36 protein-coding genes, 2 tRNA genes and 2 pseudogenes are annotated in these 44368 nt (G+C 65.2%); 14 read left to right on the forward strand and 26 right to left on the reverse strand.

What is annotated here, in order from left to right; all coding sequences use genetic code 11:
- The coding region (locus tag ASF60_RS13410; protein ID WP_156634089.1) for a family 16 glycosylhydrolase at nt 1-874 on the forward strand (874 nt) is incomplete at its 5' end.
- A gap of 181 nt (nt 875-1055) precedes the next feature.
- Here the strand turns inward: ASF60_RS13410 and ASF60_RS13415 are convergent.
- A complete protein-coding gene (locus tag ASF60_RS13415) occupies nt 1056-1415 on the reverse strand; it encodes a hypothetical protein (protein WP_056185539.1) in 360 nt (119 codons plus the stop codon).
- 632 nt (nt 1416-2047) lie between these two features.
- Between ASF60_RS13415 and ASF60_RS13420 the strand changes: the two genes are divergently transcribed.
- Nucleotides 2048-2422: a hypothetical protein gene (locus ASF60_RS13420; RefSeq protein WP_082507950.1), complete on the forward strand. Its 375-nt coding sequence runs from the start codon at nt 2048-2050 to the stop codon at nt 2420-2422.
- Nucleotides 2423-2836: 414 nt separating this feature from the next.
- Here ASF60_RS13420 and ASF60_RS13425 read toward each other — a convergent pair whose 3' ends face one another.
- The 7 genes from ASF60_RS13425 to ASF60_RS13455 form a co-directional block, all read right to left on the reverse strand.
- Entirely contained in the window at nt 2837-3067 is a 231-nt protein-coding gene (locus tag ASF60_RS13425) for a hypothetical protein (RefSeq protein WP_056185545.1), read from the reverse strand.
- Between the two features lie 74 nt (nt 3068-3141).
- Nucleotides 3142-3744 carry a sugar transferase gene (locus ASF60_RS13430; RefSeq protein ID WP_056185547.1) on the reverse strand — a complete coding sequence of 201 codons (603 nt, stop codon included), beginning with the start codon at nt 3742-3744 and terminating at the stop codon, nt 3142-3144.
- A gap of 432 nt (nt 3745-4176) precedes the next feature.
- Complete coding sequence (locus ASF60_RS13435; protein WP_056185550.1) at nt 4177-4575, reverse strand: hypothetical protein; 399 nt, start codon at nt 4573-4575, stop codon at nt 4177-4179.
- Nucleotides 4572-4850 (reverse strand): hypothetical protein, encoded by a 279-nt coding sequence (locus ASF60_RS24490; RefSeq protein ID WP_156375966.1) that lies wholly within the window; start codon nt 4848-4850, stop codon nt 4572-4574. Before ASF60_RS24490 ends, ASF60_RS13435 begins: the two co-directional genes overlap by 4 nt.
- Before the next feature lie 270 nt (nt 4851-5120).
- Nucleotides 5121-5195, reverse strand: a tRNA-Thr gene (locus ASF60_RS13445).
- A 147-nt stretch (nt 5196-5342) separates the two neighbouring features.
- A complete protein-coding gene (locus tag ASF60_RS13450; RefSeq protein WP_056185555.1) occupies nt 5343-5801 on the reverse strand; it encodes an NUDIX hydrolase in 459 nt (152 codons plus the stop codon).
- 326 nt (nt 5802-6127) lie between these two features.
- Nucleotides 6128-6592: a MarR family winged helix-turn-helix transcriptional regulator gene (locus ASF60_RS13455; protein WP_200935818.1), complete on the reverse strand. Its 465-nt coding sequence runs from the start codon at nt 6590-6592 to the stop codon at nt 6128-6130.
- A 527-nt stretch (nt 6593-7119) separates the two neighbouring features.
- Between ASF60_RS13455 and ASF60_RS13460 the strand changes: the two genes are divergently transcribed.
- Nucleotides 7120-7209 (forward strand) — tRNA-Ser (locus ASF60_RS13460).
- Between the two features lie 181 nt (nt 7210-7390).
- Here ASF60_RS13460 and ASF60_RS23740 read toward each other — a convergent pair.
- A pseudogene (locus ASF60_RS23740) lies at nt 7391-8090 on the reverse strand (IS481 family transposase); the annotation flags it as partial.
- A gap of 495 nt (nt 8091-8585) precedes the next feature.
- Between ASF60_RS23740 and ASF60_RS13470 the strand changes: the two are divergent.
- Nucleotides 8586-9116 carry a hypothetical protein gene (locus ASF60_RS13470; protein ID WP_056185560.1) on the forward strand — a complete coding sequence of 177 codons (531 nt, stop codon included), beginning with the start codon at nt 8586-8588 and terminating at the stop codon, nt 9114-9116.
- Nucleotides 9117-9313: 197 nt separating this feature from the next.
- Nucleotides 9314-9724, forward strand: coding sequence for a hypothetical protein (locus tag ASF60_RS25690; RefSeq protein WP_244478422.1), 411 nt, complete (start codon nt 9314-9316; stop codon nt 9722-9724).
- 52 nt (nt 9725-9776) lie between these two features.
- On the opposite strand, the gene ASF60_RS13480 is transcribed toward ASF60_RS25690, so the two are convergent.
- From ASF60_RS13480 to ASF60_RS13490, 3 genes are all read right to left on the reverse strand, one after another.
- Nucleotides 9777-10520 (reverse strand): Crp/Fnr family transcriptional regulator, encoded by a 744-nt coding sequence (locus tag ASF60_RS13480; protein ID WP_056185565.1) that lies wholly within the window; start codon nt 10518-10520, stop codon nt 9777-9779.
- Between the two features lie 145 nt (nt 10521-10665).
- The gene (locus tag ASF60_RS13485; protein ID WP_443136760.1) at nt 10666-11013 is read right to left on the reverse strand and encodes a hypothetical protein; all 348 of its coding nucleotides are present in this window, start codon (nt 11011-11013) and stop codon (nt 10666-10668) included.
- A 55-nt stretch (nt 11014-11068) separates the two neighbouring features.
- The gene (locus ASF60_RS13490; RefSeq protein ID WP_056185569.1) at nt 11069-11320 is read right to left on the reverse strand and encodes a hypothetical protein; all 252 of its coding nucleotides are present in this window, start codon (nt 11318-11320) and stop codon (nt 11069-11071) included.
- A 224-nt stretch (nt 11321-11544) separates the two neighbouring features.
- On the opposite strand from ASF60_RS13490, the gene ASF60_RS13495 reads away from it, so the two are divergent.
- The gene (locus ASF60_RS13495) at nt 11545-12279 is read left to right on the forward strand and encodes a YoaK family protein (protein WP_056185572.1); all 735 of its coding nucleotides are present in this window, start codon (nt 11545-11547) and stop codon (nt 12277-12279) included.
- A gap of 54 nt (nt 12280-12333) precedes the next feature.
- Here the strand turns inward: ASF60_RS13495 and ASF60_RS13500 are convergent, their stop codons facing one another.
- Both ASF60_RS13500 and ASF60_RS13505 read right to left on the reverse strand, forming a co-directional pair.
- Entirely contained in the window at nt 12334-14283 is a 1950-nt protein-coding gene (locus tag ASF60_RS13500; RefSeq protein WP_056185574.1) for a hypothetical protein, read from the reverse strand.
- 5 nt (nt 14284-14288) lie between these two features.
- Complete coding sequence (locus ASF60_RS13505) at nt 14289-15791, reverse strand: NAD(P)/FAD-dependent oxidoreductase (protein ID WP_056185579.1); 1503 nt, start codon at nt 15789-15791, stop codon at nt 14289-14291.
- A 157-nt stretch (nt 15792-15948) separates the two neighbouring features.
- Here ASF60_RS13505 and ASF60_RS13510 point away from each other — a divergent pair, with 157 nt between their 5' ends.
- Nucleotides 15949-16518: a hypothetical protein gene (locus tag ASF60_RS13510; protein WP_056185583.1), complete on the forward strand. Its 570-nt coding sequence runs from the start codon at nt 15949-15951 to the stop codon at nt 16516-16518.
- A gap of 53 nt (nt 16519-16571) precedes the next feature.
- Here ASF60_RS13510 and ASF60_RS13515 read toward each other — a convergent pair whose 3' ends face one another.
- Both ASF60_RS13515 and ASF60_RS13520 read right to left on the reverse strand, forming a co-directional pair.
- Nucleotides 16572-17366 carry a hypothetical protein gene (locus tag ASF60_RS13515; protein ID WP_056185586.1) on the reverse strand — a complete coding sequence of 265 codons (795 nt, stop codon included), beginning with the start codon at nt 17364-17366 and terminating at the stop codon, nt 16572-16574.
- The gene (locus ASF60_RS13520; RefSeq protein ID WP_056185589.1) at nt 17363-17584 is read right to left on the reverse strand and encodes a hypothetical protein; all 222 of its coding nucleotides are present in this window, start codon (nt 17582-17584) and stop codon (nt 17363-17365) included. The genes ASF60_RS13515 and ASF60_RS13520 overlap by 4 nt, the downstream gene beginning before the upstream one ends.
- Before the next feature lie 446 nt (nt 17585-18030).
- Here ASF60_RS13520 and ASF60_RS13525 point away from each other — a divergent pair, with 446 nt between their 5' ends.
- Together ASF60_RS13525 and ASF60_RS13530 are read left to right on the forward strand one after the other, a co-directional pair.
- On the forward strand, nt 18031-19053 hold the full coding sequence (locus tag ASF60_RS13525) for a helix-turn-helix domain-containing protein (protein ID WP_056185592.1): 1023 nt from the start codon (nt 18031-18033) through the stop codon (nt 19051-19053).
- A gap of 48 nt (nt 19054-19101) precedes the next feature.
- Nucleotides 19102-20493, forward strand: a complete 1392-nt coding sequence (locus tag ASF60_RS13530) for an MFS transporter (RefSeq protein ID WP_056185595.1) — start codon at nt 19102-19104, stop codon at nt 20491-20493.
- Here the strand turns inward: ASF60_RS13530 and ASF60_RS13535 are convergent.
- Entirely contained in the window at nt 20450-20812 is a 363-nt protein-coding gene (locus tag ASF60_RS13535) for a hypothetical protein (protein ID WP_082507951.1), read from the reverse strand. The two genes, ASF60_RS13530 and ASF60_RS13535, sit on opposite strands and share 44 nt — an antisense overlap.
- A gap of 970 nt (nt 20813-21782) precedes the next feature.
- Here ASF60_RS13535 and ASF60_RS13540 point away from each other — a divergent pair.
- Nucleotides 21783-23729, forward strand: a complete 1947-nt coding sequence (locus ASF60_RS13540) for a methyl-accepting chemotaxis protein (protein WP_056185633.1) — start codon at nt 21783-21785, stop codon at nt 23727-23729.
- A gap of 487 nt (nt 23730-24216) precedes the next feature.
- On the opposite strand, the gene ASF60_RS13545 is transcribed toward ASF60_RS13540, so the two are convergent.
- Nucleotides 24217-25494, reverse strand: a complete 1278-nt coding sequence (locus ASF60_RS13545; protein WP_056185601.1) for a cation:proton antiporter — start codon at nt 25492-25494, stop codon at nt 24217-24219.
- A 259-nt stretch (nt 25495-25753) separates the two neighbouring features.
- Nucleotides 25754-26278 carry a hypothetical protein gene (locus ASF60_RS13550; RefSeq protein ID WP_244478423.1) on the reverse strand — a complete coding sequence of 175 codons (525 nt, stop codon included), beginning with the start codon at nt 26276-26278 and terminating at the stop codon, nt 25754-25756.
- Between the two features lie 271 nt (nt 26279-26549).
- On the opposite strand from ASF60_RS13550, the gene ASF60_RS13555 reads away from it, so the two are divergent.
- Entirely contained in the window at nt 26550-28505 is a 1956-nt protein-coding gene (locus tag ASF60_RS13555; protein WP_056185606.1) for an AI-2E family transporter, read from the forward strand.
- Between the two features lie 238 nt (nt 28506-28743).
- On the opposite strand, the gene ASF60_RS13560 is transcribed toward ASF60_RS13555, so the two are convergent.
- The gene (locus ASF60_RS13560) at nt 28744-30297 is read right to left on the reverse strand and encodes an O-antigen ligase family protein (protein WP_156634091.1); all 1554 of its coding nucleotides are present in this window, start codon (nt 30295-30297) and stop codon (nt 28744-28746) included.
- A gap of 221 nt (nt 30298-30518) precedes the next feature.
- Complete coding sequence (locus ASF60_RS13565; RefSeq protein WP_056185611.1) at nt 30519-31949, reverse strand: phosphomannomutase; 1431 nt, start codon at nt 31947-31949, stop codon at nt 30519-30521.
- 658 nt (nt 31950-32607) lie between these two features.
- Here ASF60_RS13565 and ASF60_RS23745 point away from each other — a divergent pair.
- Together ASF60_RS23745 and ASF60_RS13575 are read left to right on the forward strand one after the other, a co-directional pair.
- Nucleotides 32608-33657: a glycosyltransferase family 4 protein gene (locus ASF60_RS23745; RefSeq protein ID WP_162241318.1), complete on the forward strand. Its 1050-nt coding sequence runs from the start codon at nt 32608-32610 to the stop codon at nt 33655-33657.
- A 547-nt stretch (nt 33658-34204) separates the two neighbouring features.
- Entirely contained in the window at nt 34205-37273 is a 3069-nt protein-coding gene (locus tag ASF60_RS13575) for a family 16 glycosylhydrolase (protein ID WP_156634093.1), read from the forward strand.
- A 59-nt stretch (nt 37274-37332) separates the two neighbouring features.
- Here ASF60_RS13575 and ASF60_RS26195 read toward each other — a convergent pair whose 3' ends face one another.
- Nucleotides 37333-38058 carry a glycoside hydrolase family 16 protein gene (locus tag ASF60_RS26195; RefSeq protein ID WP_443136761.1) on the reverse strand — a complete coding sequence of 242 codons (726 nt, stop codon included), beginning with the start codon at nt 38056-38058 and terminating at the stop codon, nt 37333-37335.
- Nucleotides 38059-38153: 95 nt separating this feature from the next.
- Nucleotides 38154-39345: pseudogene (locus ASF60_RS26200) on the reverse strand (hypothetical protein); the annotation flags it as partial.
- Nucleotides 39346-39955: 610 nt separating this feature from the next.
- On the opposite strand from ASF60_RS26200, the gene ASF60_RS13585 reads away from it, so the two are divergent.
- Nucleotides 39956-40324, forward strand: coding sequence for a hypothetical protein (locus ASF60_RS13585; RefSeq protein ID WP_056185619.1), 369 nt, complete (start codon nt 39956-39958; stop codon nt 40322-40324).
- 116 nt (nt 40325-40440) lie between these two features.
- On the opposite strand, the gene ASF60_RS13590 is transcribed toward ASF60_RS13585, so the two are convergent.
- From ASF60_RS13590 to ASF60_RS13600, 3 genes are all read right to left on the reverse strand, one after another.
- Nucleotides 40441-40827, reverse strand: a complete 387-nt coding sequence (locus ASF60_RS13590) for a hypothetical protein (protein ID WP_056185621.1) — start codon at nt 40825-40827, stop codon at nt 40441-40443.
- Nucleotides 40828-40892: 65 nt separating this feature from the next.
- On the reverse strand, nt 40893-41876 hold the full coding sequence (locus ASF60_RS13595; RefSeq protein ID WP_162241319.1) for a polysaccharide biosynthesis/export family protein: 984 nt from the start codon (nt 41874-41876) through the stop codon (nt 40893-40895).
- Between the two features lie 692 nt (nt 41877-42568).
- Nucleotides 42569-44368 (reverse strand): glycoside hydrolase family 16 protein (locus ASF60_RS13600; RefSeq protein ID WP_156634095.1); only part of this gene is annotated, 1800 nt, incomplete at its 5' end.

Consider the following 44368-nt stretch of genomic DNA (forward strand, 5'->3'; position numbering starts at 1 on the left):
GGTGCTCGGCGACGAGCCGGGCACGATCTACGCCAGCACCCATTCCAAGGTCGGCGGTCCCAATGTGACCGAGACCCAGACCGTCTTCGGAATCGACACCTCGAAGGGGTTCCATACCTACGGCGTCGACTGGCAGGCGGATACCATCACCTACTACGTCGACAACAACGCCGTCGCCCGGCTTGCGACGCCGAGCGACATGAACAAGCCGATGTACATGCTGCTGAATCTCGCCGTCGGCGATGCAGGCTCGTGGCCCGGGGCCACGGACGCCACCACGCCCGCCGAAGGCCACATGCTCATCGATTCTGTGCGAGCCTATGCGCGGAATCCGGGCGTCGTCGCGGACATCCAGGATGCGTCTCCGGTGCCGGGGGGGCACGATCCCGGAGGATCCAACGCATCGGTGCAGGCGGCAACGCCGTCACAAGGCCTTGCTTCGATGTCTGGGGTCCCTGCTGCAGAGGGGAGCCACGTCACGGCCGTTTATCGGTTCTTCGATACCCGCACGGGCGATCACTTCTACACGAACAGTACTGCTGAGAAGGCGCAGATCCTGCAGACCCTGCCGTGGTTCACCTACGAGGGAACCCCGTGGGCGACCCCGACCCCGGGGGCCGACACCATCGACGTGTTCCGGTTCTTCGACACCGGCACGACCGCGCATTTCTTCACGACCAGCGTCGGCGAGCGCGACCAGATCATCAAGATGACGCTGGAGCGGTTCTTCAACACCAAGACCGGCCAGCATCACTTCGCCGGCAATGCCGAGGAGGCCGCCGGCATCAACCAGGGCGCTGCCGGTGCGGGTTGGATCGACGAGGGCAAGGGCTTCACCGTGCACGCGCCCGGCGACGGCATGCTGTTCGCCTGAAGGCCTTGGCTCCGGCGTCGACCTGGAACATCCAAGGAGCGGAGCTGGCCTGACGGGGAGGCGGGCCCGGTCGACGAAATTTCAGATGCGCAGCCCGCGTCGCGCCACACGCAGGTCGACGGATTGGCGACGGCGCACGCCTGATCACCGCGTCTCCGAGCGCCGGGGGACTTGGGGCGGCTCAGTTGGCAGGAGCCTGCGCCGGATCATCGACAATCCGTCCCTCAGGCAGCGCGGTCGCTTCGACGCGTCGCGGGTAAGCCTTCATCTGCCGAGCGGAGGAGGAGCAGCCGACACAAATCGAGGCGATCGCTTGCTGCGCGCTCCGAGCGACGCGCCCGTCGAAGGCGTCCATCAGCGCGGACGCCTTGGCGTTCGCCGCCTCCAAGGCTCCTCTGGTCTGAGGCACGGTCGCCCCGCCCCGGTCGCCCTCGACGGCAAGCGGCGGCAATCTGACGAACATCGGTTTCGGCAACGGCTCTGACAGCGACGGAGTGATCGACGAGATCAGCGCCGCGAGGCAGAGGGGTGCTCGGAGCATGGCATCAATCCCCAAGATGGTGCCGCACTCTCAGGGATCTTGCTTTCGCGAAGCTTGTGGCTCCGCTCTGCTGAAGGGGGCGTCGGTTGCGTCGCCGTCCGAAGGTCCGGAGCGGTCGAGTGCCGGTCGGCCGCCCCGGCGCGACACGACGTCGGTCGTGTCCACGAGGCGCATGCGTGTTTCGACGATTCCGGACACGCGCCCGGCGCCAAGCACCAGACCACCGCAGAAATCGGACCGGATAGGTGCGGGGGAGAGGGCTGGGGCCGCCGGGACTCGATCTGCCGCGACGACGGACGGCGCAAATCCGGTCGGCACACGGCTACGACCCGGCCGTCGCGGTTGGTGTCGCCCGGATCGCAGGTAACCCCGGATCGCAGGTAACCCCGGATCGCAGGTGACCCCGGATCGCAGGTGACCCCGGATTGCAGGTGACAAGGTGACGATCCGGAGCTCACCCGCGAGGGCAGAGCTATTCGCCGCCTCGGACAGCAAGGGCTCCCATGCGTCTCCTCAGCCTTCCGGGGGGCACCGGGCGCCATCATCCTCGCTCGCCCGCCCAGGACATTCCGAGGCAGGTTTTGCATGGGGCCGCTTGTCGCCTCCGAACCGCCTGCGCTATGACTTCGGCCATGAAGATCTCGCGCCTCATCCAAAAGCTGGCCTCCAACACCTCTGAAGGCCGGATGCCGGGTTTCGATGAGGTCTACTACCGATACTGGTATCGCGATGTCGCGCAGTTCCCTGGAACGCCTCTGCAGCATTACCTACAGCACGGATGGAAGGAAGGCCGCGACCCCAGCGCCGGCTTCAGCGGTGACGGCTATCTGACGGCCAATCCGGATGTCAAAGCCAACGGCTTCAATCCGCTCGCTCACTTCTTGGAGTTCGGTTTGGCAGAGGGGCGGATCGGTTGGCAGAAAGACCCGGCATCGCCTGCACCACCCGGACGATTCATCGCGAACACTGAAGCGCCGAAGCTTTTGGCTCCTCCGCAGAAGCGTTGACCGTTGCCCGCCCGGCTTCTGCGCCTTCGCTAGAGTTCGTCAGGGCCCAGCGGAAACCGGTTCTCCCGACCAGACAAACGAAAGCAAAAGACTCTCGCGCAGCCCCTCCCTGGTCAGCCCCGATGGAATCCCCAGCGCGGGGCTTGTCCCGTTTTCGCTCTGCTCGCGAGGGGCGATCCCTGGTTCAAGATCCGTCAGCCGTGCTTGCGCGACGGGGTTCGCGTCTTCTCCTCGAACGATACGCTCTATGGCGACCTCGGCGCCTGCACGAAGGCGGTCAACCGCGACTTCGCGCCGTCCGTGTTCGGGAGGCGCAGCCCGCGGCACAGGACGCCGTTGGCCGAGCGACCGACGGCGCATGCCTGTGCCTGAGGGACTGCTCGGCGGATTTCAAGGCCGTGTTCGGGTGAGGTTTTAGTTTTTGCGACCCAGTGGACGCAGCAACGCCCCGAGCATGAAGGCCAGCTGGGCGCAGATCATGAGTGCGGCGGCACGTCTGAAGCCCCCATCAAGGCTTAGACCGTAGAAATAGGCGCTGTAGGCAATCTCAAGAGCGACGACGGGGATAAATATGATGGCTTGCCAGATCGTGCCAAGCCGCCCCAATCCAAGACCAAGCAGCACGTTCAGTAAGATGGCCTTCACTGGGTTTCTCCACCGGCCCAGCGTCAGGCCGGTGTGCTCCGTGATCTTGATCGTTCACCGGAGCACGGGAATGGTCAGCGGCTCCCGCGCTGCGCGAGTACGGCTGGAACCGTGCGCAGCATGATGGCGACGTCGCGCGCGAAGCTCCAGCGGGTGGCGTAGTCGAGGTCCAACGCGACCCGCTCCGCATAGGTGCAATTGCTGCGCCCTGACACCTGCCAGAGCCCGGTCACGCCGGGCGTGACCGAGAAGCAGGTCTCGAACGCCGTGCCGTAGCGCTCCAACTCGGCGGTTACGATCGGACGCGGGCCAACCAGGCTCATTTCTCCGCGGAGGACGTTGATGAGCTGGGGCAGTTCGTCGAGGCTGGTCTTGCGCAGCACCGCGCCCAGAGGCGTCACCCGGGGGTCGTTGGTCAGCTTGTGGGTCTCGTCCCACTCGCGCTGTGCCGCGGGATTGACGGCCAGATAAGCGCGCAGCACGTCATCGCCGTTGGTGACCATCGAGCGAAACTTGAGGCAGCCGAAGCGACGGCCTCCCTGTCCGATTCGCATATGCCGAAAGATCGGGCTCTTGCGATCCGCGGACCAGACGAGCGCCCCAATGAGAAAAAGCAGCGGCAGGAGGAGGACGAATGCCGTGCCCGCGATGGTGATGTCGAGGGTACGCTTGGCCAAACGCTCCAAGCGGCGAGCCTCTCCGACAGGCGTATCACGTGTTAGGACCGCTACGTTCAACTGCTCGTTCCGATGCTGAGATGCAAAATGAGGGGTGAGAGCATTTTCGTTTCGCAGCATGGTCTCAGACCCTCTCACAGGCTGGGGGGGAGCTGGTTAACAATTTCTTGCTGCACTGCACCTAACGCATAAAAAGGCCGCTCGCAAGGTGATGCCTCGCGAGACGCAATTGTCATCGATTCTCATAAAGTAGAAACAATAAAAGTACGCAGCTTCGTGGAACCGTCTTCTCAGCAACGGAGTTCACGAGACCCGTACTCTGAGCGAAGATCGCTTGATCGGTGCCGAACTGCTCTCTCATCGGGCTGAAGGAGCGGGATTTTTCGACATGAGAGATGCAGCTGATGCATGCCAGCTCAGTGTTGGCCGTGATCAGGCGCCCCGCTCCCGTGCACGGTTGATCACCCGGAGACGCAGCGGGCGGCCTGCGACGGCACCGCCGAGGCCGTCCGTGATCGCGAGCGGGAAGCAGCCGGCAATGCCCTTGAGCGCTTCGGAGAGGAACTCCTTTTGCGCAGCGACATCACCTTTCAGGTTCGCGTGAGTAATCCGCGGCTGCCCCTGCAGGCTCCCGTCCCGCTTGATGCTGAACAGGACCGTGACTTCCGAGCCGGCCGACCCCGCAGGGCCACCCACCGATTGCGCACAGGAGCCGAGCCGCTGCCACAGCCCATCCAGGGTCGAGGCCGGCTCAGCGCGGGCATCGGCGGTGGGCGCGACGATCAGCGTTGTGGCGAGGGCAAGCAAGCGCATGACGGTGGCGCCGATCACCGAGGCTGCGGCTTCGAGGGCTCGGCGCCGCGAAGGGCCTCGCCGAGATCGCTGTCTTCGCTGTCGTCATCGGGTTCCTCGGTCGAGTACCCGTCCTTGTCGGGCGCCGACAGCTCCCGCTGCCCCCGCGGCTTCGCCTCCAGATCGAGATCCCGCTCGCGCTTCGTGCGCGGCGCCTCGCGCGGGCTGTCGGACCCAGGCTGAAGGCTCTGCGCATCTGCAGGCGCCGCCATGAAGAGGCCGATGGCTGCCAACGAGAGGACGGCGCGGTTCATCGGTTTGCTCCAGGACCACCGGTTCGCGGCCACATCCGACCCTACACCCTGGCGGGCGCGGCGTCCGCTCCGTCGGCGATTGTCGGCGCGGAAGACCGTTCCGGAGACATCGACGGCAAGACCCTGTGCGGCATGCGCCGGTTGATGCAGGCGGATCTCTCGCGCGTTCGAAATCTCTCGCGCGTTCGGAAGGGCCTTCCCCACGACAGCGAAGGATCGGCCAGCGGCCGGCACCACCGTCTCCAAGGTCTTGCTTCGATAAGGGAAAGGTGGTGCTGCTGGACAGGATTGAACTGTCGACCTCCTCATTACCAATGAGGTGCTCTACCACTGAGCTACAGCAGCGAAACGTCCTGGGTTGCGGCGAAGGCCGTGCGAACCGGACGGACGGGCAATTAGCCGATCATCATGCCCTTGGCAATCGCATCGCGGCGAATCTTGTCGGTTTCTCGCGCGTTCGCATTCGAATCCGCATCCGGCCTTGCGTCGCCGTCAGGCGAGGGCGCCGGTTTCGCGTTTGCAGGCCGCGCGGATGATCGCCGCCAGACCGGCCTCCGCCACGGCCTCGGCCGCCTCGGACGGCGTGAACCAGCGATCCTCGCGCTGGTGCCGCTCGGGCCAGTGCTTGAGCTGCTTGCGGACCTCCAGGGGAAATACCTTCACCTGACACAGGACCGCGTCGCGGCTCTTCAGGCGCTTCTCGTAGAGGTAGAAGCCGAGGGGGCGCTTGCCGATGGTGCCGAGGAGGCCGGCCTCCTCGTAGGCCTCGCGCGCGGCGGCATCGTAGGGCTTGCGCCCCTTCATCGGCCAGCCCTTCGGGATCACCCAGCGGCGGCTCTCGCGGGAGGTGATCAGCATGATCATGTAGCCGCCATCCGGCATCCGCCTGAACGGCAGCGCGCCGACCTGCCGGCGCGGGTCAATGTCCGCGTCTCCCCCATGCACACTCATGGCTGGGAAACGCCGAACGCAACCGCGAGTTCGCCCTTGGTCCGTCGATGCCGAACCGCTCGACCCTGCGTTCCCCCGTGGGCGTGGAGGCGAAGCGCTCGGGCCCAAGGCGGAGCGGTTCGCAAAAATCCGGTTCGCGGAAGCCTCGTGCGCAGAACCGTCGGTTGAGCATTCACGATCGGCAGGGTCCCGCAAAGGTGAGAAGAAGGGCCTGTCCGCAGCGCGCCGCAGCCGGCAGGATGTCCTGCGGCATAGCGGGGTTTCCGGCGACCCGGCAAGAAGAACTTAACCGGCAAAGTTTCGGGTCTGGCCCATGGTGCCGCGCATCACCCGCCGACGCTGAGATTGGCGATGAGCGCGTTGAGGTCGGCGCGCATGGCCTGGACCTCGGGCTCCGACATGTTGAGCTGGCACATCACCGATTCCCGCACGGCTGCGGCTTCGGTGCGCAAGGCCTGGCCGCGCGGCGTCAGGGCGATCTCGACCTCGCGTTCGTCCGAGCGCCGCCGGTTCCGCACCAGGAACCCCGCCGCTTCCAGACGCTTCAGCACCGGAGTCAGCGTGCCGGAATCGAGGCGCAGGCGCCGTCCGATCTCCGAGACGGTGATGCCGTCCGTCTCCCACAACACCAGCAGCACGAGATATTGCGGGTAGGTCAGGCCCATGCGCTCCAGCATCGGCCGGTACGACTTCGTCATCCGGTGGGCGGCCGCGTAGAGGGCATAGCAGAGCTGGTTGTCGAGGAGCAGCGGATCGGTGAGTGGCGCTGTCGTCTCGCGGGGAACGTTCATCATGCACGCCATGCTACCGAAAGTCCCGGCTACCGAAAGTCCCAGTTTCTGAAAGTCCCAGTTTCTGAAAGTCCCGGTCATTGGAGGTTCCGACCACCGGGAGTTTCGGGCCTCCAGGCTCGGGTTGGCGAAGCGCCGGAATCCGTCACGGCGACGACCCCGGATCAGAACCATCGCGCGCCCCGGCGAAGAAGCGACGATAGCGGAGCCAGGTCCCTCCAGTATATGGCTGTTTCGCCGCACGGACGAATCCTTTCCCGCATGGCCCTGGAGCCTGCTGGCGGCCGGGGCCGCAGACCGGGTGCGTCCCTCCGACCGCACGCCCTCCAGACGGTTGCGCTTCGCCCCGGACGGCGCGCTTCGCCGCGCCGGAGCGGCCGGGCTCCCCTGTCTCTGCCCGGTCACACCGATCCCCCGCACGCGAAATCCGTCGCGCCGTCTCGCAAAGCGCCGCCGACCCGATCCGCCGCTTGTGAAACCCGAAGCACTCGTGCTAGTCACCCCTCGTCTCATCGAGGCGCCTTCGCGGAGAGGTGGCAGAGCGGTTGAATGCACCGCACTCGAAATGCGGCATGCCTGCAAGGGCATCGGGGGTTCGAATCCCCCCCTCTCCGCCATTTAAATTCTAACAGTAATATCAGATATTTGGCTTGGCACTCGTGAGGTGCTTTGTAGCGCTTTTGTAGGCAGACACACCGTGCTCGGCAACGACGTAGTCGACACAGGCCCGGCGGCGAGCCCGACTCAGAAGTCTCTCGAGGCAGCCTCCTTCAGGATCAGCTTCTCCAAGCTCGCGTCCTTGACCGCCGTGTCCTTGATCGTGCGGTTCATTCGCTCGACCTGACCGTTGGTCCAGGGGTGGCGCGGCTTGGTCAGGCGATGGTCGATATCGTTTCGGGCGCAGGCGGACTCGAAGCTGTGGGCTCGGAAGGTCTCTCCGGCCTCGATCGCCACCTTGATGATGGAGGCGGCCGAGGCAACGTTGCCGGATCGCCTTCTCGTGCAACTCGACGAAGGCGGACTGGGTCGTACGGTCGATGGCGACAAGTAGGTAGAGCCGCCCTTCCGCCGTGTGGACCTCGGCCAGATCGATGTGGAAGTCACCGAGCGGGTAGGCCTTGAAGCGCGACCGCTTGGGCTTGTCGCCCGCGACTTCGGGCAACCGGCTGATTCCGTGGCGCTGCAAGCAACGACGCAGCGACGAGCGGGTCAGTAGGATCGTGGCCTGAAGTGCGTAGAGGCTGGCGTCGAGCGGCAGGAGTGTGTGACGACGAAAGGCGACGACGATCGCTTCATCCTCGGGTGACAGCACCGTCGAGCGCGGATCCTTCGGTCCCGTGCGCGGGTCGGCGACCGAGGTCCGCTTCTTCGACTTGGCGACCGTCTTTGGGTTGATCCCGTAGCGCTTCGAGAGTGCCCTCAAGCTCGCTTGACGATGCTGGTTCGCTCGACGGACCGCCTCCGTCGGTGTGGCGCTGCCGTGAAGAACCTGGCCCATGGCGCGTCCCTCCACTCCGACGTGAAGAGTGCACCATCAAACCCGGTGATTACAACTGCTAGAATTTGTCAGGGATTGGTGGAAACCGGTTATCCCAACAAGACAAACGAAAACGAAGGACACGAGAGTCTGGCTGGTTCAGAATGAAGCTGACAGACTCTCGCGCGTCTGAGCGGCAGGGCCGGACCGTCACGCCACCGGTCGGCGCAGTCCCACGAGAGCGGGTGGGGTCCGAGATGGATAAAAGTGTTGCGGAGCGATCCTATCAGGAAAGCGCATTGGTTGATCAATATTACGCAAAATTGACGGAGGGTAAGTTTCGGCACAGAAAATCGAAGCGTGTTATCTCTTCCTGTGAGTAGAAACTTGAGTCTCGAAGCAAGTGCAACCTTCAGTTCCGGTTTCGTTGTCGATCGGCGACCTCGGGAGCCATCGGACTTTCCGGTTCTTCGCGGCCCTGCGCGCCCCCGGGTTCGTCCGGAGGCCGATGCGTCGATGCCGGAAGCGGCCCGGGGCATCGAAATCCCGAATGCCGCGCGCGTCTCGCTTTCGCCGGTCGGATCGGAGGCCTCCGCTGTTCGACCCGATACTCGGTTCGACGCCCAGTCCGACGCCCAACTGGCTCTGCAATGGCGCCTGGGCGGAATGGTACTCTCGGCCTTGAGCGAGACGCTCGCGCCCTCGCCACCGCTCTCGTCCGCGATGGGGGACGACGAGGTCGATGGGGATGTCACGGGAGTGCACCTGCGTGCCGCCCGGGCGATGCTCGGCTGGGCGATGTCCGATCTTGCCAGCCGGAGCAGCCTGTCGCTGTCGACCATTAAGCGCCTCGAGCAGCATGTGGATACGGTCAACGGGCAATCTCGGACCATCGCGCTCGATACCCTGCGGGCGAACGGGATCGCGTTCCTGAGACTGGGCGATGGGACGATCGCGGTTGCCCGATCGAAATCGTCGGGTCTGTCGAAGCTTCGCGACCGGCCGCGAACGGGGCCAGCCCCGGACGGGAGCGAGGCGACGGGATGACCCTTCATGGTCGCTGCCGGCCCGGGGGTTCAACCGCGGTCGACCAGGCGGCGTCAGATGAGCGGGATGGGGATGGCAACGCGGGCGTCCAGACGTCTGGTGTCGTAGCGCGGGTCGATGGCCGTCGCGTCTGCTCCCACCGCGCCCAATGGGAACGGGCGTGGTCCGCGCCGATGTCTCCGAGTGCGACGGCTGACATGGATCTGGACAGTTTCGGCCGTAACGATCCGGTGCCGATATTGCTTATTCGCAAAGGTGATATCAATTTTTGTCCCAATCGTGGACAAGCAGGCAAGCTGGCCAGGATCGGCACAATGTCGCTACTGATACCGTCTCTTTCGATGCCCCCTGACGCGACGGAGTTGACGGGCCTGGCTCGTCGGCGCGCCATCGCCATCGGCAATGCGAACTGGTTCCGGGCCGTTGCCTGGAAGGCGCTCCGGGATGGCAGTCCGAACGCGGGCGTGCGGGCGGCCAATGCCCGCGCCGCCGCCCGCATCGTGCTCCGGCAGGCGCGCCGTGACGCTCTCGTCAACCGCATCACCTCCGAAGCCTTGGCCTATGACCGGCCTGCAATCCTGCCCGCAACCCTGCCCGAGAGCCTGTAGGTCCGGCGGCGCCGGCCCTGACCGGAGCGGCGAAGCGGGTCAACCGAGCGGGTCAACCGAGACGGCCTGACCGGGAGGGCGCGGCAGGCCGTCGGAACGGAGCGATCAGGCGGTCATACTCGGCCTCGGCGGGCCCATAGCTGTCCCCCGCATGTGCGACGAGCCGGTCCCGGTCGAGGATGGTGATCCGCCCGCGCCGGGCCCGGATCATGCCGACCCCCTCGAGGGCCTGGATCGCCAGGGTCACGCCGGAGCGCTGCGTCCCGAGCATCACGCCCAGGAACTCGTGCGTCAGGGCCAAATCGGCGGTGCTCAGCCGATCCTGCGCCATGAGAAGCCAGCGGGCCAGGCGCTCCTCGATCGAGCAGACGCCGTTCGACAGGGCCGTCTGGCTGAGGGTCATGATGAAGACGTGCGCGTAGCGCAACAGCACGCGTCGCAGGCCCGGCAGGGTCTCGAAGGCGTCGCGGAGGCACGCGGCGTCGATGCGCAGCCAGGGGCCGCCGACCTGGACGACGATCTCATGGGGGGTGCGCTCGGACCCGAGGAACACGGCGGTGCTGATCATCGCCTCGTAGCCGAAGCAGCCGACCTCCAGCCGGCGGCTCCCGTTGGCCGTGGTCAGGTTCGACGACAGCCCGTCCTCCGGGAAGTAGGAGAACGCCATCCGGTCGCCCTCGTTGATCAGGCGTTCGCCTTTCCGGACCTCGATGCGCTCGAACAGGGGAAGCATCCGGGCGCGCTCCTCCTCCGGCAGCGACCGGATGAGAAGGTTGTGGGTGGCGCCGATGCTCATTCGACGGGCTTCCTCGTCCGGTTCAACCGGGACAACCGGCCCCGCCCACGCGGAGGTTCAGCGCGCAGCGCACGCGATATCCGCACGGCTGAACGGGATCATGCTCGGGGGCATGCCCCAGAAAGTCACGCCCGGCCGCTGCGCGTCAGTACGGCGTGCCGTAATAGGGCTGCCGGCTCGGACGGACGCGTCCCCGCACCGGCCGATCGTAGCGATCTTCGTAGGCCCCGAGATACGGGTCGAGGGCCGGCGAGCGATAATTGCCGTTGTTCACCCCGGCGGAGCGGTCGTTGCCGCTGAGCGCCGCGTAGGGCGACAGGCCGTCGCCGCCGCTTCCGCCGCCGCCGCGGGCCATGGCAACTCCGCTCAAGCCGAGTGCCAGCATTGCCGCCGCCGTCGCGAGAGCGAGGGCGCGCGACCCGTGCGAGGGCGGGGACTGCGAGAGTGAGGACTGAGAAGGCGATAACTGCGAGAGAAGTTGGGTCTTCGTCATAACACCCTCCTCGTTGACATTGTGCCGCGTCGGCCAGGACAGGGCGGGCCGACCGTCAGCGCTCGGCGTGCACGCTCTTCAGGAAGCGGCGCGCCACCTCCCGCACGGCCTCGTCGTCCCGGGTGTCGTCGTCGGCCTTGTCCCAGAGGTGATCGAGGCTGGAATCCAGGTTCGTCAGCAGGTCGGGATGGGCCTGGGCCAGGAAACGGATCGTCCCGAACAGGAGGTGCTCCATCGCGAGTTCGCGGTGGCGGGCCTCCGCGATCTGGGCAGTGGCAGGCGAGACTTCGGATGTGGAATTCGTCATGACATCACAACGAACAGCTCCGCCCGCGGTTCAGGACGAGACGAGCTTTCATAAGATTTCGCGCTTCGGGGTCGACGCATCAGATCTCCGGTCATCTTCCGTCGTCCTCGCGCGGAGGTCGCCTGCCCGGATACGGTCCGATGGAGGACGGATGCTTCCGTTGACCGGCACTTTCGGCCAGAACCGGCCATCCCTCGCAATGCGCGATCAATCAGACGGCAGCGATGACACCGACACGCCCACCCAGCGCGAGCGGCTCCGCGCAAGTCCGCCCCTCTTCGAAGCCGCGTGGCGTCGATCCGGATCTGGCCGCGGGGATCGGGCTTGCCTTCGTGGCGGGGTTCGTCGATGCAGCGGCCTTCATCGCCCTCGCGGGCCTGTTCACGGCCCATGTGACCGGGAACTTCGTGCTGCTGGGCGCCGAACTGGTGTCGACCTCGGTCGGGGTGGTGGCCAAGCTGCTCGCCCTGCCGGCCTTCGTCATCGCGGTCGCGGTGACGCGGTTGCTCGCCCTGGCGCTGGAGCGCCGCGGGGCGGCGCCCCTGCGCTGGCTCCTCGCCCTGGAAATCGTGCTGCTCGCCGGATTCGCCGTGATGGGCCTCGCCCTGTCGCCCCTCGGCTCGCCCGACGGCGCGGCGGCGGTCACGGTCGGGATGCTGGGAGTCGCCGCGATGGGCGTCCAGAACGCCATCGGCCGGCTCGGCCTCGCCCATCTCGCCGCCACGACGGTGATGACCGTCAACGTCACCCAGGCGGTCATCGACCTCGTGGATTGGGCGCGGGGCGCCGTTCCGCCGGACGGCCCGGCGCGGGGGCGCCTGCGCCGGATGGTGCCCGCGGTGCTGGCCTTCGCCATCGGGGCGCTGGCGGGCGCCTTCGGGGTGGCCGCCTGGTCGTTCGGGTGTCTCGCGATTCCAATCGCGGCCCTGATCGGGCTCATGCTCCTGCGTCTCGACTGACAGGAGAGGGGCGCAACGGGTTTGGAGCCGCTGAAACCTGCCCGAGCCGTGACGTCAGGTCCGGCAGGGCAGCAGCCCGTAGGCGACCGTGCCGTTCCACGAAAGGCCGTCGACGGCCGGTATGGCGTTCACCGAGGGACGATGAAGCGGAAACACGCGGCCCCCATCGGGCGGGACCTGGCCGTCGCGCAGCGGCAGGACGATCCAGGCCGGTGCGTCGGGTGCCGCGCACAGGGTCTCGACCGCGCCGACCGGCAGATCGGGCGCGCGCGGCGGGACGGGGGGCGCGAACGGCACGCGGTTGGCCTCGGTGGCAAGACCGAGGGCGATCAGTCGGCCCATTCGTTCCGACCACGCCATGGCGAGGGGGCGCGAGAACACGATGCTGGCGCCCTGAAGCGTGTTGATCCAGTTCGGACGTCCGAGCACCAGCCAGGTCTCGGCGCCGCTGTCGAGCCAGAGCACCTCGCCGGGGCGGCCCGCGACCGCCCGGATCAGATCCGACCGCGCGCCCCGGTCCTCGGTCCGTCCGAAGACCGGCGCGCGCTCATCCCAAAAGTTCACGAGCGTCAGGGTGAGCATCAACCCGAGAATTATCCGCGCGGGTCGGCTTCGCGCCATGTCGATCCAGGCGAGGCCGGCGGTGAGGGCGAGCGGCGCCGCCAGCCCGAAGTTCCGGATGAGACTGAGTTCGAGATAGGCACCCGGGGGCAGGCGGGTGACCAGCCAACCCAGGGCGACGGCTTCCAGCACGGCGCGGCAGGCAACGAGCGCGCCGACCAGCCAGACGGTCGCCAGCATCAGGGCGCGTGAGGGTCCGATCCAGCGGCGGCGGACGGCCGCGTGAACGGCGAGCGCGAGGGTGCCCGCGCCGCCGGCAATCAGAGGATCGTCGGAATACACCCAGCCCAGAACCAGCAGCGCGAGGGTCATCCGGTCTCCCGCGCCTCCCCGCGGCAGCGTGGTGACGCAGAGCCCGAGGGCGGCGGCACCAACGACCGAGGTGACCCAAAGGAGACGCCAGGGCTGAGCCTGGATCACCAGGAGCGACGATCCAAACTCCTCGAAGACGATGTTCGCCGCGACGCCGCAGAGGCCGGCCAGGAGTGCGGCGTACAGAACCCGGCGGACCGGCCGCGGCACGAGGGCCCCGGCGATCAGGATCGAGGCGGCCTGCACCAGCGGAGACGCCCAGGCCTGCGTCGACCAGAGCAGGGGGAAGAGATCGGAGCATCGCTGGCGCAGGATGCTCAGGTACTGGGGATCGATGGGCTGCAGCAATCGCCCGAACAGCGGCAGACTAAGATAGGCGGCGAGCACGATCGCGGGCAGCGCGGTGGCCGGGAGCGCCAGCCATCGCCGATCCTCCGCCACCAGGACGATGCTGAGCACCCCTAAGCCAGCGAGTCCCATGATCGGGTGGATCAGGCATGCGACCAGCATGAGAAGGGCGGCCGACCAGAACCGGCCCGAGAGCTGGGACGCCAAGCCCGCCAGGACTGCCGCTTCCGCCAGGGTCCGCGGCGTCGCCAGCGCCTCCCCGATGCGGAAGATGCCCGGATGGCCGTACGAGGCGGGAAGCACCACCAGGGCAATCAGGATGCCCCAGCGGCGCCGATCCGCCGCGATGGCGCCCGCGAGGAAGGCCGCCGCGCAGAACCAGGCGAACAGGCCCGCGACGCTGACGGCCAGGGCCGCGGCGTCCGGGCCGAGGCGTTGCACCAGCGCCCGGAGGACGATCGGGAACAGGCTGAAGCGCGACTGTCCGTCGAGGGCGAACATGAGGTCGCGTCCGACCCCGTCCGGATCGAGATCCGCGAGCGCCCGCCCGACATAGATGCGCGCATCTCCTTCGATGCCGCCGTAGGGATGCATCAGCAGGTAGAGGCCCGCCGCCCCGAGGACAGGCCAGGCGGAGCGCGCTGCAGCCTGCGCCCAGCGCCCGCCCCATCCTCGCGCCGGGTCCGCGGCCGCCGCAGGGTCCGGTGTCGCGGCCTGCGCCATCGCCGTCAGGCCGCGCGGCGCGGAACCAGGCGCTCGCTCGCCAGCGCGTCCTGCGCCCCCGAGACGCCCGCCTCGGTGTATTCCGCGTCCTCGTTCACGCACCACGGATCGTAGCGGCGCTCTCCCGCGAGGATGTTCTCGACCGTGAGCATCGCGGTCATCATCGCGTGGTCCTGGTTGTTGTACTTGTGCATGCCGTTGCGCCCGACGAGGTGCAGGGTCGGATAGGCATGCTCGAGGTCGCGCCGGATGGTGGCGACGTGAGCTTTGTAGTCCTCGTCGTAGACCGGATAGGCCTTGGGCTGCCGCACCACGCAGGCATCGACCACGTCCTCGGAGCGGATCAGCCCGATCTGACCGATCTCGCGCTTGGCCAGGGCGATCAGGTCCGCGTCGGACGCGGTCCACAGGCCGTCACCCTCGAAGCAGAAATACTCGAGCCCGAGGCAGGTATGGTCCGCGTCCGGCACCATCTCGGGCGACCAGGAACGGAAGTTCTGCACCCGCCCGACCTGCACCGACGGATCGTGGATGTAGATCCAGTTGTCCGGGAAGTTCCGGTCCGTGCGTGCGATCAGCGCTACCGTGAGGAAGTCGCGGTACTGCAGAGCCCGCGCCTGGAAGGTGCTGATCGGCGTGGGCGAGATCGACCCGACGAGTTCGCGCAAGGGCGCGGAGGAAACGACGTTGCGGGCCGTGAAGGTCTCGCGGGTGCCGTCCGCACCCTTGGCCGTCACGGTCCAGAGCCCGGTCCGCGCCTCGTAGTGCAGGCCGTCGACACCCCGGTCGAGGCGCAGCGTGCCGCCCCCGGCGGCGATCTTTGCGGCCGCCGCCTCCCACATCATGCCCGGTCCCTTCCGGGGATACCGGAACGATTCGATCAGCGTCTTGATCACCGGTTCGCCGGCGCGCGGGGCCTTGCGCAGGCCGAGCGAGCGCACCAGCGCATCGCGGATCGCCGCGCCGAGATCGAGGCCGTTGATGCGCTGGGCCGCCCAGTCCGCCGAGATGGCGTCACAGGACATGCCCCAGACCTTCTCGGTGTAGGTCTTGAAGAAGATCGAGAACAGGCGCTCGCCGAAGCGGTTGCGGACCCAGTCGTGAAAGCTCTTCGGCTCCGCGATCGGCCGGGCCCGGGCATAGAGATACGAGGCGACGCAGGCCGTGCTCTCGAGGAGTCCGAGATTGCGCAGCGCTTCGAAGGCCTTCAGCGGGTAGGCGTAGTACTTGCCCTTGTAGAAGATCCGCGACAGGCGCGGCCGCTCGATGAAGTCGTCCGGCAGCAGCTCGTCCCAGAGATCGACCACCGCCTTCGACTTGGAGAAGAAGCGATGGCCGCCGATGTCGAACAGGTAGCCGTTATGCGCGACGGTGCGGCTGATGCCGCCGACCTGCACCGGGTCCTTCTCCAGGACCGTGACGGAGCGGCCCGCCTTCGCCAGCAGGTAGGCGGCGGTCAGGCCGGCCGGTCCCGCGCCGATCACGAGCGTTTCCGTGTGGTGGCTCATCGGGGCGAACTCGTGGGTTAACCGAAGTGCGAAGCAGCTTCGACATACCGACGGAACGGTTAAGAAACGTTGAGGCCGGCTGGGGAACCGATCCCGGGCCGGGGATTTGCGTTCTCGCTGTCACGGACCCGTGATGGGTCGCGACAGGAGCCGCACCATGGATACCAGCCCTCTGCCCGCATCCGCGTTCGACGCGCCGGCCATCCTGCTGTCAGGGCCGGTCGACCACGACATGTACCGGGATTTCCGGAGCCAGCTCGATGCGATCGACGGGCGCGACCTCGTGGTCGTCGAGCTCACCACCCTCGGGGGCGACCCCGAGGTCGCGCGGATGATGGGCGAGGACATCCGCTTCAAGAGCGGCGTGATGACCGACCGGCGCTTCGTGTTCCTCGGCAAGGCGGCGATCTACTCGGCCGGGACCACCTTCATGAGCTTCTTCGCCAGGCCGAACCGCTTCCTCACGCGCGGCACGCGGCTGATGGTCCATGAACGCAAGCTCGACAAGCAGGTGGTGCTCAACGGCCCCCTGACCACCTGCATCGCCTCCGTGAAGGCTGCTCTGCACGAGATCGAGTGCTCGATCGAGATCCAGAACGAGGGCTTCGCCAACCTCGTCGCCGGTTCGCGCGTGTCCCTGGACGAGGTCCTGCGGCGCGCTCCCGAGAACTGGTACATCGAGGCCACCGAGGCGCAGCAGCTCGAGCTGATCGAAGGCATCCTCTGAGGGCCGGAGCCCCGCTCGCAACAGCTGGGGCCGAGTGCTGGCGCCGGCCTTGCTCAGCCGACCGGATCGCGACCGAGGCTCGGGGCAGGCGCCCGGGCAAACTCCGGATCAGGCGGCTCACTCGCCCGGCCGCGCGCGGCCTGCCGGCTCTGGGCCCGCTCGCCGGCTTCGAGGCTGCACTTCTCCACGTGGACCGCCCGGTTGACGACCTGGAGGTTCGGGGCGCCCCAGAAGCCCAGCAGGGTCGGCCAGGCCGCGTCGCGATGCTCGCGCCAGACGCGGTAGAGCGGCACCCGGTGGTCCACTTCGGCGGTCTTGAACAGGCGCTTGCCGGAGGCGGCGCAGCGGTGACGCTGGTGCGCCTTCAGCACCTTGACTTGGTCGCTCGGGGCGACCCACAGTTTCCAGGCGGCAACGCAGGCTGCGTGCCAGCGTGCGTTCTTGTTCGGCACGCCCGTGCCCCAGAGGTCCCGGTGCCAGCCGAAGCGGTAGACCGGCTGTCCGCAGATGCAGCAATGACCTTTCCCGCGTGCGTGGGCCGGTTCCCGGAAGGGGGAGGGCGGCATCCGGAAGGTTGCGGCGAGGCCCGACCCCTTCTCGGTGCCGAGACGCCACGTCCAGCCCTCGGGCTGACCCGAGCGCGCGGCCAGCGCCCGGGCCATGCGATCGGCGCGCATCAGGTGGGCGCGCCAATATCCCTCCACCGCGAGGCGCGGCGTCGGCGGGATCAGCGGCCGCGACAGGGCGTGGCGCAGGACCGTGGCCGGGAAGACGGCGGGCAGGGCCCGGTCGAGCCGGGCGCGCGCCGCGACGTTTCGGGCCGCGCGCCACTCCGATGCCGCGCTCACGCCTGGACGCGGGTTTCGTCGGGGGCCGCGGACGGGGGTGAGATCGCCTGCGGCGGGCGGCCGGCGACAGCATCCGCGAGTCGGTTCAGGCGTCTGCCAAGATCGACCACTTCGTTCAATGCAATCGACTTCTCTCCATTCTTGACGGCGCGTGTGATATCGCTGAGCTGCAGTTTAGAAATACGGAGCAACTCGGCGGCTAGCTGGTCTCTGGTCATTCAGCGCATCGCGGATCAGGGAGGGCGGGCGGGTTCGCCAGATTTAGGGCGTAACGGTTACCGAGGCGTTGCAGCGCCCGACACCATTTCCGGGTCAACGTCTTGGTCCACGTTCTGGCTCGTCTCGGCATGGCCGGTTCGAGGATTGGATAAATAAAGACCGCCACGGGATCAATTCGGATTCTTACAGGCTACAATAAGAAAAAATATTATGAAGATTCTGTGTTGGCCCTTGATTGCAAATCGGGCAAGCCCACCGCCGCTGGTCGGGCTTTGTGGGTGCTCGGGTTGGGATATATCAAACAGATTACTCAGCATTTTTTGACTTCACGAAACCGTGCCTTGTCGTCTATCCGGGAACCACCCTAATCAGGAAGACTTGAGGTCGAATCGTTTGATCCCGGTCGGCCGGTCCTCCTGATGACTCCCACCGGGTTCAGCCAGACGTGTCGCTTCCGTCCTTCGCCTTCTCCACGCAGCGGCTGGGTCCCGAATTCGCATTCGAGGCGTATCGGGAGCTGTATTCCGGCGGCGCCGATGTCGCCAGGATCGGATCGGACTTCCGCGCCCAGGTCCAGGCCTACCGCCTGGATCGCATGATCCTGTTCAAGCGTCACCTCAACGGCGTCCAGCACAGCCGCTCTCCGCAGCGCGTCCGGCAGGACGGATTCGATCATGTCACCCTCCATCTCCTGCTCGCGGGCGAATTGGTGGCCGGGCCTCCCGGACAGGAGCGCCGGGTGCGGCCGGGAGAAATCCTCGTCTGCGACAACACGCTGCCCCACCTGAGCCGGGCCCACGACGTCCATCAGATCTCGACGCCGGTGGCGCGGGAGCTGATCGAGCCCCTGGCGCCCGACGTCCGCCGTTTCCACGGCGCGATCCTGCCGGAGCGCGTCGGAGGCCTGGTCGCCGATTTCATCGTCTCCCTGACCCGGCGCTCGGAATCGCTGGATCCCACGGTCGCGTCGCGATCGAGCGCCGTTCTGGGCATGCTCCTGGCCGCCGCCCTCCGCGGGCAGGCCGCTCCGGCCGAGGCCGTGGTCTGGGCGGCCACGCACGACGCTTCCGATGACGTGGTCCGGCGCCGGGCAGCGGAGGTCCATGTGGAGCAGCACCTGGGCGATCGCGACCTCGGCGCGGACACTATCGCGGCCAGTCTCGGGATCTCCCGCAGCCTGCTCTATCGCGCGTTCCTGCGCGACGGCGGCGTGGCCCGCTTCGTCCAGCAGCGACGGCTCGAGCGGGTGCGGGATGCCCTTCGCCGCCAGGGCGAGACGCGCTCGATCGCGACGCTCGCCTACGCCTACGGCTTCACCAGCGAGCAGCACTTCAACCGCGCCTTCCGCACGACCTTCGGCCGCCCCCCGGGGCAGTTCCGGGCCTCCATGCAGCAGATGCGGACCCAGACGGGGGTGCGGGGCGACCAGACATGGCCTCTCGCCGAGTGGCACAGCGAGCTGTATTGATGCGCGCCGCCCAGACGATCCGCCCAGACCGTCCGCAGCGCGCCGCGCATGCGTGAAGGCCCGGGCAGGGCGGCCGCGTCGGTCCCGAGCCGGACGCTCCTGGGCGTCGGCTCGCTGGTGCTGATGGCGCTCGCGCAGCTCTCGGCGGCCAGCGACCGCTTCCTCCTCACTCTCGTGACCACTCCGGTGAAGCAGGCGCTGGCCCTGAGCGACGCCCAGCTCGGGGTTCTCCACGGCTCCGCCTTCGTCGCCTTCTACGCGCTGACGATGCCGCTGTTCGGCAGCCTGGCCGATCGCGGCCACCAGCGTCGAATCCTCGTCGCCAGCATCGCGATCTGGACCCTGGCGACCCTCGGATTTGGCCTGGCCGGATCGTTCTGGGGCCTGTGTCTCAGCCGCCTGGCTCTCGGCTTCGGCCAGGCCGGCCTCGCCCCGGCCTCCCTCTCGCTGATCGCGCACGGGTCGGTCCCGCGCCGGATGGCCTTCAACGTGTCCCTGTTCACCGCGAGCGGCAGCCTGGGCCAGAGCTGTGCCCTGCTCGCCGGCGGCGCGACCCTGGCGTGGCTTGCGGGGCGCGGCGGCATGGTCTTTCCCGGCTTCGGCGCCCTGTCGCCGTGGCGGGCGCTCTTCGTCCTGGCCTGCCTGCCGAACCTCCTCCTGATCCTGGCCGCCATCCGCCTGACGCCGCTCCGGGCTCCGCCGGCCCATCGGGGCGGGTTGAGGCCGGCCTGGGCCTGGATGCGCCGCCGCTGGAGGCTTTATCTGCCCCATTGCGTCGCGGCGGCCTGCGCCGTCCTCATGGGCCGGACCCTGGGGGCCTGGGGGCCGACCCTCTACGTCCGCAGCCACGGCATGAGCCCATCGGAGAGCGGGATCGTGCTCGGCCTGCTGCTGCTGATCGGCGGTCCGCTCGGCCACCTTTCCGCCGGCCTGATCCTGGGGCGGATCGACCGCGCCCGTCGGCGGGCGGCGAGCTCGCGGATGCTGGGCCTCGGCCTCCTCGCCGCTCTGCCATTGGCGGTCGTCATGGCGGTGGTGCCGGACCGGACGTTGTCGCTGACCGCCTTCACCGTCCTGACGGCGATGCTCGGGCTCACGGCTCCGGCCGCCGTCACGGGGGTGCAGTTGCTGACGCCGGTGGCGCTGCGGGGGCGGGTGAGCGCGCTCTTCATCGCCGGTGTGACCCTGTCGGCCTCGGGCACCGGTCCGCCGCTCCTCGGCCTTCTGTCCGATACGGTCTTCGGGGCCGATCATCTCGGGCGGGCCCTGATCACGCTGTTCGTGCTGGTGGGCTGTCCCGGGATCGGTCTGGCGTTCCATGCTGCGCGCCTGTCGAGCCATGCTGCGCACCTGTCGAGCCATGCTGCGCACCTGCCGACTTTCGCTGCAAGCGTGTTCAGCGCCGCCAGGCGCCGAACCAGGACGAGACCGGATCGATGACGTCGCTGGCGACGGAGGCGGCCCAGGCCCGGGCCCGGTCCGCCAGGGCGAGATGCCGCCCGATCCGCTCCTGCGGCCGAGCCGTCTCCGCCGTCATCGCGGCGGCCACGAAGGCGTCCTCCTGGGCCTGACATTCGTCGAGGGCGCTGCGCTGGGACGCGGCCCTGCTCTGGGTCCGGGGCTGATGCGCAAAGGCCTCCCGGACGCAGTCGTGCCAAGCGTGTTCGAGGGCCGCGAGCCCGACCTCGGACCCGGAACCCGACTCGGCGACCGCGGGCTGCGGCGCGAAACTCATCAGCAGGAGGGCAGACCAAAGCATCAGGCGCATGCCGAAACTATGCCCGATTGCCCCGCCCATCGCCTAGAACAAAAGCGCAACACGCGCGCCTCGGCGATGACGATGGTGGGGCCACTTGAGCGGTGACGGCTGCCCAAATCGCGCAGGCGATCCCGTCGAACGAACGCCACGTCGCAAGAGCGCGGAACGCCGCTGTGGCGAGATCGAGAGAAGGAGGAGCGGGTTGCGGGCCTGGAGCCCCCGCCTCCCCGTTGGGCATCCGATTCGCGCGAAAACATGCGTGCACTGAAACGACCGTCCTGGTTGGCTTACCGAGGAGCTGTTCTAAAGGAGGTTCGTGAGGCAAGCGTCTCCCCATCGATGTGCCCGGGTCCCAATGTATCGCTCCTGCGGGTCACGCGCTTCTCTTCGCGGTCGGCCCGGAGCCGCCGCGTGATGGGGGGCAGGAGAGCGAAGCGTCTCAATCTGTTTCACGACCTGGCCTGCTGTCCCAGGCCGGTTCCTATGGGGTGATTGGGGTCACGCTGCGGGTCGGCGGAAGGCGGCTGCTCCGATCGAGATGTGAGATCGTGGTCGAGGTTGGATCGCCACAGCATCAGGATGGAACAGCCACGAGGTACTTTGCCGGGCTCGACGTCTCCCTAGAGGAAACGCGATCTGCCGAGTCGATGAGACGGGACGGCTCATGCAGGAGACGCGAGCCGCATCGACACAGGCCTGGAGCGGAAGCCGACGCCGGTCTCGTCGGCCAGGGTGTGGCGCGCTCGAGACCCTCTTCTCTCGCAAAGCAACAACATAGTTTAACCTAGCCTGACGGGTGCAAATCACAACGCCGTGAAACAGTCTGTGTTGATGATTGAATATAAATCGGCACTCGCCTTAAAGATGTTTCGGTTTTGTTTAATCGAAGTCGATTAGGGAGAGCCCAGATGCGAAAGCGCATCGCAGGAGCGGCTTCGTGGCGTTTTTCGACTCTGACTTGCGCGCGCTGATGGCCGCTATCGACAGGTCCAGAGCCCGCATCGAGTTTACCCCTGACGGCACGGTGCTTACCGCCAATACGCTCTTCCTCGACTTGATGGGGTACACCCTCGGCGAGTTGACGGGGCAGCACCACGCCCGGTTCGTGTCCCCCGCGGAACAGGGAAGCGAGGCCTATCGCGCCTTCTGGAACGCCTTGGGTCGTGGCGAGCCGCAGACGCGCGAGTTCAAGCGGTTCGCGAAAGACGGCCGCGCGGTGTGGATCCAGGCCACCTACAACCCGGTTCTCGACCGCGCCGGGCGCGTGACCCGGGTGGTCAAGCTCGCCACCGATGTGACCCCGCAGGTGCTGCGCAACATCGACCATGACGGGCAGCTCGAAGCCCTGCAACGCTCCCAGGCCGTCATCGAGTTTGCCCTCGACGGAACGATCCTCGATGCGAACGCCAACTTCCTGGCTGCTGTGGGCTACGGGCTCGACGAGGTCCAGGGACGCCATCACAGCCTGTTCGTGGATCCGACCGAGCGCGAGGGGGCGGCGTATCGCGCCTTCTGGGCGGATCTTGGCCGAGGCGAGTTCCGCTCGGGTGAGTTCAAGCGCATCGCCAAGGGTGGGCGCGAGATCTGGATCCAGGCCACTTACAATCCGATCCGCGACCGGGATGGCGTCCCGATCAAGGTGGTGAAGTTTGCCACCGACATCACGGCGCAGAAGCTGCAGGTCGCCGACGCGATGGGTCAGCTGGCGGCCGTCAACCGGTCGCAGGCGGTGATCGAGTTCGCGCCCGACGCGACGGTCCTCGACGCCAATGCCAACTTCCTGTCGGCGCTCGGTTACGGGATCGAGGAGATCCGGGGGCGGCCGCACGCGATGTTCGTCGAGCCCGGCTATGCGCAGACGGCCGACTACGCCGCGTTCTGGGACCGCCTGCGCGCCGGCCACTACGCCTCGGGCATGTTCCAGCGTTTCGGCAAGGGCGGCCGGCCCGTCTGGATCCAGGCGAGCTACAACCCGATCTTCGATCCCGCCGGCCGCCTGACCAAGATCGTGAAGTACGCTAGCGACGTCTCGGCCAACATGGAGGCGCGCTCCGTTGCGGTCGAGGCCGCCGAACGCACCCTCGACAACGTCCAGGCGGTCACGGATGCGGCGGACGCCATGAACGCTGCCGCTCTGGAAATTTCCCGCAGCATGGCTCAGTCCAAGACCGTGGTGGACGACATCCATGGCCGGGCCGGCGAGGCGGATACCGCCACCGAGCGGCTGCGCGGCGCGGCGCGGTCGATGAGTGGCGTCGCCACGATGATCACGGACATCGCCCAGCAGATCAATCTCCTGGCCCTGAACGCGACGATCGAGGCGGCCCGCGCCGGAGAGGCCGGGCGCGGCTTCGCGGTCGTGGCGACCGAGGTGAAGAACCTGGCCGGTCAGGCGGCGGCCGCCACGAACCGGATCAGCGACGAGATCGCCGGTATGCAGGCGGTCTCCACCGAGGTCGCGACGACCCTGGCGACGATCACGGCGGCAATCGGCACGATCAGCCAGCATGTCGATGGCGTCACCGCCTCGATGGATGAGCAGGCGCAGGCCACGGGCAAGATCCTGGGCAGTATGCAGCAGGCCGCCGACGGGGTGTCGAGCATCAGCACGGGACTGGACAACTGGACCATCGGGATGGAGGAGCGGCGCACCGAGCGAAGAACGCGCGTCCTCCTGCAGGCCGGGATCCGCCTGCCCGGTGGCGAACGCATTGCCTGCTCCATCCGCGACCTGTCGGAGGGCGGCGCACGATTGCATCTCGGTCAGGCGGCGCAGGTGCCGGATCGGTTCGAGATCATCATCGATGCCGACGGACGCCAGTTCGACTGTGCCGTGCGGCATCGGTTGGGCATGAGTCTGAACGTGCAGTTCCTGTCGGCGAAGAACGGACGATCGGCGGGCGCAAGCGCTCGGTAGGGTAGGCTGCGCTCCTACGCCCTCGCTTTGAGGGGCGGGCTTGTCCAATCGGCCAGAGCCGGCCCCGATCTGTTGGCTGCAGATTGCCAGCCTCAGGAGCTTGGTACTCCCCGGTGACGGGTCTGTCGCCACGGGGCCAAGTCCTCGAGCGAAGCGGCGCCGGGCGATTGATCAAGAGCGCATCTGTTCCGTGGCCTGCGCTCTCGGTTGCCCCATGGCGCGGGAGCCTGGAATCGACGCAGGCTTCGCGTCCGCCCGGCGGAGGGATCGGGACACAGGATGTCGGATCATGTCCGGCAGCCTGGAACGACAATCCGACCCTCGTCGGACCTCCTTGCTGGACGGCACTTGCAAACTGGATCGTGCATCGAGACGGCTCGGCGTCGTCCCTCTCCGTTCAATCTGCTGCATGGTTTCCCTTGGGTTCGGCCGCAAAGCGCCGAGCCAAGGTCAAGCAACTGCGTTCCAATCACCCGGCCCCACGGGATCAGCTTTGACACAGGCTCAGGTCGAGTTGGGCGCTTTCCGTGTCCCGCCCCATCCGTCGATCGAGGGCGCGCAACACCGGCGTGACCGTGACGCCGTGCAGGAGGATGGAGATTAGCACGGTCAGGCCGGCCGTCGCCCAGAGCAGATCCGCCTCCGGGAACGTTGCATGGCTCATGGCGAAGGCGAGATAATAGACCGTCCCAAGGCCACGAATGCCGAAGAAGCTGACCACGGCGCGGTCCTCCCGGGATCGCCCGCTTCCCAGAAGACCGATCCAGCACGCCAGGGGTCGAACGACCAGAAGCGCCAGCATGGCGAACACGAAGGCGTGCCACGTGAGAGCCTGGAGCAGGCCTCCGGCAGCGAGCATGGCTCCAAAGCCCACGAGCAGGACCATCATCAGCAGCCGTTCGAGCTCCTCGGCATAGTTGTGCATCTTGCGGTGGTAGTCATGCCCGTGGCTTGACGCGCGCAGCGCCAGGGCTGCTGCAAAGACGCCCACGAAGCCGTAGCCGTCGACAGCCTGGACGCAGCCATAGGCGATGCAGGTCACCCCCAGGGCGACGAAGCCATCCCCCGTTCGGGACAGCTTCGACAGGTTGGGCAGGTGGAAGGTCAGCCATCCCAGAATCCGTCCGATCAACGCGCCGAGGACGGCGCCGACGAGGATCTTCCAGAGCACGTCGACCGCCAACCAGTGCGACCAGGGCACATCCGCGAGGCTGCCGGAACCCGCCAACGCCATCGCGAGATTCACGAACGGGAAGGCGAGCCCGTCGTTCAGGCCGGCTTCAGAGGTGAGGGCGAAGCGCGGCTCGTCCTCGTGGTCCTCGGCCGGATGGCCAACCTGGACATCGGAGGCGAGCACCGGGTCGGTCGGTGCCAGTGACGAGGCGAGAAGCAGGGCTGCCGCGGCGCCCAACCCCAGCAGAGCCGATCCCAGAACGGTCAGTGCCAGGATGGTCAGTGGCATGCCGATGCCGAGCAGGCGCCACGTCAACGACCAGCGCTTCCAGCCGATGAAGCGGTCGATCTTCAGACCGGCGCCCATCAGCGAGATCACGACGACCGCCTCGGTGGCATGTTCGATGAGCTTGAGGTGCGTGCCCGGATGTGGCGTGACTGCGCCGATGGCAGGGACCAGCGACAAGGCCGCACCGATGCCGACGCAGCAGATGGGCAAGGACAACGGCAGTGCCCGAAGCACCATCGGCAACCATGCCGTCAGAAGCACCAGGACACCGAACCCGGCGACGAGGATAACATAGGTTTCCATCGGGAGGCGAACCGCTCTCGATGGAGTCTCGTTCCCGATCGTCGAACCTCTGCGACTCTGGCTCTGGTCCGCATGCTCGCACGTCACCGGCCGGGCGAGCCGGCGCGTGTCAGTGCCGGCGCGGCATGACCGCGTCGCCATTGCGCAGGATGCCGGGTCCCACCGCGTCGCGTGGCCGGAAAACACCGCCCCTCCTGTCCGCACGGAGAAGGGCCGAGTCTCTATGCGGGTCGATGATCACGCTCAGTCAAGCATCGGCTCACACATCCGGGGTCGGAACGACATCGAGGGGGACGACATCGACGGGAGCGACCTGGACGGGAACGACAGCGCGCGAACGCGGGACCGGACGGATCTCCGAGGCTTTCAGGACGCGAAACAGCGCAAAGCCGGCAAGCGCCGCCGCCGCGAAGGTGACGCCTGGACGGCGGCGGACGACGGCATCCACCTCGTCGTAGATTTCACTGAACGTGCGCCGGTTGATGCCGTCGGCGAACTCCTCGATTCCCTCGGCGGCCGCATCGAAGAAGGCCTTGATGTTGGGCTGATCGGAAAAGCCGGACCCACCTGCCCGGATGGCATCCCCAACATCCGACACGACCCGAGACACATCAGCCTTCCGCTTCCCGGCGTAGCCGACCGCCTGCATCCGGATTTCGTCAGCGAAGCCACCGATCGTTTCAGGACTCGTCTCGGCTGAGCCCAGCGGCTGGTCCTTGGCGGTCTCATGCATCGTAGCCCACTCCGCACGACAGGTTTCTGTCAAAATCACACGGGAAAGCAAAAGCCGATCCTTCGGGTTCCATGGGGGCCGATCCCGGTGCCTCCCAGATTCGATCTGGGTACCGCCAAGACTTGAACCGGCGTCTTACGCGACACAACGCACGCGCGTGCCGGGAAAAGGTGACCCCCGCAGAGTGGCGCGGGTTGTCGATACGGGCAGCTGATCAAACCCTCAACGTGAGCGTTGCGATGCGGACGGGGGCTGAAAGCGATCCGATCGCGTTAAGGGGATGTGTCGTGAAGCCAGGCGCGACGGTCCGGGAGTCCTCTGCATGCACACCGACGATGCTGTTGCCGTCCGCCCGCCTGCGCAGGTTCCTCCACCTCTCGTGCCGGGCTTTCGTGGGCTGCTGACGCTCGCGGTCGGCGTGGTTCTCGTGGCGGCGCTGTATTTCGGGCGCGAGGTGTTTATCCCCCTCGTGCTGGCCGTCCTTCTCAGCTTCGTCCTGGGACCCGTGGTCAATCTCCTGAGGCGGATCAAGCTGGGACGCGTGCCCTCGGTGATCGTCGCCGTTCTCCTTGCCCTCGCGGTGATCGGCGGCATCGGCGCTCTCATCGGCACCCAGGTCGCTGGCTTGGCCGGGAACCTGCCGCAGTATCAGGCCACCGTGCACAAGAAATTCGCTGGCCTGCAGCAGGGCTGGCTCGGGGAGGCCAATCGGGTCCTGCAGAAGTTCAACCATCAGGTTCACGACGCCACTCAGAAGGCCGACGCGGCCGGTACCGCTGCGGTGACCGGCCCGGCAGGCGATACGCCCAAGGCGCAACTGGTTCGGGTCCAGGAACCCGAGGTCTCGCCGCTGACCCTGGCTCGGAATGTCCTTGGTCCCATCGTCGAGCCGTTGACCACGATCGGCATTGTTCTTGTCGTGGTGGTGTTTCTGCTCCTGCAGCGTGAAGACCTCCGCAACCGTATGATCCGCTTGCTTGGGTCGAGCGACCTGCACCGGACGACCGTTGCCATGGACGACGCCGCAGGCCGGCTCGGCACCTACTTCCTCGCACAGCTCGGAATGAATGCGGCGTTTGGTTTCATTATCGGCGTGGGGCTCTGGCTCATCGGGGTGCCGAATCTGCTCCTGTGGGGGGTCTTCTCCGCCTTGATGCGCTTCGTGCCCTATATCGGCGCGTTCATCTCAGCCCTGCTCCCCCTTGCGCTCGCGGCAGCCGTCGATCCCGGTTGGGGCATGGTGATCGCCACCGCCGCCCTTTTCCTGGTTGCCGAGCCCTTGTTCGGCCATGTCATCGAACCGCTCCTTTACGGTCATTCCACTGGCCTCTCGCCCTTCGCAGTCGTCGTCTCGACCCTGTTCTGGGGGTTCTTGTGGGGACCCATCGGCCTGATCCTCGCGACGCCCTTCACCGTGTGCCTTGTCGTCCTCGGACGCCACGTCGAAAGTCTGGAATTCCTTGACGTGCTGCTCGGTGACCGGCCGCCGCTCACGCCTATCGAGAACTTCTACCAGCGGATGCTGGCGGGCGACCCGGACGAGGTGCGCGATCTCGCCGAGGCGATGCTCAAGGAGCGCTCACTCTCCTCATACTACGACGAAGTGGCGTTGAAGGGCCTGCAACTCGCGGCCAACGACTTCGGTCGCGGGGTCGTCACGCCCGCACAGCTGGAAAACATCAGAGCATCCTCCCGCTCCCTGGTCGCGGATTTCGAGACCCATCCCGACATCGAGCCTGATGGCGAGGCCAAGGCGTTCAACCCGAAGGAGACTCCAAGCCTGGCCGAGCGCGCCCATCCCAAGAACGAGGCCGTACCGGGTCACGCGCCGTCTCCCGAGGCCTTGCCGGAAGCGTGGCGTGGTGAAGCACCTGTCCTCTGCGTCGCCGGCCGCGGTCCTCTCGATGAGGCGTCCTCGGCAATGCTGGCTCAGCTGCTGCGCAAGCACGGACTCGGCGCTCGAGTCGCCGACCACGATGCGGTTTCACGCGACCGTATCCGTGATCTCGATCTGAACGGCGTGGCGATGGTGTGCATCTCCTACCTCGACATCACCGGCAACCCGGCGCACCTGCGCTACCTGCTGGAACGCCTGAGGCGGCGTGCGCCGAACGTGCCTGTGCTGGTGGGCCTTTGGCCCGTCGGCGAGAAGATTCTCACCGATGCTGCCATTGGTCGACAGGTTGGGGCGGACGTCTACGTGTCCTCGCTGAGGGATGCCGTCGAGGCCTGTCTGAAGGCGGCACGCGGCGAGGCCGACCGTGAGCTTGCGGCCTGATCCGCATCAGGGCCTCGTTCCCAGCGTACCTGAGCCGTTGGCCCCGGGGTTGATGATGCACGCTTCACGGTGGCGTGGAGGGACGCGCTATGGCGCAGTTCGACATGGCCGCTTTATCATGCCAACGCCACAACGACGGAGCGCAGCCAACTCGTCGCAATGATGAAAAGCCCTGACGGTATTCAGAACCACGGCCGGGGCTGTGACGGACTTGGAGAGGCCATTATCGCTCCCCTGATCAGTATCCGCGCGAGACCTGCGTCGTGCCTTCGGGAACCTGTGTCGAGCCGACAAGGGCACCGCCGACGCGGGATGACTGAACGTTGCCTTTGCGAGAGGAGCGAGAGCGTTCCATTGCGTTAAAATCATACGCGTAGACACCGGCAATCGTGAACAGAAGGCTCATCGTACCAAATCCTCCAAAGAGCTGGATATCTTGGTATTGGCTGACGATCATGACTGTGGCGCAGGAGAAATAGAAAACACTCGTGATGTTCGCCGAGTAATAAACCCACCGGTAACACATCAAGAATGTCCACGACAGCATCGTCGCCACGATCAGGAGGCCGAACAGCCCCAGGTCAATCTGGGATTGATAGAACAGATTGTGGAAGTGGAAGCCCATACGACTTTGAACATGGTTTTCGAGCCATAGCATCTCGGCCAGAGGGTTACCTTGGACCCAAAATCCGTTGTAGCCCCATCCCAGCCAGAATTTGGTGGGAATGATTTTGCTGGCCCAATCCCAAAGCACCGTGCGGCCTGTCAACGTCGGAGATTTGCCGACGAGTTGAAGCAATTCACCGGAAAAATTCGAGAGAACAAAAAATCCGACGCCGCTGAATATCACGATGACGATCGAGATCTGCTCGATCGTCGATCGAAACATGCGTCGCGGGAGCAGGAAGGCCAGATAGATCGACGTCATCAAACCGAGGCCGATCGTCAGAATGACGATCATGGCGATCGATTTGGCGGAATAGCACACGACATAGGACAGCGGCAGAATTGCCAGGTAAAACAATCTGATCGGAACGAATCTCTTCGAATCCATCGCATGGTGGGCGCAGCACAGGCCGAACAACGCTCCGATCATGGACATCGAGTTTTTATTGTAGTAGATGCCAGACCAGTTTATTTCGTTGGTCATACTATCAAGAACACGACGATTGACTATAAAACCAAGTAAAATTGCCAAGATCAGGCTAAGAAACATGATATGAACGAATTGTTTGGCGGGGACCAAACGACATAACATGACCCCAAACGCGATCATCAGCACGGCCTGCAAGGCCGTTCGCGCCGTCGATTCCGGGACTGCCGACCATAACGTCGACAACAGAGCGTAGGCAGGAAGCAGAAGTAGGATGGCCTTCTGGCTCTCGAACTCCCGCAAAAATGCGGTTGGATACGCGGCGACGATGACGATCATCACGATGAAGAGGAGATACAAGAAGGCGGAGCCGATCACCTCGTTGTAAATCATTCCATTGAGACAGAGCGCAGCAAACAACCAGCTGAAAACGGACGTTTTCTGCGCCGTGTTCCTATAGGATTGCGCGTGCGTTGGCTGTGTCACTCCGGTTCCCTCTTTGGCAGCAACGCTCATCGACATCAGACCCGCAAATTCCCAGGAGCGACGAGGCTCGTAGCGTTGGGCACCCCTGCCTGTATCCAGGCTGCCCTTCGACTGCACAATTCGTAAGATTTCAGACCGTCGGCGACAATGCTCGCGGCGGATCACGTTGTTGCTTCTAGCACATCGGTCGATGAGGCTGATACCCTGCGCCACGTCCGAATCGCGCGGGCGGACGCGGCGTGAAGCCTGATTTCGAAAGACTCATCAGCACCTTGCCGCGCTCGACCGCGCTACCGAGAGCGCGGCACCGGGAGCGCGATACGGGGACCCGCAGGAAGGCTGTGGGACCACGCTCTGCCTGCTTCAGTGGAAGCCCCGCCCAAGGGCGAGGCTTCGTGTCTCGCCTCCGGCTGGAAGGGGCGGCGCTGGATCCCTCACGGACGCGCGGCGGCCGATGATGTCATGGCATCCGCTGCTGCGGACAGTCCCCACCGCACCAGGTCTTCAGCTTCGACCGAGGTGTTGGCCTCCGCGTAGCACCGCAGTTCCGGTGCATTCCCGGAGGCGCGGAAATGGAGGGTCCGCCCGCCATCGAGTTCCATGCGGACGCCGTCCTGGGTATCGACCGCGCGTGCGGCTCCGATGGGTTGCAGGAAGCGGCTTCGGAAGGTCTCCTGGCCGAGTTGCTGCAGGAAGGCGCTGCTGTGTTCAGCCGGCGTTTCCGGCAACCGATCGCTCGCGGTTTCCCCGGCATTCAAGGAGGCCACGAGCCCGGCCAGCGTCAGGCCGCTCGCGCGCGTGGCCGCCAGGGTCGCCAGGATCGGCAGCATCGCGTCACGTGTCGGTAGGGCGGCCAAGGTCCGGCCGTTCACCTGGGCGTCCGACCCGAGCAGGAACCCACCATTCGCCTCGAAGCCGACAACGAGCGCCGAACCGTCCTCCTTGGCCTGCGCCATGCCGGCGATGACGAAAGGCGAGCCGACCCGTGTGCGGACCACACGGCTGAACCCACCCGCACGCTCCATGGCCGAACCGGCCGTGACCGGAACCACAACCGTGTCGGCGTTCAGGTAGCGGGCTGTGATCAACCCGAGGACGTCCCCACGAACGATCCGGCCGGCTTCGTCGGCCACCAACGGTCGATCGGCATCGCCGTCGGTCGTGACGAGGGCGTCGTAGGTGCCGGAGGACATGGCATCGCGGACGAAGGCAATATCCTCCGGCCGATGGGCTTCGGTGTCGATCGGCACGAACGTCTCCGAGCGGCCGATGGCTGTCACCTGCGCTCCCAAGGATTCGAGCGCGTCGACCAGCACATCACGGGCGACGGAGCTCTGTTGGTAGACGGCGATCCGCTGTCCCGCGAGGGCGTCCTGCGCGAACACATCGCGATAGCGCCGGAGGTAGCGGTCTCGGGCACTCGATTCCGGTGTGGCGGGAACGATCCCCATCGAACCCACTGCCGAGACGTCCCCGAGAGCATCCAGGATCGCGACTTCGTCGGCCTTCGTGATCTCACCGTCGGGGCGATAGAATTTCAGCCCATTGCGGTCCTGAGGGATGTGGCTGCCGGTCACCATCACCGCGCAGCTCCCGCGGCGCAACCCTTCCAGCGCGAGAGCCGGCGTCGGAAGCGGACCGCAATCAATCGCCGTAAACCCTGCCTCGGCGGCAGCGGCGGCGACGGTCGCGGCGATCCCTTCGCTGCTGTCGCGCAGGTCGCGTCCGATGACAACGGTGCGGTTGTCCCCAGCCGTAGTCGCAACAGAACGAAAGAAGGCGCGGGCGTAGGCGTAACTCGGCCACCCGACGAGGTCGGTGACGAGACCGCGTAAGCCGCTCGTCCCAAATTTCAGACTGCTCATGATGTTTTTACTCGCAATCGGCGCGCCGGCGCTTTCGGTAAGAGTGCAAACGCCAGCTTCTATGGAAAGCCGGGCGCCTCCTCAAACGGTGCCATCCGAAACGCGTTCATTTTACGTCGCCGGATCGGACTGCATCTCTCGTTCGACACGCAAGCCTCGGACGGATCGCGCGCCAATCGTTTTCGACCCCGGTTCTCGTTCGACGGCATCATTCCGCACGTCTGCCATCCGACGGGCCGGGATGTCTGGCAGGTTCCGCCCCGGAGGATCGCCGACGGACTGCCGTGGAGTGAAGCTCGATATCCGCCGCAGCGCGAGGCCGTCCGGCGCCGCAATCGGGCAACGGATCGTCATCTTCGCTTGTCTGGCGTCAGAGTGCCGAGACCGCGCTGCACGCCGGCGTCAGATTTTCAAGAAAGCCGACGCGCTGCCTGAGATACTCAGATTTGGCAGGAACTATATTTTCCGTCTGTGAGCGAGATCGCAAACAAGGGAAGCTTTGGAAGGGCAATTCCGCCATCTGAGTTCATTTCCCAGAAGCGCGAAAACTTGCAGCTGCTTTTGCCGTTGTGTTGCAGTCCTTTGCGACATATGGGTGATGCTTCTTGGGGCTCACGGCCAACCGCCTGCGTGCCATCCCGCAAATCAAGGTTTTTTCATGCGCAGTGCAGTCTTGCTTGGTAAAGGTCGCTACGCTGATGAAATTCGCGGCTTTGAAGCAGAGGACGGCCCTCGCACAGAATTCATTACCGTTGCGCGCAGGATCGACGCGAAGGTTTTTTCGTTTGCTACGGCTCGGTCGGAGCGGAGTGCTTTGTTCGGGCGACTGTTTGGCCGAAAGCCAGTCATTGGATCAGTCGTGAACTTCGTCATACAGGCTGGCTCAATCGATCGGTGCTATGTGACGGGCGAGGATATCGGGATCGTTGCGGCAATACTGCTGCGATTGAGAGGATGGCAGGGAAAATTGTATTGTGTTTTCCATGCAATGACCCCGAAAAAAGCAAAAATACTTAGGCTTATCGGTCACAAAATGTTTGGTGTCTTCATTGTGGTGAGCGAGAAGCAGCGACGTCTTCTCATCGAGGAAGGCAACGTGCCGCCCGAGAAGGTCCTCACGGTTCACAACTGGGTGGATGATCGGTTTTTTCATCCGCGCGACATCGCGCGCGCGGCCTCACCAGGGGCAAAGGTCGTGATGGCATGCGGTGCAGAAAATCGGGACTATCCAACCCTGGTTCAGGCGATGAAAACCGTCGATGCCGATCTCAAACTCTTCGCCCATGGATTTTATGGGACGCATCAGGGCACCGTCGATCCATCAGCACAGGATCGGATCAAGCTGATGCCGCGGGTGTCCTTCTCGGATCTGCTTAAAAGCTATCAGGATGCTGACGTGATCGTGGTTCCGCTCAACGAAGTTGATTACGCCGCGGGCGTCACCGGCCTCGTCGAAGCCATGGCGTGCGGGAAAGTCGTCGTGGTCAGCGCAACGGCGGGTTTGGACGGCTATCTCGACGGCATCGACCCGACGCTGCTCGTGAAGCCGCACCAACCGACGGACCTCGCGCGGGCTGTCTCGAAAGCCCTGGTCATGGCCGACGACCCGGCGCGCCAAGATGGCTCTCGTAATCGTGATTGGGTCGTGAAGCACTGCAGTCTCGATAACTATGTACAAAAGGTCGCGAATTTGATGGCGGCGACTTAGATGGTTTGTCTCAGGGCTGGGTAAGGTCACTTTTGTTTAGAATCGGTCGCGGTTCTGCCGCGGCTCGACTTTCTTCGTGTCCGGGTGTGGCTGCGTCAGGGCACCGGTCTGCGAGCGTCAGAGACGCTTCGAGAAAGCCTGAGGAGGATCCCCTTGGGGGTTCGTTCGGTCTCTGACCAACGGGGACGCCGGGGCGCCGGGCTCATCCCTCCGCAAGACCGACTGACCCGGTTGCGCCACGTTGACACAGTTCGAGACGAAAATGCTCCCGAGCCCAGTTCGGGCCAAGCATTTGAAGAATCGCTGCAATTGATGAGGGCCGTAGTCCAGGCATTGAGTAGCTCTCGCGGCGACGCCGCCACAATTTAGCCGCACCCAGCAACAGGCCGCCCAATTTACTACTTAGGCCTAGGAATTGCGAAACTATTCGTGAGCCCACGACGTTATGGTGGAAACTGAGGGGAAGCCCTGTTAACGACAGGCCAACCGCACTTCCCAGCCTCTGAGGAACACCGCATTGGCAACCCTTGATTATGCCGGCAACCCGATGCCGGAGAGCGGCCCACGGACAACGGCGGCCACCTTTGGCTCGGTCAAGGGTACGACCTATATGGGGACTGCCGGGAACAATGCGTTCCGCAGCACAGCCAGCGATGTCACGTTCGTCGGGGGAGCGGGCGACGACGCCTACATTATCGCCGCTGCGAACACGAAGATCGTCGAGAATGCCGGTGAGGGCACCGACACCGTCACGGTCTATGGCGGGCGCTACACGCTGGGCGATAACCTCGAGAACCTGAACTTTCAGGGTGTGGGGACCGGTTTCGGCAATGCAACTGCTAACCTCATCGTCGGCAACGCGGACGCCCAGACCTTCGACGGAGGCCTCGGCAACGACGTGATGACGGGCGGTGGCGGCGCCGACGGCTTCGTGCTGACCAAGGGCACCGGGCATGACGTGGTCACCGATTTCGTGTCCGGGATCGACCACATCCAGCTCAACAACTATCCGCAGTTCGCCAGCTTCACGTCTCTTCAGGCCGCCATGACCCAGGTGGGCGCGGACGTCGTGCTCAACCTCGGAGAAGGCGACAGCCTGACCCTGCGCAACATGACGGTCAGCGGCCTCAAAAGCGCCGATTTCTGGCTACCGGTCGGCTCGACCAACCTGACCTTCGCCGACGAGTTCGACAGCTTCACCAGCAGCCCCAATGCGGTCTATGGGACCGATGGATGGCGCACGACCTTCTCCGATGGCAGCCGGACCATTTATTGGAATGGCGAGCGTCAGTACTATGGCGATGCGACGGCCGGACAGAACCCGTTCTCGGTAGAGGACGGCGCGCTGAAGATCACTGTCTCGAACGGCGCCACCAACGATCGTGGCTTGCCCTACAATTCCGGGCTGATCACCTCCGAGGCGTCATTCTCTCAGCTCTACGGCTACTTCGAGATTCGGGCGCAGATCCCGTCCGGGGCCGGCTTCTGGCCCGCATTCTGGCTCCTGCCCGCCGATGGCTCCTCGGGAACCGAGCTCGATGTGCTGGAAGCGCTTGGGTCGGACCCGGCGACCTACTACGCCACCTTCCATACCGACGCGAGCGGCAAGTCGATCGGCAACACCCAAGCGGTCTACACGACCATGGATCTGTCGAAGGGCTTTCACAGCTACGGCGTCGATTGGGGGCCGAGCGAGATCAGTTGGTACCTCGATGGCAACAAGGTGGCGAGCGCGCCGACTCCGGCCGACATGCATGTGGCGATGTACATGCTCGCCAACCTGGCCGTCGGCGGATGGGGTGGAAACACCAACGCCGCGACGACCTTTCCGTCAACGTATGCGATCGATTACATCCACGTCTACGAGAACCAGTACACGGTCACGGAGAACGCTGACCCGATCGGAGCGCCGATCGTGTCCGGCACGGCCGCACAAGGTCAGACGGTCCAGGCCCTCCGGGGTACGCTCACCGATGCAGACGGGGTTCCGACGACGCTGCGCTATCAGTGGCAGCGCGACGACGGACACGGCAACTGGGTGACCATCGACCAAGCTCAGGGCCGTGAGTACGTCCTGACCCAGGCCGATGTCGGACATGATCTCAAGGTCATGATCCGTTACGCCGACGGGCACGGCATCGTCGAGCATGTCGTCAGCAGCAACACCATCGCGGGGGTTGCGAACGTCAATGATCTGCCGACCGGGCAGCTGGCCCTCGCCGGCATGCCGACACAGGGTGAAACCTTGACGGCTTCGCTCGGCACCCTGGCCGATCTGGATGGGTTGGGAACTCTGGCGTTCCAATGGCAGCGCGACGATGGCGCCGGCGGCTGGACCAGCATCGCTGGAGCAACCGCGGACCGCTACGTGCTCGGCCAAGCAGATGTCGGCCATAGCCTCCAGGCCGTGGCAAGCTACTTTGACGGCTTCGGGGCCTCCGAGGAGGTGTTCAGCTTCCAGACCACTCCGGTCGCCAACATCAACGACCTGCCCACCGGCTCACTCGCCCTCTCCGGCACCGCGCGGCAAGGTCAGGTCCTGACAGCAGCGCCCGGGACCCTGGCGGATGCGGATGGGCTCGGCGTGTTGAACTACCAGTGGCTGCGCGACGATGGGAAGGGCGGCTGGCAGACCATCACGAGTGCGACGAAGTCGACCTATACCCTAGGTGCGGCCGATGTCGGTCACGCTGTGCAAGCCATGGTGAGCTATACCGATGGCATGGGGACGGCGGAGTCGGTTCGCACCACAGCCTCGGGAATCATCGCCTCAGATGGGAGCGTGACGCCGCCACAGCCGACGGCGCCGAGCGGCACAGCCGGGAAGGTTTTCGATGTCGGTACCGGCTCGACGGCCCTGACTCTGCACATCAGTCAGGACTCGATCCAGGGCAACGCGCTTTACGCGGTCTATGTCGACGGCAAGCAGGTCGGCACCACGCTCACCGGTTCGGCCCTGCATGGGCAAGCCTTCGACACGGTGAACGTTCATGCGGACCTCAGCGCCGGCAAGCACGCGATCGCCGTTCGCTACTTGAGCGACAGCTGGGGCAGTGCGGGAGACCACAACCTCTATGTCGAGAGCGCCGTGGACGCATTTGGCAATGCGCTGACCGTCACCGGCTCCGCTCTTCTCGACGTTGGGAACGTCGCGCGTGCGACACTGACCACGGGCTCGAGCACCGGTACCGTATCGCCACCCCCGCCGCCGCCACCACCCCCGCCGCCACCCGCCACCGAAGGGGTCAGCAAGACCTACGATATCGGAACCGGCAACACCGCTCTCAAGCTCTACGTCAGCCAGGATGCCGTGGTCGGTAACGCGCTCTACGCCGTCTATCTCGACGGAAAACAGGTTGGCTCGACGCTGACCGGGTCAGCGCTTCATGGTCAGGGCTCGGACGTCGTGAACTTGCATGCCGATCTGAGTGCCGGGAACCATAACCTCGTGGTTCGCTACCTGAGCGACAGCTGGGGCAGCACGGGCGATCACAACCTCTACCTCGACGCCGTGGTTGACGCCGGCGGACGTGCGTTGGCCGTTACGAACAGTGCGATGCTGGATACCGGCGCGACGGCCCGGGCGATGCTGCACTTGGACTACGATTTCCACTGACGAACAGTGCGTGTCTCCGCGTTTCATCGCGGGGACACGCACTCGATAGCTAGTTGGTCTCAGTGGATGGCGTCGTTGGCCCAGACCCGGACGTAATCGACGTCGAGGTGCGTCGTTGGCATGGAGGTATCGTACTTGCCTGGCCAGCTCCCAGTGTCACCCACCGCCAGGTTGACCAGCATGTACATCGGCTTGTGCATGTCGGCCGGTGTTGCCATCTCGGCCACCTTCGCACCGTCGATGTACCATTCCAGCGTGTCCTTCTGCCAATCGACCCCGAAGGTGTGGAATCCTTCTGTCAGATCTGCCGTCTGCACCGGCGTACTGGTCAGCCTCTGGCCGGCGACGGTGGAATGCACCGACGCGTAGGCGGTGTCCTTGTCGTGGCCCAGGAACTCCATGACGTCGAGTTCGGTCGTACCTGTACCGTCGGCGTTCAGCATCCAGAAGGCCGGCCACATGCCTTGGCCCGCCGGCAGCTCGGCACGGATTTCGAAGTAGCCGTATGTCTGGGCGAACGACTTGGCCGTGGTGAGCACGCCCGAGGTGTAGGCCAGGCCCAGCGGATTGCCGTCGTGATCCGGGGCCGCCGTGATGCTGAGGACGCCGTTCGAGATCGAGAACGGGTTCGTGCCCACCGAGCTGTCCGAGTAGTACTGCGCCTCGTGGTTCGCTCCTAGCGTCCGATCCTGGCTGCCGATGCCGTATGTCGTCTTCCAAACGGTGCCGTTGCCATTCGCCGAGGCGCTGAGGGCGTTGAACTCCTCGGCGAAACTCAGCTTCATGCCCGGATGCGACGGGTCCGCTGGCAGGGCGAAGTCGCCGGCCTTGAGGTTCGTGAGTGCCACGTTCTGCAAGGTCAGCGTCTCGCCGCCGCCGNTCATGCCCGGATGCGACGGGTCCGCTGGCAGGGCGAAGTCGCCGGCCTTGAGGTTCGTGAGTGCCACGTTCTGCAAGGTCAGCGTCTCGCCGCCGCCGAGCGCGATGACGGTGTCCGACCCGACCTGACTGGCTGCCATCTTTAGCTCGGCGAAGCTGTGCAGGTTGACCCCCTCCATGCGGACCTTGTCCACGCCAGAGGTGAAGTCGGTGATGACGTCGCTGCCCTCGCCCTTGGCGATGACAAAGATATCGGCCCCGCCGCGGCCGGTCAGGATGTCGTTCCCGGCCTTGCCGTTGAGGGTCTGGGCGCCGCCATCGCCGGTGATCATGTTGTTGAGGCTGTTGCCGGTGCCGCTCTTGGCGTTGCTGAAGCTCAGGTTCTCGACGTTGTCCGGCAGGGTGTAGTCGCGCCAGGCAATGATGACCGTGTCGACGCCGCCGCCGGGCGCCTCGACGACCTGATCGCTCGACTGCCAGATGTGGTAGGTGTCGTCGCCGGCGCCGCCCTTCAGGACAGCATTGCCCTTGTCCCAGCCCCAGATGTCGTCGTGCCCGGCCGTGCCGCTGAGGGTCTGGACCGCATTGTTAGCCTTGATCGTGTGGGTCGGCGTGGCACTCGCCCGGGCTGCCTCGCCCGTCCCCGATGATGGCGCAACGACGACGGGCGGCTGTGAGACAGGCGTCGTCGTGGAGTTTTCGAAGACGACGTCGCCCGACGTGAGCGCCTCTCCGGCATGGATGGCGGTGAAGCGGCCGACGGCCGTGCCGTTCTCGCGGATCTCGTAGGTATGCAGCGTGCCCTGCGTGCTGATCTCGACCACATCGGCATCGGCGGCAAAGCCGCGGAACACCAGCGTGTCGCCGCCGGAGATGCCGGCCCCCTGGAAGTCGGTGATCCGGTCGAGGGCCGTGCCCGTCAGGCCGGCCGAGCCGGACAGATCCGCCTTGCTGAACACGAAGCGGTCGGCTCCGGCTCCACCCGTCAGACTGTCCACGCCGAGCCCGCCGGTGATGACATCGTTGCCAGCGCCGCCGTTGATGGTGTCGTTGCCCAACGCCCCGATGATGGTGTCGGTCCCATCCCGACCGGCGATCAGCTGCGCGCGCGTCCCGCGCGATGACAGATCGATCCGGTCCGCACCGGCTGTACCGGAGGTGTACTGAGCCGTCGAAAAGACTGTATCCGCCATTTTTGCCAATTCCCCCTTATGCTTTGCGGGGGGTAATACCCAAAGATGGTTAACGATAGGCTACAAGCCAGATAAATGAGAATATCTGACTGGTTCTCTCCAATTCTTGATTGCAGGGCTGTGAATTTAGTCTTCACGTCTTTGTGTTAAGGAGTCTATTCAGCGACGACATTGCAATTTTAAGTGTGTTTATTCATGCGCAACAACCCGGAGGGCCGATTCGGCGATTTCTGGCGGCGATCACGCAACTCCCTGGCTCGTCCGCATCATGCGGGGTCCGAAGCCTTCGCGCGCAGCCTCTGTGGCGCGGCTCCCCCATTCGTTCCGGCGCTTGCGGCAGGGTTGTCGGGCTGGCAGAGCGTGTGCAGATCGCCATTGCGAGGCCAGTTTCCGAAGCGTTTGCCCGCCACTCAATCTTCCGGATGACACGGGGTTCGACACCGATCTGCTTCGCCGGCAGGCTTGGACTGCGGGACACACGCCTGACAACTCGTCCCCGCTCCATCGCAACCGGACCCCTTGCATCCTGCCCTCGCTGCCCTGTCTGCGGGGCGGCAACGGTCTGCTAAAGCTTATGAGTCCAGAGCCGACAGAGAGGGAGAGGCCAGCCATGGCGGCGAGATGCGTGTTCGCCAGAGGGCAGCGCAGGACCGGGTTCCGGCCGCTCGTCTTCGCGGCCTGTCTGATCCTTCCCGGTATCTCACACAGCGCTCTCAGCGATCATCGGCGCCGCCACGCGCTGGAGGGGCGCTGGATCGGTGACGACTATACGCTGACGATCGATGAGGATGCCGTGCAGGCCAATCGCAATCCGACCCGGCCTTTCGAATGGGACGCGCTGCATATTCTCAATACGACTGAGAATATGATCGTCTTCGAGCTTGGCGGCGATCGGTTCGTCGGTCTGCTCGAAGGAGAACGGATGACGCTCAGCCAGATCGGACGTCCCGGCTACCATGTGCTGACCCGTCAGCGGTGATCCGTTCGTCCCGGTATAGGCACGGCCACCCTCGCGCTACGGCACGCCGAGCATCGAGCGCAGAATCTCAAGAATGAGACTTTGTTGGCCCGGTCTCGCTCGGCGCCCCTAGGCAGTCAGCGCTGGATGATGACGTCCACGATCTGAACCTGCTTCTCCGGCAGGCCGCTATCGAATTCGAGGATCGTCGTATCCTCACCTGCAAAATCCGCAGCCGGACGGTAGAAAATCGCCAGGACCGGGAAGGCGCTGCCGGCGCAACTTCCGCCAGAGGCCGGAACCTGAGTCTGGCCCGCTCCGACGATGATCGTGCCATGGGTCGGAGGCTGGACGATTCGGACCGGCGGGGTCCGTTCGGCTTTGCAGTCCGGGGTGATGCTCCCAAACAAGCCGATCCGCGCATCCTGTCCGGCCTTGCCGTCCACCGTCCGGCGGACCTCCTTGGCCTGAACGCTGCCGATAAGCACGCCGCTGAGAAGGAGTAGGCTCAGAAACCAAGGCATGCCCGTGTCCCTCGTCTCAGTATCGGTGTGACTCTGACGCGGCTCTCACGAGAAAGCCGTCGATCCTACCGGACGGCCGCGGCCGCACTCGCATTGCCGGTCAACCCTGACAGGGCGGTCGTGAAGCGCTGAAGTCCGGCGGACGGCGCTTCCGAAACGAAGATGATATCCCGATTGCGGATCGCGAAGTCGTTTGCCAGGAACAGGGCATCCGGACGGCTCATATCCGTGTTGTAGATCGTCGGGATCCACTCGCCGGTATAGCCCGCGAGGTCAACGTTCAGGTCCTCCAGAACCTTGCGCGACTCGACCCGATAAAGGAATACGGCGCGCGGGTCCGCCCGCGATGGATCGAGGCCGCCGGACTTGGCTGCGGCCTCGGCCAGGCTCATGGTGTCGTTCTCGAAACTGAAGCGACGATTGTTCGTTCCGCCGATGGATCCGGGGGCCGGGGTCGCTCCGAGCGTCAGGTAGAAGCGTGGCTCCTTGGTCAGGAAGACCGTGTCGCCGGGCTCGAGGTAGGGGTTCTGCCCCGGAACCTTGATCACGGCGCTCAGCAGGGCCTGGGTCGTCCGGTTGTCCCGCTTGAGCGTGACGATGGTTTCATAGGGGGGACTGCGCGGACCGCCGCTCCGGGCGATTGCATCGAGCAGACGAAGGCCGCCGGGATCGATGTTGACCCGGTTCGGCAGCGTGACGTCACCCAGAACGCTGACGTTGCCGGAACGACGCTCGCCGATGGACACAACAACCTGCGGCTCCACGGCGCGCTGGTTGAGGCGTGTGGCGATCTCCTTGGACACCTGCTGTGGTGTACGCCCGGCCGCCTGGATGCGGCCTGCATAGGGGACCGTGATCGTTCCGCTGGTTTCCACCTGTTGCGGCGGGATCGCGACGAAGTTTCCTCCGCGCGAGGTTCCACCCTCGGGAGCGATGAACAAGCCGCCGGCCGATGCCTCGAAGATCGTGATGTTGATGATGTCGCCGATGCCGATCACCCCCTGCCGGGCGGTGGATCCTGCCGGGACACGGGCAAAGCGTGGACCCATCGCCTCCGTGTTGGCGTTGGCCGCCCTCAGAACGGATGCGTTCAGATCGAGAACGACGTACCCGACTGGAGGCGTTGGCGCCGTCTCCAACGCCGCGTTCGCTCGCACTTCGCCCCGGTTCGGGCCATCGCTGGAAACGAAGGTGCAAGCGGACAAAGCGGCCGAAACGCAGAGGGAAAGGGCCGCGAAAACGAAACGCAGGCGTCCACCCTGACGCGGGGCGGCGTCGTGATCCTTGGCGGGGAATGCCATTACCGCAGCACCGATCGAACGTGAATGAAAGCTACGGCGCAAACACCGCCTCCCGGAGATACGCCCGAAGCCGGGCCGAGTAGGGTCGTCGCGCCACAACTAAAGCTATGCCGCCTGGATGTCTTCCGGATTCGAGTTTTTCGCTCCACGGAAGTGTGAAGTGGTGTTGATACAACACAGACCTGCGCCGATTTCGACGGCATTTGCGCTTGATCGCCCAAGCTCAAACGGGTCGATGAGGAACCCTCCCGTCGGACGTCGGAAGCCTCCGAATGCTCCGGAGCCTGAGCCTTTCGGGCGCGACAGCCGAACGCGCCTTCAGGGTCTGATCCGAGGATGGCATCAGGCACGAACTTCAACACAGGCTCCAAACCATCAGAATGCAACACCGGAGTCTTGGTCGATCTCGACAACCGGAGTTGGCTTCCGAGTAATACCGGTCAGGTGAACCAGAAGTTGTCCTGAGTCAGCGCAGTGTGACTGACGCCCTGAAGCGTGATGCTGTCGGTCGCACTGATTTGAATGACCGTATCCTGGCCAACCGTCTTGAGGGCTAGTTGAGACATGTTTGTGGCCACGGAATGGTCGATCGCGATGACGTCGTGTCCGATTCCGCTGCCGGGATGGAAGCCGACGATGGTATCAGCGCCGGAATCTCTTTCGAACAGGAAGGTATCGCCTCCTGCGCCCTTCAACGTATCGGAGGCCTTCGCTGTGGATTCGATCGTCAGATTCCCCTTCAGGCCGGTGATGGCGTGCGATCCATCTTGGAAGGTCAGATCAATCATGACCGTCTTACCGGTCGCGTCGATCTGTTCGTGCTTGACGGCGAAGCTCTTTCCGTCGGGCGAAAAGGTGTAGTTGTCTTTGGTTTGGTCGCTGTGCCGAACGGTCTCATAGGTCAGGACGCCGGCCGTGAAGATCTTCAGCTTGGCGATATCGGCGGATCCTGGCGTATAATATGTATATTCCGAAGTTTTGAGATTATCGACGTATTTGGTCTCGACCATCTTGTCGGCCGAATTAATGGTTTGCATAGCGACAGCGCCAGCGTTATCGAAGAATGTGCTTGTCTTGATGCCGGTCTGCTTATCGAAGGAAAACTCCCAGTCCTTCGAGCCGTCGCTATGCGTCCGACTGGTGGACATCAGGGTTCCGGCCGCATCGTAGCTGTTGGTTTCGGCGACATACGTCTTGCCGACGATGTTGGTGAGCAGGACGTCCTTCGTCCGATCGGCATGGACATGCGTTTCGCTGACGACGGCGCCCTTGGCGTAGACCAGCGTCGTGCTGGAGCCATCCACCTTCGTCTCGACGGAGCGCGTGACTTGGCCGTCGACAATGCTCGTTGTCGCCGTCGATGTCATCCGACCGAGGGCATCGTAGCTCACCACGCTGATGTTGTTTCCGGCCGTGGTCGTGACTGCAAAGCTGTAGCCGTCCTTGATGGCGGCCAAAGCCTCCTTGCTGTCGGTCAGGAGGCTGGTCATGGCTGCGACGGACGCGACCGGGAGGACGTGGCTATCGGACAGGTAAATCGCCGCCAGTTTTCCGGACGCCTGGAGGGCCGGCAACTGGGCGACCACCGACGATGCTGTGCCGACCACGATCAGAACTTCGTTGCTGACCGCTGATGGACCGACCTTCGCCGTCAGCATGTGGCTGCCGGCCCCGAGGTCTTTCAAGGTCACCGCGAAGGCACCGGTCTTGTCGTCGGCCTTCGTGGTCGCGACGATGCTGTTGCCATCGTAGATGGTCACCAGCGCGCCGCCACTGGCCGTTCCCGCCAGCTCGCCATCGGCCGCCCCACTGGCGGCCCGGGTGAGCCCGGCAAGCTTGAACGCGCTGATGGTGACCGGCACTCCGGTGTCCGGGGGCGTGAGCGAAGGCGATACCGGGCTGGCATCACGCTTGGTTGTGTAGGCTCGCACATAATCGATGAGCATGTGGCCTTCGGCAGGCGTGGTGGCGTCTGTGGCCCCGGGCCACGAGCCTGCATCGCCGACGGCGAGATTCAGCAGCATGTACATCGGCTTGTTCATGTCGCTCGGCGTCGCAAGCCTGGCGACGGCGTTGTTGTCGACGTAATAGGTGATGGTATCCGCCTGCCAGTCGACGCCGTAGGTATGGAACCCCTTCGAAGTGTCGATTCCGAAGACGGTCTGGGTCTCGGTCACATTGGGACCGCCGACCTTGGAATGGGTGCTGGCGTAGATCGTGCCCGGCTCGTCGCCGAGCAC

The sequence above is a fragment of the Methylobacterium sp. Leaf113 genome (assembly GCF_001423325.1).
Taxonomy (GTDB): Bacteria; Pseudomonadota; Alphaproteobacteria; order Rhizobiales; family Beijerinckiaceae; genus Methylobacterium.

Coding starts and splice junctions, on each gene's coding strand:
- ASF60_RS13415 (WP_056185539.1), bottom strand. CDS start 1,415: ATGCTCCGAGCACCCCTCTGCCTCGCGGCGCTGATCTCGTCGATCACT.
- ASF60_RS13420 (WP_082507950.1), top strand. CDS start 2,048: ATGAAGATCTCGCGCCTCATCCAAAAGCTGGCCTCCAACACCTCTGAA.
- ASF60_RS24490 (WP_156375966.1), bottom strand. CDS start 4,850: ATGAACCGCGCCGTCCTCTCGTTGGCAGCCATCGGCCTCTTCATGGCG.
- ASF60_RS13450 (WP_056185555.1), bottom strand. CDS start 5,801: ATGAGTGTGCATGGGGGAGACGCGGACATTGACCCGCGCCGGCAGGTC.
- ASF60_RS13455 (WP_200935818.1), bottom strand. CDS start 6,592: ATGAACGTTCCCCGCGAGACGACAGCGCCACTCACCGATCCGCTGCTC.
- ASF60_RS13470 (WP_056185560.1), top strand. CDS start 8,586: ATGCCGGAAGCGGCCCGGGGCATCGAAATCCCGAATGCCGCGCGCGTC.
- ASF60_RS25690 (WP_244478422.1), top strand. CDS start 9,314: ATGGATCTGGACAGTTTCGGCCGTAACGATCCGGTGCCGATATTGCTT.
- ASF60_RS13480 (WP_056185565.1), bottom strand. CDS start 10,520: ATGAGCATCGGCGCCACCCACAACCTTCTCATCCGGTCGCTGCCGGAG.
- ASF60_RS13485 (WP_443136760.1), bottom strand. CDS start 11,013: ATGACGAAGACCCAACTTCTCTCGCAGTTATCGCCTTCTCAGTCCTCA.
- ASF60_RS13490 (WP_056185569.1), bottom strand. CDS start 11,320: ATGACGAATTCCACATCCGAAGTCTCGCCTGCCACTGCCCAGATCGCG.
- ASF60_RS13495 (WP_056185572.1), top strand. CDS start 11,545: ATGACACCGACACGCCCACCCAGCGCGAGCGGCTCCGCGCAAGTCCGC.
- ASF60_RS13500 (WP_056185574.1), bottom strand. CDS start 14,283: ATGGCGCAGGCCGCGACACCGGACCCTGCGGCGGCCGCGGACCCGGCG.
- ASF60_RS13505 (WP_056185579.1), bottom strand. CDS start 15,791: ATGAGCCACCACACGGAAACGCTCGTGATCGGCGCGGGACCGGCCGGC.
- ASF60_RS13510 (WP_056185583.1), top strand. CDS start 15,949: ATGGATACCAGCCCTCTGCCCGCATCCGCGTTCGACGCGCCGGCCATC.
- ASF60_RS13520 (WP_056185589.1), bottom strand. CDS start 17,584: ATGACCAGAGACCAGCTAGCCGCCGAGTTGCTCCGTATTTCTAAACTG.
- ASF60_RS13530 (WP_056185595.1), top strand. CDS start 19,102: ATGCGTGAAGGCCCGGGCAGGGCGGCCGCGTCGGTCCCGAGCCGGACG.
- ASF60_RS13535 (WP_082507951.1), bottom strand. CDS start 20,812: ATGCTTTGGTCTGCCCTCCTGCTGATGAGTTTCGCGCCGCAGCCCGCG.
- ASF60_RS13540 (WP_056185633.1), top strand. CDS start 21,783: ATGGCCGCTATCGACAGGTCCAGAGCCCGCATCGAGTTTACCCCTGAC.
- ASF60_RS13545 (WP_056185601.1), bottom strand. CDS start 25,494: ATGGAAACCTATGTTATCCTCGTCGCCGGGTTCGGTGTCCTGGTGCTT.
- ASF60_RS13555 (WP_056185606.1), top strand. CDS start 26,550: ATGCACACCGACGATGCTGTTGCCGTCCGCCCGCCTGCGCAGGTTCCT.
- ASF60_RS13565 (WP_056185611.1), bottom strand. CDS start 31,949: ATGAGCAGTCTGAAATTTGGGACGAGCGGCTTACGCGGTCTCGTCACC.
- ASF60_RS23745 (WP_162241318.1), top strand. CDS start 32,608: ATGCGCAGTGCAGTCTTGCTTGGTAAAGGTCGCTACGCTGATGAAATT.
- ASF60_RS13575 (WP_156634093.1), top strand. CDS start 34,205: ATGCCGGAGAGCGGCCCACGGACAACGGCGGCCACCTTTGGCTCGGTC.
- ASF60_RS26195 (WP_443136761.1), bottom strand. CDS start 38,058: ATGAAGCTGAGTTTCGCCGAGGAGTTCAACGCCCTCAGCGCCTCGGCG.
- ASF60_RS13585 (WP_056185619.1), top strand. CDS start 39,956: ATGGCGGCGAGATGCGTGTTCGCCAGAGGGCAGCGCAGGACCGGGTTC.
- ASF60_RS13590 (WP_056185621.1), bottom strand. CDS start 40,827: ATGCCTTGGTTTCTGAGCCTACTCCTTCTCAGCGGCGTGCTTATCGGC.
- ASF60_RS13595 (WP_162241319.1), bottom strand. CDS start 41,876: ATGGGTCCACGCTTTGCCCGTGTCCCGGCAGGATCCACCGCCCGGCAG.